This window comes from Bradyrhizobium sp. P5_C12, from assembly GCF_054049735.1.
In genome coordinates this window covers 53,600-109,702 of record NZ_JBFULU010000023.1, presented here as the reverse complement: position 1 = coordinate 109,702, position 56,103 = coordinate 53,600, and the positions used below count along the sequence as shown (strand labels likewise).

At 64.6% G+C, this 56,103-nt stretch carries 54 protein-coding genes (2 of these 54 only partly in view); 25 read left to right on the top strand and 29 right to left on the bottom strand.

All coding sequences use genetic code 11. The features are described from left to right. Both ACXJMY_RS21395 and ACXJMY_RS21390 read left to right on the top strand, forming a co-directional pair. A protein-coding gene (locus tag ACXJMY_RS21395) for a response regulator (RefSeq protein ID WP_456621325.1) crosses the window boundary here: on the top strand, positions 1-547 show its 3' portion. 107 nt of this gene lie to the left of the window's left edge; only the last 547 of its 654 coding nucleotides appear in the window; the start codon falls outside the window, past its left edge; it ends in the stop codon at positions 545-547. A gap of 107 nt (positions 548-654) precedes the next feature. Continuing rightward, positions 655-954, top strand: coding sequence for a hypothetical protein (locus ACXJMY_RS21390; protein ID WP_456621324.1), 300 nt, complete (start codon positions 655-657; stop codon positions 952-954). A 15-nt stretch (positions 955-969) separates the two neighbouring features. On the opposite strand, the gene ACXJMY_RS21385 is transcribed toward ACXJMY_RS21390, so the two are convergent. Beyond that, entirely contained in the window at positions 970-1,557 is a 588-nt protein-coding gene (locus ACXJMY_RS21385; RefSeq protein ID WP_456621323.1) for a TetR family transcriptional regulator, read from the bottom strand. 592 nt (positions 1,558-2,149) lie between these two features. Here ACXJMY_RS21385 and purB point away from each other — a divergent pair. Continuing rightward, positions 2,150-3,457: an adenylosuccinate lyase gene (gene purB / locus ACXJMY_RS21380; protein ID WP_456621322.1), complete on the top strand. Its 1,308-nt coding sequence runs from the start codon at positions 2,150-2,152 to the stop codon at positions 3,455-3,457. 128 nt (positions 3,458-3,585) lie between these two features. Next, positions 3,586-4,755, top strand: a complete 1,170-nt coding sequence (locus tag ACXJMY_RS21375; RefSeq protein WP_456621321.1) for a M20 aminoacylase family protein — start codon at positions 3,586-3,588, stop codon at positions 4,753-4,755. Between the two features lie 220 nt (positions 4,756-4,975). Here the strand turns inward: ACXJMY_RS21375 and ACXJMY_RS21370 are convergent, their stop codons facing one another. The 3 genes from ACXJMY_RS21370 to ACXJMY_RS21360 all read right to left on the bottom strand — a co-directional run bounded on the left by ACXJMY_RS21370 (position 4,976) and on the right by ACXJMY_RS21360 (position 10,772). After that, positions 4,976-6,850 carry a caspase family protein gene (locus tag ACXJMY_RS21370; RefSeq protein WP_456621320.1) on the bottom strand — a complete coding sequence of 625 codons (1,875 nt, stop codon included), beginning with the start codon at positions 6,848-6,850 and terminating at the stop codon, positions 4,976-4,978. Further along, positions 6,850-8,667, bottom strand: a complete 1,818-nt coding sequence (locus tag ACXJMY_RS21365) for a caspase family protein (protein ID WP_456621319.1) — start codon at positions 8,665-8,667, stop codon at positions 6,850-6,852. The genes ACXJMY_RS21370 and ACXJMY_RS21365 overlap by 1 nt, the downstream gene beginning before the upstream one ends. A gap of 254 nt (positions 8,668-8,921) precedes the next feature. Next, entirely contained in the window at positions 8,922-10,772 is a 1,851-nt protein-coding gene (locus ACXJMY_RS21360) for an ATP-binding protein (protein ID WP_456621318.1), read from the bottom strand. A 202-nt stretch (positions 10,773-10,974) separates the two neighbouring features. Between ACXJMY_RS21360 and ACXJMY_RS21355 the strand changes: the two genes are divergently transcribed. Beyond that, entirely contained in the window at positions 10,975-12,336 is a 1,362-nt protein-coding gene (locus tag ACXJMY_RS21355; RefSeq protein WP_456621317.1) for an ABC transporter substrate-binding protein, read from the top strand. A gap of 68 nt (positions 12,337-12,404) precedes the next feature. Here the strand turns inward: ACXJMY_RS21355 and ACXJMY_RS21350 are convergent, their stop codons facing one another. After that, complete coding sequence (locus ACXJMY_RS21350) at positions 12,405-14,312, bottom strand: acyl-CoA synthetase (protein WP_456621316.1); 1,908 nt, start codon at positions 14,310-14,312, stop codon at positions 12,405-12,407. A gap of 248 nt (positions 14,313-14,560) precedes the next feature. On the opposite strand from ACXJMY_RS21350, the gene ACXJMY_RS21345 reads away from it, so the two are divergent. Both ACXJMY_RS21345 and ACXJMY_RS21340 read left to right on the top strand, forming a co-directional pair. Then, positions 14,561-15,643 carry a SecDF P1 head subdomain-containing protein gene (locus tag ACXJMY_RS21345; protein WP_456621315.1) on the top strand — a complete coding sequence of 361 codons (1,083 nt, stop codon included), beginning with the start codon at positions 14,561-14,563 and terminating at the stop codon, positions 15,641-15,643. 255 nt (positions 15,644-15,898) lie between these two features. Then, positions 15,899-16,705: a Crp/Fnr family transcriptional regulator gene (locus ACXJMY_RS21340; protein WP_456621314.1), complete on the top strand. Its 807-nt coding sequence runs from the start codon at positions 15,899-15,901 to the stop codon at positions 16,703-16,705. Positions 16,706-16,732: 27 nt separating this feature from the next. Here the strand turns inward: ACXJMY_RS21340 and ACXJMY_RS21335 are convergent, their stop codons facing one another. Continuing rightward, positions 16,733-17,374, bottom strand: a complete 642-nt coding sequence (locus tag ACXJMY_RS21335) for a glutathione S-transferase family protein (RefSeq protein WP_456621313.1) — start codon at positions 17,372-17,374, stop codon at positions 16,733-16,735. Between the two features lie 155 nt (positions 17,375-17,529). Next, complete coding sequence (locus ACXJMY_RS21330) at positions 17,530-18,081, bottom strand: cytochrome b (protein ID WP_456621312.1); 552 nt, start codon at positions 18,079-18,081, stop codon at positions 17,530-17,532. A gap of 170 nt (positions 18,082-18,251) precedes the next feature. Between ACXJMY_RS21330 and murI the strand changes: the two genes are divergently transcribed. From murI to ACXJMY_RS21300, 6 genes are all read left to right on the top strand, one after another. Further along, positions 18,252-19,049, top strand: a complete 798-nt coding sequence (gene murI, locus ACXJMY_RS21325; RefSeq protein ID WP_456621311.1) for a glutamate racemase — start codon at positions 18,252-18,254, stop codon at positions 19,047-19,049. A 60-nt stretch (positions 19,050-19,109) separates the two neighbouring features. Further along, on the top strand, positions 19,110-19,883 hold the full coding sequence (locus tag ACXJMY_RS21320; RefSeq protein WP_456621310.1) for an HpcH/HpaI aldolase family protein: 774 nt from the start codon (positions 19,110-19,112) through the stop codon (positions 19,881-19,883). Positions 19,884-19,952: 69 nt separating this feature from the next. Then, positions 19,953-20,336 carry a cupin domain-containing protein gene (locus ACXJMY_RS21315; protein ID WP_456621309.1) on the top strand — a complete coding sequence of 128 codons (384 nt, stop codon included), beginning with the start codon at positions 19,953-19,955 and terminating at the stop codon, positions 20,334-20,336. A gap of 107 nt (positions 20,337-20,443) precedes the next feature. Next, the gene (locus ACXJMY_RS21310; protein WP_456621308.1) at positions 20,444-21,211 is read left to right on the top strand and encodes an acyltransferase; all 768 of its coding nucleotides are present in this window, start codon (positions 20,444-20,446) and stop codon (positions 21,209-21,211) included. A 303-nt stretch (positions 21,212-21,514) separates the two neighbouring features. Then, positions 21,515-22,132 (top strand): 30S ribosomal protein S4, encoded by a 618-nt coding sequence (gene rpsD, locus ACXJMY_RS21305; protein ID WP_456621307.1) that lies wholly within the window; start codon positions 21,515-21,517, stop codon positions 22,130-22,132. Positions 22,133-22,219: 87 nt separating this feature from the next. Continuing rightward, positions 22,220-23,287 carry a threonine aldolase family protein gene (locus ACXJMY_RS21300; protein WP_456621306.1) on the top strand — a complete coding sequence of 356 codons (1,068 nt, stop codon included), beginning with the start codon at positions 22,220-22,222 and terminating at the stop codon, positions 23,285-23,287. 97 nt (positions 23,288-23,384) lie between these two features. On the opposite strand, the gene ACXJMY_RS21295 is transcribed toward ACXJMY_RS21300, so the two are convergent. The 4 genes from ACXJMY_RS21295 to grxD are packed head-to-tail and all read right to left on the bottom strand — an operon-like array spanning position 23,385 to position 26,862. Next, positions 23,385-24,647 (bottom strand): serine hydrolase domain-containing protein, encoded by a 1,263-nt coding sequence (locus tag ACXJMY_RS21295; RefSeq protein ID WP_456621305.1) that lies wholly within the window; start codon positions 24,645-24,647, stop codon positions 23,385-23,387. 1 nt (position 24,648) lies between these two features. Continuing rightward, positions 24,649-25,935, bottom strand: a complete 1,287-nt coding sequence (locus tag ACXJMY_RS21290) for a serine hydrolase domain-containing protein (protein WP_456621304.1) — start codon at positions 25,933-25,935, stop codon at positions 24,649-24,651. 42 nt (positions 25,936-25,977) lie between these two features. Continuing rightward, positions 25,978-26,532, bottom strand: a complete 555-nt coding sequence (locus tag ACXJMY_RS21285) for an O-acetyl-ADP-ribose deacetylase (protein ID WP_456621303.1) — start codon at positions 26,530-26,532, stop codon at positions 25,978-25,980. Positions 26,533-26,535: 3 nt separating this feature from the next. Continuing rightward, positions 26,536-26,862 carry a Grx4 family monothiol glutaredoxin gene (grxD, locus tag ACXJMY_RS21280; RefSeq protein WP_354225476.1) on the bottom strand — a complete coding sequence of 109 codons (327 nt, stop codon included), beginning with the start codon at positions 26,860-26,862 and terminating at the stop codon, positions 26,536-26,538. Positions 26,863-27,102: 240 nt separating this feature from the next. On the opposite strand from grxD, the gene egtB reads away from it, so the two are divergent. Together egtB and egtD are read left to right on the top strand one after the other, a co-directional pair. Then, positions 27,103-28,398, top strand: a complete 1,296-nt coding sequence (egtB, locus tag ACXJMY_RS21275) for an ergothioneine biosynthesis protein EgtB (protein WP_456621343.1) — start codon at positions 27,103-27,105, stop codon at positions 28,396-28,398. Positions 28,399-28,449: 51 nt separating this feature from the next. Continuing rightward, positions 28,450-29,421 (top strand): L-histidine N(alpha)-methyltransferase, encoded by a 972-nt coding sequence (gene egtD / locus ACXJMY_RS21270; protein ID WP_456621302.1) that lies wholly within the window; start codon positions 28,450-28,452, stop codon positions 29,419-29,421. A gap of 25 nt (positions 29,422-29,446) precedes the next feature. Here the strand turns inward: egtD and ACXJMY_RS21265 are convergent, their stop codons facing one another. Continuing rightward, positions 29,447-30,640 carry a low temperature requirement protein A gene (locus ACXJMY_RS21265; RefSeq protein ID WP_456621301.1) on the bottom strand — a complete coding sequence of 398 codons (1,194 nt, stop codon included), beginning with the start codon at positions 30,638-30,640 and terminating at the stop codon, positions 29,447-29,449. A gap of 42 nt (positions 30,641-30,682) precedes the next feature. Further along, positions 30,683-30,919 carry a BolA family protein gene (locus ACXJMY_RS21260; RefSeq protein ID WP_011088461.1) on the bottom strand — a complete coding sequence of 79 codons (237 nt, stop codon included), beginning with the start codon at positions 30,917-30,919 and terminating at the stop codon, positions 30,683-30,685. 215 nt (positions 30,920-31,134) lie between these two features. Between ACXJMY_RS21260 and ACXJMY_RS21255 the strand changes: the two genes are divergently transcribed. Continuing rightward, positions 31,135-31,494 (top strand): DUF427 domain-containing protein, encoded by a 360-nt coding sequence (locus ACXJMY_RS21255; RefSeq protein WP_456621300.1) that lies wholly within the window; start codon positions 31,135-31,137, stop codon positions 31,492-31,494. Between the two features lie 100 nt (positions 31,495-31,594). On the opposite strand, the gene ACXJMY_RS21250 is transcribed toward ACXJMY_RS21255, so the two are convergent. Next, on the bottom strand, positions 31,595-31,768 hold the full coding sequence (locus ACXJMY_RS21250) for a DUF1328 domain-containing protein (RefSeq protein WP_456621299.1): 174 nt from the start codon (positions 31,766-31,768) through the stop codon (positions 31,595-31,597). Positions 31,769-31,951: 183 nt separating this feature from the next. Here ACXJMY_RS21250 and ACXJMY_RS21245 point away from each other — a divergent pair, with 183 nt between their 5' ends. Then, a complete protein-coding gene (locus ACXJMY_RS21245; protein WP_456621298.1) occupies positions 31,952-33,139 on the top strand; it encodes an acyltransferase family protein in 1,188 nt (395 codons plus the stop codon). 189 nt (positions 33,140-33,328) lie between these two features. Here ACXJMY_RS21245 and purL read toward each other — a convergent pair whose 3' ends face one another. Next, positions 33,329-35,539 (bottom strand): phosphoribosylformylglycinamidine synthase subunit PurL, encoded by a 2,211-nt coding sequence (purL, locus tag ACXJMY_RS21240; protein WP_456621297.1) that lies wholly within the window; start codon positions 35,537-35,539, stop codon positions 33,329-33,331. 182 nt (positions 35,540-35,721) lie between these two features. Here purL and ACXJMY_RS21235 point away from each other — a divergent pair, with 182 nt between their 5' ends. Both ACXJMY_RS21235 and ACXJMY_RS21230 read left to right on the top strand, forming a co-directional pair. Further along, on the top strand, positions 35,722-36,201 hold the full coding sequence (locus tag ACXJMY_RS21235) for a PaaI family thioesterase (RefSeq protein ID WP_456621296.1): 480 nt from the start codon (positions 35,722-35,724) through the stop codon (positions 36,199-36,201). Between the two features lie 75 nt (positions 36,202-36,276). Next, on the top strand, positions 36,277-37,242 hold the full coding sequence (locus tag ACXJMY_RS21230) for a DMT family transporter (RefSeq protein WP_456621295.1): 966 nt from the start codon (positions 36,277-36,279) through the stop codon (positions 37,240-37,242). A gap of 10 nt (positions 37,243-37,252) precedes the next feature. Here the strand turns inward: ACXJMY_RS21230 and ACXJMY_RS21225 are convergent, their stop codons facing one another. The 3 genes from ACXJMY_RS21225 to purQ all read right to left on the bottom strand — a co-directional run bounded on the left by ACXJMY_RS21225 (position 37,253) and on the right by purQ (position 39,857). Continuing rightward, positions 37,253-37,990, bottom strand: a complete 738-nt coding sequence (locus tag ACXJMY_RS21225; protein WP_456621294.1) for a tetratricopeptide repeat protein — start codon at positions 37,988-37,990, stop codon at positions 37,253-37,255. A gap of 197 nt (positions 37,991-38,187) precedes the next feature. Beyond that, positions 38,188-39,159 (bottom strand): tripartite tricarboxylate transporter substrate binding protein BugD, encoded by a 972-nt coding sequence (locus ACXJMY_RS21220; protein WP_456621293.1) that lies wholly within the window; start codon positions 39,157-39,159, stop codon positions 38,188-38,190. Then, on the bottom strand, positions 39,156-39,857 hold the full coding sequence (purQ, locus tag ACXJMY_RS21215) for a phosphoribosylformylglycinamidine synthase subunit PurQ (RefSeq protein ID WP_456621292.1): 702 nt from the start codon (positions 39,855-39,857) through the stop codon (positions 39,156-39,158). Before purQ ends, ACXJMY_RS21220 begins: the two co-directional genes overlap by 4 nt. Before the next feature lie 170 nt (positions 39,858-40,027). Between purQ and ACXJMY_RS21210 the strand changes: the two genes are divergently transcribed. Further along, on the top strand, positions 40,028-41,044 hold the full coding sequence (locus ACXJMY_RS21210) for a magnesium and cobalt transport protein CorA (RefSeq protein ID WP_456621291.1): 1,017 nt from the start codon (positions 40,028-40,030) through the stop codon (positions 41,042-41,044). 286 nt (positions 41,045-41,330) lie between these two features. Here ACXJMY_RS21210 and purS read toward each other — a convergent pair whose 3' ends face one another. Further along, positions 41,331-41,570 (bottom strand): phosphoribosylformylglycinamidine synthase subunit PurS, encoded by a 240-nt coding sequence (purS, locus tag ACXJMY_RS21205; protein WP_148773046.1) that lies wholly within the window; start codon positions 41,568-41,570, stop codon positions 41,331-41,333. 13 nt (positions 41,571-41,583) lie between these two features. Beyond that, complete coding sequence (purC, locus tag ACXJMY_RS21200) at positions 41,584-42,351, bottom strand: phosphoribosylaminoimidazolesuccinocarboxamide synthase (protein WP_008974302.1); 768 nt, start codon at positions 42,349-42,351, stop codon at positions 41,584-41,586. A gap of 321 nt (positions 42,352-42,672) precedes the next feature. Between purC and ACXJMY_RS21195 the strand changes: the two genes are divergently transcribed. After that, the gene (locus ACXJMY_RS21195) at positions 42,673-42,996 is read left to right on the top strand and encodes a DUF1476 domain-containing protein (RefSeq protein WP_456621290.1); all 324 of its coding nucleotides are present in this window, start codon (positions 42,673-42,675) and stop codon (positions 42,994-42,996) included. 114 nt (positions 42,997-43,110) lie between these two features. Here the strand turns inward: ACXJMY_RS21195 and cynS are convergent, their stop codons facing one another. From cynS to ACXJMY_RS21175, 4 genes are all read right to left on the bottom strand, one after another. After that, positions 43,111-43,599, bottom strand: coding sequence for a cyanase (cynS, locus tag ACXJMY_RS21190; RefSeq protein WP_456621289.1), 489 nt, complete (start codon positions 43,597-43,599; stop codon positions 43,111-43,113). Between the two features lie 37 nt (positions 43,600-43,636). Further along, on the bottom strand, positions 43,637-44,569 hold the full coding sequence (locus ACXJMY_RS21185; RefSeq protein WP_456621288.1) for an ABC transporter ATP-binding protein: 933 nt from the start codon (positions 44,567-44,569) through the stop codon (positions 43,637-43,639). A gap of 5 nt (positions 44,570-44,574) precedes the next feature. Then, positions 44,575-45,414: a nitrate ABC transporter permease gene (gene ntrB / locus ACXJMY_RS21180; RefSeq protein ID WP_456621287.1), complete on the bottom strand. Its 840-nt coding sequence runs from the start codon at positions 45,412-45,414 to the stop codon at positions 44,575-44,577. A 166-nt stretch (positions 45,415-45,580) separates the two neighbouring features. Next, positions 45,581-46,960 carry a CmpA/NrtA family ABC transporter substrate-binding protein gene (locus ACXJMY_RS21175; RefSeq protein WP_456621286.1) on the bottom strand — a complete coding sequence of 460 codons (1,380 nt, stop codon included), beginning with the start codon at positions 46,958-46,960 and terminating at the stop codon, positions 45,581-45,583. Between the two features lie 159 nt (positions 46,961-47,119). On the opposite strand from ACXJMY_RS21175, the gene ACXJMY_RS21170 reads away from it, so the two are divergent. After that, complete coding sequence (locus tag ACXJMY_RS21170; protein WP_456621285.1) at positions 47,120-49,048, top strand: sigma 54-interacting transcriptional regulator; 1,929 nt, start codon at positions 47,120-47,122, stop codon at positions 49,046-49,048. Positions 49,049-49,054: 6 nt separating this feature from the next. Here the strand turns inward: ACXJMY_RS21170 and ACXJMY_RS21165 are convergent, their stop codons facing one another. Genes ACXJMY_RS21165 through ACXJMY_RS21155 form a run of 3 tightly spaced genes read right to left on the bottom strand, consistent with a single transcriptional unit; the run spans position 49,055 to position 51,690 of the window. Beyond that, positions 49,055-49,933 carry a sulfurtransferase gene (locus tag ACXJMY_RS21165; RefSeq protein WP_456621284.1) on the bottom strand — a complete coding sequence of 293 codons (879 nt, stop codon included), beginning with the start codon at positions 49,931-49,933 and terminating at the stop codon, positions 49,055-49,057. 48 nt (positions 49,934-49,981) lie between these two features. Further along, positions 49,982-51,115: an acyl-CoA dehydrogenase family protein gene (locus tag ACXJMY_RS21160; RefSeq protein WP_456621283.1), complete on the bottom strand. Its 1,134-nt coding sequence runs from the start codon at positions 51,113-51,115 to the stop codon at positions 49,982-49,984. A 32-nt stretch (positions 51,116-51,147) separates the two neighbouring features. Beyond that, complete coding sequence (locus ACXJMY_RS21155; RefSeq protein WP_456621282.1) at positions 51,148-51,690, bottom strand: OsmC family protein; 543 nt, start codon at positions 51,688-51,690, stop codon at positions 51,148-51,150. Positions 51,691-51,936: 246 nt separating this feature from the next. Here ACXJMY_RS21155 and ACXJMY_RS21150 point away from each other — a divergent pair, with 246 nt between their 5' ends. Continuing rightward, positions 51,937-52,590, top strand: a complete 654-nt coding sequence (locus ACXJMY_RS21150; protein WP_456621281.1) for a TetR/AcrR family transcriptional regulator — start codon at positions 51,937-51,939, stop codon at positions 52,588-52,590. Between the two features lie 107 nt (positions 52,591-52,697). Here the strand turns inward: ACXJMY_RS21150 and ACXJMY_RS21145 are convergent, their stop codons facing one another. Both ACXJMY_RS21145 and ACXJMY_RS21140 read right to left on the bottom strand, forming a co-directional pair. After that, positions 52,698-52,988: a hypothetical protein gene (locus tag ACXJMY_RS21145; RefSeq protein ID WP_456621280.1), complete on the bottom strand. Its 291-nt coding sequence runs from the start codon at positions 52,986-52,988 to the stop codon at positions 52,698-52,700. A 177-nt stretch (positions 52,989-53,165) separates the two neighbouring features. Next, entirely contained in the window at positions 53,166-54,365 is a 1,200-nt protein-coding gene (locus tag ACXJMY_RS21140) for a TrmJ/YjtD family RNA methyltransferase (protein ID WP_456621279.1), read from the bottom strand. 339 nt (positions 54,366-54,704) lie between these two features. Here ACXJMY_RS21140 and ACXJMY_RS21135 point away from each other — a divergent pair, with 339 nt between their 5' ends. Next, a complete protein-coding gene (locus tag ACXJMY_RS21135; protein ID WP_456621278.1) occupies positions 54,705-55,919 on the top strand; it encodes an NADP-dependent isocitrate dehydrogenase in 1,215 nt (404 codons plus the stop codon). A gap of 98 nt (positions 55,920-56,017) precedes the next feature. Further along, positions 56,018-56,103, top strand: partial view of a DUF3455 domain-containing protein gene (locus ACXJMY_RS21130; protein ID WP_456621277.1) — the 5' portion only. It continues 418 nt past the right edge of the window; the window shows 86 of its 504 coding nt (coding positions 1-86); its start codon is at positions 56,018-56,020; its stop codon lies off the right edge, out of view.

Genomic DNA, 56,103 nt, shown 5'->3' with positions numbered 1-56,103 from the left:
CGTGGCGGAAGCCGACAACGCCGCGGACGCCTACAGCGCCTTCAAGGCGCATGATCCCGACGTCATCGTGATGGACATCTCGATGCCCGGCGCGAGCGGGCTGGAGGCGATCCGCAACATTCGCGCGCGCAGTCCGCGGGCACGCATTCTCGTCTTCACCATGCACAACGAGGCCGTGCTGGTGAAAGCCGCCTTCAATGCCGGTGCCAGCGGCTTCGTCACCAAGAGCAGCGAGCCCTCCGCCGTCGTCAACGCGATCCGTGCCGTCGCGCGCGGCGAACGCGCCATGAGCGACGACATCGCGCATATCCTGGCCGAGGAAAGCCTGTCGCCGGCCGGCTCGGCGCTGGATCAGCTGGGCGAACGCGAGATCGAGATTTTGCGGCAATTCGCCAGCGGCGCCACGACCGAGCGGATCGCCGCGCAGCTCAATCTCAGTGTGAAGACGGTGCAGAACTATCACTATCTGATCAAGACCAAGACCGGCGCGCGCACGGACGCGCAGCTCGTGCGGCTGGCGGCGGCTTGCGGGCTGACGAAGATCTAGCAGCAGGGCTGCCGGATTCCTCAAGCGACGTGTTGCTCTTGAATCTGCCGAGCGGGATGGAACGGAGGCCATCCAGCTCCGGTTAGTAGTAGATTGGAGGAATCGCAATGAGTAAGGCTCATCACAAGGCAGTCGACCATCCCCCGATCATCACCGTAGGCGAGCTCATCGACGAACTTTGCCGCTTGCCCGATACGGCCGTCGTCCACTTCCGCTGCCCCATGCTCGACCAGGAGCTGACATTCTACCGCCTTCGGAAGCGGTCAAAGGATGTCGTCGAAATCGCGGTCAATGCATATCCGGAGAGCCCGCCGGTCGTTCCATCAGCCAACGGCGCGCTTCACCCGCGCAGGCACACAACTGCCGCGCCCTCCGAGGACGCGCTTCTTCACAAGGCAAGAGGGTAAGTTAGGCGTCGCGGTCTACCCTGCCTTCAACCCGCGCAGCAGCAGCGCAAGCGTCGCATCGACGCGCGCCGGCAGATCGGCATCCTTCCACTCGTCGGCATGGGCCGGATGGTGGAAGCGCACCGTCGCATCGAAGATGGCGCGCGCGGTGACCTTCGCGTCGCTCACCTCGAACACGCCCTGCTTCACGCCGTCGGTCAGGATCGACGCGATCTGGTCGATCATGGTGTCCTTGTGGCACTTGACGGCAGCGCAAGCCTCCCGCGCCAGCGTCAGATAGGTCTCGAACATCTCGGGGTCGTCGAGCACGCGCGAACGCTTGGCGGCGAACAGCGTGCGCAGCCAGCGGTCGAGCCGCGCCGGCGCCGGCCCCTGCTCCCCGGCGATCGCCAGCAACGGCGCGTCGATGCGATCCAGCCAGCGTTTGGCGACGGCCTCGCGCAGCGAGGCCTTGCTCGGGAAATGGCGATAGACGCTGCCGTGGCTCACATCGAGCGCACGGGCGACGTCGACCACGGTGGCCTTGGCAAGCCCGTAGCGCCGCAGCACGTCCTCGGTGACTTCGAGGATCCGCTCCGGCGTCAAGATCACGGCTTCATTCATGCCAGCACCATGTTCCCGTTGAGGGCTCAGTTACCCGGCGATGGAGCTGCTTCCGAAGCGCCCGTGCCGGTCGTTTCGGAAAGCTCTCGCCTTAATGAGGCAGTTTTGCAGCCTGCGCCGCGATCTGGCGCGCCACCAGTAAATTGAGCCAATGCCCAATCGTCCCGGTCAAGTTGATGATTTCGGTCGTCATAGTCGTAAGTCTCCATTCGTCCACGGTCCCCTCTCTCAATTTCGTCCGTCGATCCGCATTTGTTTCGGACGTCGGGACTTCCGGGGGTAGCCGTGGGACGCCCAATCGGAGCGTGCGAGAACGGATATACACGTCACGCTGACAGATTTCAATATCTGTCAGTCAATGATCCGTGATTGACAGTTAATTTCTGTAGGCGCCCCTCCACCCCCWGGGGCGGCCAGCCCGTCGGCCGCCGTGTCCCGGGGTCCGATAATTTCCGGCCAGCCCGCTCAATCCCCCACTACCTTGCCCCCGACGTTTGTTTCGCCCTCCCCGCTCTGCTAAATCACGGCGTAAAAAGCAATTTGGCCGGCGCCGCCCCCTTGGGCCGCCCGCCCACCTTCCTGGAGCCGTCGCATGATCCCCCGCTATACCCGCCCGGAAATGGCCTCGATCTGGGAGCCGCAGACCCGGTTCAAGATCTGGTTCGAGATCGAGGCGCATGCGGCGGACGCGCTGGCCGAGCTTGGGACGATCCCGAAACAGGCCGCCAAGACGGTCTGGGACAAGGCCCGGAACGCCACCTTCGACGTCGCCCGCATCGACGAGATCGAGCGCGAGACCAAGCACGACGTCATCGCGTTCCTGACCCACCTCGCCGAGATCGTCGGCCCCGAAGCGCGCTTCGTGCACCAGGGCATGACCTCCTCCGACGTGCTCGACACCTGCCTCAACGTCCAGCTCACCCGCGCCGCCGACCTGCTGCTCGCCGACCTCGACAAGGTGCTGGCGGCGCTGAAGAAGCGCGCGTTCGAGCACAAGATGACGCCGACCATCGGCCGCAGCCATGGCATCCATGCCGAGCCGGTCACCTTCGGCCTCAAGCTCGCCTATGCCTACGCCGAATTCTCGCGCGCCAAGGAGCGCCTGATCGCGGCGCGGAAGGAAGTCGCGACCTGCGCCATCTCCGGCGCGGTCGGCACCTTCGCGCAGATCGATCCGCGCGTCGAAGAGCATGTCGCGAAGGCCATGGGCCTCGTGCCCGAGCCGATCTCGACCCAGGTGATCCCGCGTGACCGCCACGCGATGTATTTCTCGACCCTCGGCGTGATCGCCTCCTCGGTCGAGCGGATCGCGGTCGAGATCCGCCACATGCAGCGCACCGAGGTGCTGGAGGCCGAAGAGTTCTTCTCGGAAGGCCAGAAGGGCTCGTCCGCGATGCCGCACAAGCGCAACCCGGTGCTGTCGGAAAACCTCACCGGCCTCTCCCGCATGGTCCGCGCCTATGTGACGCCGGCGCTGGAAAACGTCGTGCTCTGGCACGAGCGCGACATCTCGCACTCCTCCGCCGAGCGCATGATGGGCCCCGATGCGACCGTGACGCTCGACTTCGCGCTGGTGCGCCTGGCCGGCCTGATCGACAAGCTCCTGGTGTACCCAGCCAACATGCAGAAGAATCTCGACCGCCTCGGCGGCCTCGTCCACTCCCAGCGCGTGCTGCTTGCGCTGACCCAGAAGGGCGCGAGCCGCGAGGACGCCTACAAGCTGGTGCAGCGCAACGCCATGCCGGTCTGGCGCGGCGAAGGCGACTTCCTTCAGCTCCTGAAGCAGGACGCCGAGGTGAAGAAATATCTCAGCGACGCCGAGATCGAGGAGCAGTTCGACCTCGGCTATCACCTCAAGCACGTCGACACGATCTTCAAGCGCGTGTTCGGGGAAAGCTGATTTTTGTCGTCATTCCGGGGCACGCGAAGCGTGAACCCGGAATCTCGCACGACGATCTCCAGATTCCGGGTTCGATGCTACGCATCGCCCCGGAATGACAAGAAAACCAAAGAAGAACGGATCCCCTCATGCCCATCGTCAACCGCATCGCCGCCCTGTCCGACGAAATGGCCGCCTGGCGCCATGACTTCCACGAGAACCCGGAGCTGCTCTACGAGGTCCACCGCACCGCCGGCATCGTCGCCGACAAATTGCGCGAGTTCGGCTGCGACGAGGTGGTGACGGGCATCGGCCGCACCGGCGTGGTCGGCGTGATCCGCGGCCGCAAGTCGGCCTCGGGCAAGACCATCGGCCTGCGTGCCGACATGGACGCACTGCCGATCATGGAAACTTCCGGCGTGCCTTATGCGTCAAAGGTCCCCGGCAAGATGCACGCCTGCGGCCATGACGGCCACACTGCGATGCTCTTGGGCGCGGCAAAATATCTCGCCGAGACGCGCAATTTCGACGGCACCGCCGTGATGATCTTCCAGCCGGCCGAAGAAGGCGGCGGTGGCGGCAAGGCGATGGTCGAGGACGGCCTGATGACGCGCTGGAACATCCAGGAGGTCTACGGCATGCACAACATGCCGGGCCTGCCGGAGGGCCATTTCGCAACGACGCCGGGCGCGATGCTCGCCTCCTCCGACAACATCCAGATCACCGTTCACGGCAAGGGCGGCCATGCCGGCGCCGGCCCGCACAAGGCGATCGACAGCGTGCTGATCGGCTCGCAGATCGTGGGCGCGCTGCAATCGATCGTCGCCCGCAACGTCGATCCGCTCAAATCCGCCGTCATCTCGATCACGCAATTCCACGCCGGCACGGCCTTCAACATCATCCCGGAGGTGGCCGAGCTCGCCGGCACCGTGCGCACGCTCGACCCCGAGGTGCGCGATCTGGTCGAGCGCCGCATCGGCGAAGTCGCCGACAGCGTCGCGCGCGCCTATGGCGGCTCGGCCGAGACCAAGTATACGCGCATGTATCCGGTGACAATGAACCACGCGCGCGAAGCCGGCGTTGCCGCCGGGGTCGCCCGCGACATCGTCGGCGCCGAGCGCGTCAACGAGAAGTTCATTCCGATGATGGGCGCCGAGGATTTTTCCTTCATGCTGGAAGCGCGCCCCGGCGCGATGATCCTGGTCGGCATGGGCGACGGCAACGAGTGCCATCACCCGTCCTATATCTTCAACGACAACATCCTCGGCCACGGCGCGTCATATTGGGTGCGCCTGATCGAGACGACGATGCCGGCGTAGGAGGTCTGTAGGGTGGATTAGCCGAAGGCGTAATCCACCTCTTTAATTTCTGCGGAGACAAACAGTGGTGGGTTACGCCTTCGGCTAACCCACCCTGCGATACTGCACGCATCCGCTGAGCTAACCCGTCTACGCGCTGTCGAACGCACAGGAGAGCCGAACGACATTCGAGCAACCCGTGAGAGTTCGACACGTTGCACAGAGCGCTAGCGATGCATGGCTAATTGCAGACTTCCGCTTGCGACATCCCGGAGCTACCCGGCCTTGGATCTCGCACAATCCGACACCCCTTGGCGACCGGCCTACATCCGGCACTCGTGCAGATTATCTGTCCTGAGGCTTGCGACTTTGGGGCAGCAGATTCCGCGTCCTTCCGGCCTTGGTCGCGCTTCTTCGAATCCTCGCGCGTCGCGACCGGCTTCTTTTCCTGAATCTTCTCGCACTCGTTGTCGTCGCCGACGCGATAGCCGGCGCGGCAGGTGATCTTCACGCATTGATCGCCGTCTGCCTTGAAGCCGAAATTGCACACCAGCGGGCAGACCCGTCCCGGCTTTGCCTTCAGTGCATCGAGCGCGTCGACGCTGGCGAGCTTCACGTCGAACTGGGTGCCGGCATATTTGTTGAAGAGTGTCAGCGAGCGCTGCGATGCGGCGTTCCAGTCGCCGTCAGCGGCGGCGGACAGGCAGCCGAGGCGGCGCAGTTCGCTCTGCACGGATTTCGCCAGATCGGCCGCCGGTGGCGCAGGAGCCGGCGCAGGCGACAGAGCCGCCACTTTCTGGTTCTCCACCTCAGGCATCTGTCGATCGGCGGCCGGCTTTGCGGCCGGCTCGGCCGCCGCCTTCTCCGCGGCCTGCTTGGCGGCGAGCTCGGCCCTGGCCCTCTCCGCCGCCTGCTTCTCGGCCAGCGCTTTCGCCGCTGCCGCCTCGGCCACCTTGCGCTGCTGCTCGGCCGCCTCGGCTCGCGCCTGCTCGATCTGCTTTTGCCTCTCCGCCGCGATCCGCGCCTCTTCGGCGGCCTTCGCCGCCGCGGCCGCCTTGTCCTGCTCGGCCTTCTGGGCGCGCTCGGCGATGAGCCTCGCCTTTTCCTGCTCGGCTGCCTTGGCTTTTTGTTCAGCCGACGCGCGCGTCTCTTCGGCGCCGATCTTGTTCAGCTGGCCCTTGGCCAGGTTCGCATAGAAACCTTCGGGATATTGCGCCAGGAACGCTTCCCAGCCGTCCCGCGTGCCGAGTTGGAGCGCAAGCTCATAGTCTCGCCTGAGCTCAGACTGCGGATTTGCCTGCGGACCGGTTGCGGCCGGCTTGGCAGGAACCAGCGGCACGTCATCGCCGCCCAGCGAGCCGTATACGAAGGGTTCCTGCTTGTTCGCGGTGCTCCTCAGCACGTCGTCACGCACGAAGCCGAACGCCTTGCGCAGGTCGAGTCCGGGCTTCGGGAGATGCTCGGTCAACGCTATCGCAAACGGGCTGTTGCGGGCATCGCCATCCGATGCCGTCGAGCCTGCCTTGGCCGCAAACGCGATCATCGTGTTCGGGCTGGTCGGCTCGACCTTGGCAAGACCGCGCCCGATCGCGCGCGAGGCCACCGTGCGCTTCATCGTCTTCGAGAAAGGGTTGTCGCGACACGCATCGAGGATGACGAGCCGAAGCTGTTTGGCGGGCTCGATGCTCACCAGCACGCGGTCGATCGGCAGCGCCTCGTCGTAGACGTCGGTGTCGGTCTCGAGCGCGGCATCGATCGGGATCAGGTAGTTGGTGCCGTCCACCTCGATGCCGTGGCCGGCATAGTAGACGATCGCAACATCGGCATCTCGGGTTCGCGCGCCGAACTCGCGCAACGCCTTGCGCATTTCGGGCGCGTTCAGGTCCTGCTTGACGTCGACCGCGTCAAAGCCGGCCTTCTTGAACATGCTGCCCATCAGGATCGCATCGTTCACGGGATTGCCGAGCTTCGGCGCGCTCTTATAGGCCGAATTGCCGATGACGAGCGCAACGCGCTTGTCGGCGAGAGCCGGGCTGCAGCCGAGGCAGCCCGCAACAACAAGAAAAACCAGAGCCCTAAGCCCGATGGCGCGATTTCGGAGGGCATGCCTGGCCATCAGTTGCAGACCTCACCGGTGATCTTGGCGCTGCCGTTTGCATTCGGGACCGGCCCGAGGTGACAACCCTTTCCGACTGGCCGGCAACCGGCGTTGTTGCAGATCATCTGTCCGGAGGCCTGTGACTTCGGCGCAGCAGATTCCGCTTCTTTCCGGCCTTGGTCGCGCTTCCGCGATTCCTCACGCGAGGCGACCGGCTTCTTCTCCTGGATCTTCTCGCACTCGTTGTCGTCACCGACGCGATAACCGGCGCGGCAGGTGATCTTGACGCATTGATCACCGTCGGCCTTGAAACCGAAATTGCAGACGAGCGGGCAGACCCGCCCCGGCCTTGCCTTCAGTGCATCGAGGGCGTCGACGCTCGCAAGCTTCGCGTCGAACTGGGTGCCGGCGTATTTGTTGAACAGTGCCAGCGAGCGCTGCGAGGCGGCGCTCCAGTCGCCGTCGGAAGTGGCGGACAGGCAGCCGACGCGGCGCAATTCGCTCTGCACGGATTTGGCCAGATCAGCTGCCGACAAATTGGATTCCGGCGGAGGCGAGAGGGCAGCCACTTTCTGGCTTCCGGCCTCGGGCATCTGCCGATCCGCTGTCGGCTTTGCAGCCGGCTCGGTCGCCGCCTTTTCCGCGGCCTGCCTCGCGGCGAGCTCGGCTTTGGCCTTCTCCGCCGCCTGCTTCTCGGCCAGCGCTTTCGCCGCGGCGGCTTCGGCCACCTTGCGCTGCTGCTCGGCCGCGTCCGCCCTCGCCTGTTCGATCTGCTTCTGCTTCTCGGCCGCGATGCGTGCCTCTTCGGCGGCCTTGGCGGCGGCTGCCGCCTTGTCCTGCTCGGCCTTCTGGGCGCGTTCGGCAATGAGCCTCGCCTTTTCCTGCTCGGCTGCCTTGGCCTTTTGTTCAGCCGACGCGCGCGTCTCTTCGGCTCCGATCTTGTTCAACTGGCCCTTGGCCAGATTGGCGTAGAAGCCGTCCGGATATGCCGCCAGGAAGGCTTCCCAACCGTCCCGCGTCGCGAGCTGGAGCGCGAGTTCATAATCCCTGCGAATGGCATCCTGTGGGTTGGCCTGCGGCCCGGTCGCGGCCGGCTTGACCGCAACCAGGGGCACGTCATCGCCGCCGAGCGAGCCGTAGACATAGGGCTCCTGCTTGTAGGCCGTGCTCTTGAGCACGTCGTCGCGCACGAAGCCGAAGGCCTTGCGCAAATCAAGTCCGGGCTTCGGCAGGTGCTCGACCAGCGCGATGGCGAACGGGCTGTTGCGGGAATCGCCGTCGGAGGCCGTCGAACCCGCCTTTGCCGCGAAGGCAATCATGGTGTTGGGGCTGGTCGGCTCGACCTTGGCCAAGCCGCGACCGACCGCGCGCGAAGCCAGTGTGCGTTTCATCGTCTTCGAAAACGGATTGTCGCGGCAGGCGTCCAGGATGATCAGGCGCAGCTGCTTGGCCGGCTCCACCGCGAACAGCGCGCGCTCGACCGGAATGGTCTCATCGAGAACGTCGCCGTCCGTCTCCAGCGTCGCGTCGGTCGGAATGAGATAGTTGGTTCCGTCGAGCTCGATGCCGTGGCCGGCGTAATAGATCACCGCCATCTCCGCATCGCGGGTCCTGCCGGCAAACTCGCGCAACATGCGCCGCATCTCGCTGGCACTGAGATCCAGCCTGACGTCGACGGAATCGAAGCCGGCCTTCTTGAACATGCCGCCGACCAGGGTGGCATCGTTCACGGGATTGCCGAGCTTCGGCGCGCTCTTGTAGGCGGAATTGCCGATGACGAGCGCGACCCGCCGGTCGGCATGTGCCGATCCGCAGCCAAGGCCAATGGCAAACATCAACAAAGCAAAAAGCCGAAACGGAATCACTTGCGTCCCCCCGGATGCAATTCCCTGAGACTATTCGGAGCATCACCGAATTGAAATACCCCTCTGTGATACGCCTCACACAAAGTCGCCAAAGCGGACACATGGCTAATGCGGCCAAGCGCCGCTCTCGATGAGACCGTGGGCTAAGCTGATCGGCTCGAGCCTACCTACGCGTGCACCGCCTCGTGCGCATCGCGAACGGCGCGAGTAGCTTGTGCACGTCATCATCGGGCCGCAGAGCGCAGACTCGCTGGCTCCGCGCTCAGCAGGCGAGACGCGGTCTCGTCCGGCGCGAGAGGCAGGGTGAACTGAAAGACGGCGCCCCGAGGTTCGTTTGCGCCGGCCCACATCCGTCCGCCATGCGCCTCGATGATCGAGCGGCAGATGGCGAGCCCCATACCCATGCCGGTGGGCTTGGTGGTGTAGAAGGCTTCGAACAGGCGCTCCACGTTCTTCGAGTCCAGGCCCGGACCGGAATCCCGCAAGGTGACGTGCACGCCGTTCGATGCGTCCCTGCCGGTGCTGATCAGCAACTCGCGTCCCCCCTCGCTGACCGCGCCCATCGCCTCGACCGCGTTGACGATCAGGTTGAGCATCACTTGCTGAAGCTGGACCCGATCTGCCTGAACCGGCGGCAAGCCCTCGGCAAATTGCGTTCGCACCGACACGCCGTTCTTGAACGCTTCGCTACGGGTCAGAGCGATGACGTCAAGCACCGCCTGGTTGATCTCCAGATTCTCCTTTTGCGGGGGCGCGTTCCTGATAAGCGCCCGGATCCGACTGATGATATCGCCGGCTCGCATGCCGTCATTGGTGATCCAGTCGAGCGTCTGTCGAACCCGCTCCAGATTTGGCGGTTGAGCCTCCAGCCAATTCACCCCGGCCTCGGCGTTCGCCACGATCGCGGCGACCGGCTGGTTGACTTCATGGGCAATCGAAGCGGTCAGTTGCCCCATCGTGGTGACGCGATTTGCGTGCGCGAGTTCCATCAGCGCTTCACGGTAGCGCCGCTCGTGTTCGCGGCCTTCGGCTTCCGCCCGCTTGAGAGCCGTCAGATCAAGGACAAAGCCGACGCCTCTATCGGTACCTTCTCCAAACATGGTCCCGCCGATCAGCACGGGCACACGGCTTCCATCCTTCCGCACATACTCCTTCTCGAATGGTTGGGCGGTCCCGACCCGCTTCAATTCCGCCACGGTATGCAAATCGCGGTCGCGCCATTCCGGCGGCGTGAGGTCGGTCCGATGCAGGCGCCCTGAGGTGAGATCTTCCCGGTCGTATCCCACGATGCGCAGGAATGCATCGTTGGCCTCGAGAATGCGCCCCTCGACTTCCCAGATGATGATGCCGATGATGTTGGCGTCGAACAGGCGCCTGATCTTGATATCCCGTGCGGCGAGATCACTCTGGAGCTGGATGTTCTCCTCGGTCGCCTTTCTCCGCCGTTTCGCTTCGAGCCGCGCGAGCGCCAGCGCCGCTCCGGCCAGCGCGACCACGAGGACAACGGCGCCGGCGATCAGCCAGGTCCAGCGTCGCTCGAATGCTTCGGCGCGCGCCTCCCGGCCGGCGAGCCGAAAGCGCTCGTGATCCACCATCTGGTCGATTTGCGAGCGGATCTCGTCCATGCTGCGGATCATTGCCAGCGCGGCCAGCCCGGACGTGCCGGCCGACTTCAGCAGCTCGTCGATCTCGCGCAGCGTCGCTGCAACGGTCAGTGCCAGATGTCCGGCCCGAAGGCCCTGCAACGGATCGTCCGCGACCAGCGTCTGCAGCGCCTGAGCCTCCCGTCGTACACTTTCGTCAGAGACGCCGTAGGCCTTGAGATAGGCGGGGTCGAGGGTCATCAGATACCCGCGCCTTTCGGTCTCCAGTTCCGCGACGATCGCCCGCAGCCGGTCGAGCGTTTCGAGTACCTGGCGGCTATGCTCGGTGAAGCGATGAGCTGCTTGCCGCTCTTGCCAATATTGCAGGCCGAGGAAGCCGGTCGCGGCAAACAGGGTCATAAGCACTGCGACCGCAAGGATCAGCGGACGAGCAAACCATCGCAGAGGCAGGGCCCGAACAGGAACGGACATTGGCCGTGGGTCTTCGATGCTCGTGTGACCGCGCGTGTTCTGGTGCCGACGCCAGAGCATGATAGGACAATAGCACGGATAGGGAGGTCGGGAACCCGACATTCATCGGATACGCCAGGCGTAAGGGCCGTGATGTCGCAGGGCCGCGGCCCCGTGCGTGTGCTATGGATGAATGCCCTTGGTTGCTTCAAGGAGCATCATCATGGCACAGGGTGAAAACTCATTGAGCCATCCGGCGAGCCGGCGCAGTTTCATCAAGGGACTGGGGGCGGCTGGCGCGAGCCTTACCGCGCTGCCGCGCTGGAGCTTTGCCGAGGATACCGCTGCGGCTTACGCCAACGCCGCGATCGACTGGAAGCAATTTGCGGGACAGACGCTCGCACTTTCGGGCGCGATCCATCCGTGGTCGAATGCGATCACGCCGCTGTTGCCGGAATTCACCATACTCACCGGCATCAACGTCACCATCGACTTCCAACTGGAAACCACCTATCTCGGCGCGCTGCCGGTCAGGCTCGCTCGCGGCAGTAGCACGCCCGACGTCTTCATGTTCACGACCTATGGCCAAGGCATCTCGAACGGATGGGTTGAGCCACTGAACGGCTATTATTCCCAGAGGTCGCTGACCGACCCCGGCTGGTATGACGAGAGCGACCTGCTCAAGACGGCCCGAGCCTTCCCGCTGTGGTCGGACGGCGAACGGTACGCCGTCCCGATTACCTCGGAGGCAATGACCCTGTTCATCAACAGCGATGCGTTGGCAGCCAAGGACCTGCCGATTCCCCAGACTTTCGAGGAGCTGCTTGTCACCGCCAAGGCGGTCAAGACCAACGGGATGTCGGGGATCGCGATGCGGGCCCAGGCCAGCGGCAATTCCTCCCCACCGGCCATGGGCTTCCTGTTCTCCTACGGTGGGGCCATGATCGAGCACAACAGGGTTGCTTTCGCGAGCCCGGAGGGGATCGCGGCCGTCGAGATGTACGGACAGCTGCTCGGTCAGGCCGGGCCTGCCGGCGTCGGCAGCTACGAATGGTACCACGTGCTGGACGACTTCCTGCAGGGGCGGACGGCCATGGCGATCGACAGCAGCAACTTCGCGACCGACATCTCCAATCCCGCGAAGAGCCGTGTCGCCAGGCAGGCCGGGTTTGCAACCTTTCCGCATCTTGCCGGTCGCGGACCCGTCCCCTTCATGTCGCACTGGCAGGCGTGCATCAATTCCAGATCTCGAAACAAGCGGGCGGCTTTCCTGTTCCTGCTGTGGGCGACGAGCAAGGCGACCTCGCTGCGGACCGCTGCAGCGGGGCTGGCGACGACACGCGTGTCGGCCTGGTCGAGCGAGGGCTTCAAGACGGCGTTCGGCCCGCAAGCCGCCGAGGCGGCGCTGACCAATCTGCAGAATGCCGACGTCGACCGCGCCAAGGCGATCCTTTTCCATCCGCAATCGCGATTGATCCTCGACGCCTTCATGATCGGCGTCAATGAAGTGGTCAACGGTGCGAAATCGGCGAAGGATGCGATGACAGGCGCAGCCGAAAGGGCCAATGCGGCGATCCGCGGGTAGCGGCAACGCGTTGTCCAATCGGAAGAGTTGGGGCCGCGCCGTGCGCGACCCCATTGGGCTTGCTCCAGTTAGCCGAAGACCACCTCATGCCGCATCACGAACGGGGCGAGCAGCTTGTGCACCTCGCCGGCAACCGCCCCCCGCTCGACTTCCGGCGTGCCCACAACCGTCACCGTTGCGATCGAGCCGTGGCTGCCATGGGCGCCGACCTTGACCTTGCAATCGATGCCGCGCTCGGCGAGCGGCGCGAGCACCTTGGTGAAGACGCGCTGCGCCGCGTCCCAGCGCAGCTGCGGCTTGAACACTTTTCCGACGCCGGTGACCGGCATCGGGTCGATCGGGATGATCTGCACGGGATTGGCGGCGCGTTCCGGCGTGCGTTCGCGCACCCACGCCTCCAGTTCGCCCGGCTCAACCGTCGCGCCCGGCTTGAGCTGCACGTAACCCACGGGGAGCTCGCCGGCATAGGCGTCGGGCTGGCCGACCACGGCGGCGAAGCCGACGGCCGGGTGCTGGAACATGATCTCCTCGATCGGCGCCGGATCGATGTTGTGGCCGCCGCGGATCACAAGGTCCTTGGCGCGGCCGGTGATCCAGAGATAACCGTCGGCATCGAGCCGACCGAGATCGCCGGAATTGACCCAGACCTCGTCGACGAAGGCACCATTGTTGTGGGTGTCGTTGAGATAGCCGCCGAACACGCCGGGACCCGCCATGATCACCACGCCGATCTCGTCAGGCGCGCAGTCGCGGATCAGGCGGCCGTCGGCATCGAGCTGCACGATGCGCACGCGCGCGTAAGGCATCGGCAGACCGACCGAGCCGAGCCGGATCGGCCGGTCCGGGTAGGCCATGGTGTGCACGCTCGAGGTCTCGGTCATGCCGTAGACCTCGACTACCGGCAGCTTCAGCCTCTCCTGGATCGCCGAGCCGACCGCCACGGGAATCGCCGAGCCGCCGCCCGCGGCATATCTGAGGCTCGAGATGTCAGCGTTGCCCGGCGGCACCCCGAGCGTTGCGGCAAGCACCGTCGGCACGCTCGACAGCGCCTCCGGCCTGAAGCGCTCGACCAGCTGCCAGATATTCTTCACCGCATTTGGATTGCGCCATCCGCTGGGCGACAGCACGACGAGCGAGCCGCCGCCCGACAGCGTCGTCAGCACCTGCGTCAGCGATCCCCCGACGTGAAACAACGGCATGCCGAACAGCATGTTGCCGCCGGGCCCGGACTTCAGCAGCAAATTGAGCCCCCAGGCCTGATAGACCTGGTTGGCATGGCTGTGCCGCACCAGTTTTGGCGTGCCGGTGGTGCCGCCGGTGTGGAAATAGGCGGCGATGTCGCTGCCGAGAATCTTACGGCCGCTGACCAGCCGGTCGGACGGTTGCTGCTTGATCAGGTCGTTGAAGGCAAAGATTCCCTTCGCGGGATCGCCACCACCAAACACCTGCACGATCGCCTTGAGGTGCTTGAGCCGCGGGCGGATCTGCTCGACCTTCTGCCAGATGTCGGTGCCCGGCATCGGCCCGAGCGCCACCAGGATCTTCGTGTTCGCAGCTTCCAGGATCTCCGCGATCTGGTGCGGCTCCAGCAACGGATTGACGGGATTGGCGATGCCAGCGGCCTCCGCGCCGAACAGCGTCACGAACGCGTCCGGCACCAGCGGCAGCATGAAGCTGATGACGTCGTCCTTCTCCGCCCCAAGCGCGTGAAACATATTTGCGGCCTGCGTGACGCGCGCGATGAAGTCGCGGTACGTCACGACGAGGGGCGTGTCGGCCGGATCGGCGTTTTGCAGGAACTGGATCGCTGCCCCGTCGGGATTGCGCGCCGCACCGAGCCTGATGGCGTCAAGGGTGCTCTCGGCCGCGACGCGGTCGGCGTAAGGGACCTGCTCGAAGGCCCGGACCGCCGCGTCGGTCGCCAGGTCCGGATAGTCATTGCCGATCAGCCGATCGAGCGCGTGGATGCCCGCCATGGAATTCCGTCCTCCCTCTGTTCATTGCCCCGCCCCCTGTCTTTTGACATTTTGGTTCGGCGAGGCGCCGACCGATTGCCGGCCAACCGGGAACACAATGATGGATGATTTGCCGTTCGTCTATTGCCTAGCGGCTGCAACAACGGGGTTCGGATCGGACGGGATTTGAACCTCTGTGGCCGATCGGGGGACCAAGAACAGGCATCGGATTCACCTGCCAGCGTCCTGCCGCAAGACTTGAGGTCATCATGACTATGCCCCTGCGGGATCGCATCGGACGGCTCACCACTGCGCTCGCCATCGCAGCGGCGATCGCCCTGCCCCGTGCGGCGCTCGCCGAGGACAGCCAGCTCGACAAGATGCGCGCCAAGATCGCGGCCTTCATCGGCGACAAGATGGAGAAGCTGGGCGGCTCGCGCATCATCTACAAGGTGGACAGCGACGGCTTGCGCGAGAGCGTCGTCATGGATTTGCGCGACGACGTCTACAAGACCTTACGCGAGGGCAAGATCGCCTTTTCCGGTCTTGCGATCCGCGACGGCGGCGTCGAATTGAAGATCGTGGACGCCAAGGGCCGCGAAGAGCTGAAGCGCAAGCTCGCCTCAGCCGCGGAGGGATTGACGTCGCATGCGCTCGCCATGACCGACGGCGGCGACGGACTGGTCAGGCTCGTGCCGACCGATGCAGCATCCGCCGCGCGGCTGCGCGATCTCGTCGAAGACGCCATCGCCATGATCGAGCAGCGCCTCAAGGATGCCGGAATCAAGCTCGCCAGCGTCCAGCCTGACGGCACGGACCGCATCCGCATCTTCCTGCCCGGCATGATGGAGCCCGAGCAGGTGACCAGGATCTTCGCCACGAAGGTCAAAGTCAGCTTCCGCCTGGTCGACCTCTCGATGCCGGCGGTACAGGCTCAATCGGGTACGCCGCCCGCCGGCACGGAAGTCCTGCTCGGCTTCAAGGACGGGCGCCCTTATCTGGTCGCCAAGGACAGCGCGCTCGACGGCGACGACATCAGCTATGCGGGCCCGGGCTTTGCGAGCGGCACGAAGGACCCGATCGCCTCGTTCCGCTTCAATGGCCGCGGCACGCGGCGCTTCGCCCACATCACCGAAGAGAACATCGGAAAACCCTTCGCCATCGTGCTCGACGACAAGGTGATCTCAGCCCCCGTGATCCGCGAGCCCATCACCGGCGGCTCGGTCCAGATCTCCGGCAATTTCACCCTGGAGGAGGCCAACAGCGTCGCCATGATGCTGCGCGCCGGGGCGCTGCCGGGACACCTCGGCCTCGTCGAGCAGCAGGTCGTGCAGCCCGCCGCCAAGCCGTAGGCGAAGATCGCCCCACGCCTCCGCCTCCCCCGGGCGCCCAGGTCCATCCGCCACGCCGAAGCCCGCACCGGGACCCGAATCACGGGCGGGCTGCAGCCATGCGCACATCCAAACGGGCAATTGCCGAAACGCACGATCAGGCTAAAATTTGCCTCTTGCGGCACGACGGCCGAAGGCTCCATTCAAGCGGTCGTCATTCGATTTCGGCTATACGGGTACCGACCAGCACTGAAGGCCTTACGCGGGGACAATACCATGCCGTCCGGCAGCGCAGACATTTCCTCGATCCTCGATCGCATTCTCGATGCGGCGACGGACAACCTCAGGATCGCTAAGATCCTGGTCCAGATGGGCCTCGATCCCAACAATGTCACCTACGACGCGATCTTCAATAGGATGCTGGAGATCTTCGTCCACAACATCACGCTGGCCAATCTGTTCGCCGCGGTCGGCGCCGGCTTCTTCGTCGCCACCCTCTTGATGCGGACGATGGTGCCCCTGCGCGTCGCCAACATGGTCGGCTGCGCATTCTTCGCCGTCTTCGGCGCGCTCTCCGCAAATGTCTCGACGTTCCTGCTGTATCTTCTGTTGCTCCCGATCAACGCCTTGCGCCTGCGGCAAATGCTCAAGCTCGTCAAGAAGGCGCGCCACGCAGCCGAAGGCGACATGTCGATCGAGTGGCTCAAGCCGTTCATGACCGAGCGCAAATATCGCCGCGGCGACACGCTCTTCAAGCTGCGCGATCCGGCGAACGAAATGTTCCTCACGGTCACCGGCAAGTTCCTCGTCAAGGAAATCAACATCGAGATCCTGCCTGGAACTCTCATGGGAGAGCTCGGCTTCCTTACGCCCGACAACCGGCGCACCGGAACTGTCGAATGCATCGAAGACGGTCAGGTCTTGACGATCACTTATGACCGGCTGCTCGAGATCTATTTCCAGGATCCGCAGTTCGGCTACTACTTCCTGGTCCTCACCAGCCAGCGTCTCCTGCAGAACATCCAGCGTTTGCAGGACCAACTGACTGCTGAACGAGCCGCAACCACGAACAGGATTGCTTGATCGGCGCGACGGATCCGGCGCCGCCGCTCAGCTCAACAGCAGCGCCATGCCGGGATCGCCCTTCTCCATCGCACGCCGATAGGCCGGCCGGGCACCGATGCGGCCGAGATATTTGATCACACTCGGGCAGCGCGACAGGTCGTAGGGCTGGAAGTAGCGCATCGTGGTGAGCGAGAAGCCCATCATGATGTCGGCCGTGGTGAAGGCGCTGCCGGCCAAATATTCGGCGTCGCGAACGCGCGCGTCGACCAGATCCAAGGCACGGTCGACGCGCGCCTTGGTCGCAAGCAGCATCGGATTGTCGTCGGCAAGCTTGAGCCGGTTCAGGATCATCAGCCGGGCCATTCCGGCTTGCAGCGTGCCGTTGGCGAAGTGAAACCAGTACAGGAACTGTGCGAAGTCGGGGTCATCGGGGCGAAGCACGAGGCGGCCGTTGCCGTATCTGGCAATGATGTAGTCGACGATGGCACCGGATTCTGCGAGCACGAAATCGGCATCGGTGATCACCGGCGCCGACCCGATCGGATGCAGCGCCTTGTAGTCCGCCGGCGCCAGCATGGTGACGGGATCGCGCGCATAACGCTTCAGCTCGTAGGGAATTTCGAGCTCCTCGCAGAGCCAGACGATGCGCTCGGATTGCGATTTGCCGAGATGATGGACGGTGAGCATGGCGCCTCCTGCGATCGTGAGTTTGGTCAGTCGTGACGCCGCATCCTACTCCGTCATTGCGATGTAGAAGCAATAGCATTCCATCACCGTCATCCCCGCGCAACGGCGAAGCCGTTGCGCGGGGATGACGGATTGAACAGAAGTTCTATGTCCCCCTACCCCGCCTCGTCCGTCACCATCCGCACCACGACGCGGTCGCGGCGGATGAAGTGGTGCCAGAGCGCCGCGATCACGTGAACCGCGATCAGCGCGAGCAGGACATAGGCAAAGAAGATGTGGCAGTCCTCATAGGCACCCGCCGCCGCACGGTCGGGAGAGGTGAATTGCGGCACATGAAACAGGCCGAAGAAGTCCGAGTAATCAGGCGTGCGCGCGCCGGAATGCGCCCAGCCCAGCATGGCGACAACGATCACGATGAGATAGAGCGCACCATGGCTGACATGGGCCGCGATCTTGTGCCAGCGCGAGGTCCCAGGCGGCATAGCCGGCGTCGGATTGATGACGCGCCAGACCAGGCGCAGCACGGTGAGCAGCAGGACCACATAACCGATATCGGCGTGGATCGAGCGGTAGAAGAAGCGGTCGGGACGCGCCGGAATGTGGTTCACCCACCAGCCGAAGCCGATCATGCCGATGATCGCCAGCGCCAAACCCCAGTGAAGCCACCGGGCGACGCTGCCCCAGCCGGCATGTGTGTTTCTGATCATGTCGGCGCCCCCGCAATTTTGCGGAGCCGTCTGCACCGCAGCATCGCTGCTGATAGCGGGACAATGCAGAAGATACGAAGTGGAATCGTTCCAAATCGGCTCCCTGGAGGGCTCGGCCGTAAAACCGCCCCAAAAACCGAATGGTAACCATGATGGGCTAGGGTGATCACGTGACCTATTCTCCGACGATCCTGGTGTTCGATTCCGGCCTTGGCGGGCTCACGGTGCTGCGTGAGGTCGTGGCCGCGTGCCCGGACGCGCACTATGTCTACGTCGCCGACGACGCCTTCTTTCCCTACGGTCACCACAGCGAGGACGAGATCATCGCCCGCGTGGTGCCGCTGATGGGCGAGCTGATCGGCACGCATGATCCCGACCTCGTCGTCATCGCCTGCAACACGGCTTCCACCCTGGTCCTATCGCACTTACGCGCCGCTTATTCCCTGCCCTTCGTCGGCACGGTGCCGGCGATCAAGCCTGCCTGTGCGCAGTCGAAGAGCCGCCGCGTCTCGGTGCTCGGGACCAAGGGCACGGTGAAGCGCGAATACACGAAGGCGCTGATCCGCGATTTTGCTCAGGGTTGCGAGGTAACGCTGGTTGGCTCGCCCGAGCTCGCCTCGCTCGCAGAACGCGAGCTCGGCGGCAGCCCGATCAGCGACCGCGACATTCTCACCGAGCTCTCCCCCTGCTTCGTCGGCGACCCCGCGAACGCCGGCGCCCGCACCGACACGGTGGTGCTCGCCTGCACGCATTATCCGCTGTTGCTCGAGCGGCTGAAGCGGCTGGCGCCCTGGCCGGTCGCCTGGATCGATCCGGCGCCGGCGATCGCGCGCCGCGTCTCGGACCTGCTCGGACCGCACACGGGCGGCATCGCGCAATCCGGCGCCGAGATGGTTTTCACGTCGAACCGCGTGCACAGTCTTGCGGCAGCACTGACGCCGTTCTTCGGCGGCCGCGTGCCGGCCTGACTTTTCGGGTTCACGGCGCGCTGCTAGGCTCCGCCGTCGTCATCGCCCGCAGGTCATTCCATGTCCGTTCCGACTACGCCGCTCAACCGTCTCCGCCAGTTGTGGCGCGAGGGCCGCCCCGCCTTCGGCGCGATCGCGACGATCCCGAGCGTGCAGACCGTGCAGATCATGGCGCGCTCGCTCGACTGGATCATCGTCGATCTCGAGCACGGGCCTATCGGGCTGACCGAAGCGCACGCGATGATCGCCGCCACGACGGGGACGCCGTGCACGCCGCTGGTGCGGATCGCGGCGAACGAGCCGTGGCTTGCGAAAGCGCCGATGGACATCGGCGCCTTCGGCATCAACTTTCCGATGATCACCAATCGCGCAGAGGCCGAGAAGGCGGTGCGCAGCGTACGCTACCCGCCGCGCGGCGACCGGCTGTGGGGACCGTTCCACGCCCCGTTCCGCTGGGGACAATCGATGCCGGACTATATGGCGGGCGCCGATGACGAGATGATCTGCATGATCACCATCGAGCATGTCGATGCCGTCAACCGCATCGACGAGATCATGGCGACGCCCGGCATCGACGTCGCGGTGATCGGCCCCGGCGACCTCGCCACCTCCATCAACAAGCGCGGGCAGATGGACGATCCGGAGCTATTGGAGCTGATCGCGCGCGCCGAGGCCGGCATCCTCAGGAGCGGCGTCCCAATCGGCGGCGTGGCCCGCACCGCCGAGCAGGCCAACGCCCTGATCGACCGCGGCTACCGCGCGATCGCGCTCGGCTTCGACTGGTCACTGTTTCAGCGCGGCATCATGGCGGCGTTCGAGGGGATCAGGCGCTGAGTGGCTGTGGCCGGYCTTGCCGGGAACGGCGGCGCTGCTAGGGTCGGCCGTTCCAGGGAGGAAACAACCATGCTCAAAAAGACTTTGCTCGCCCTCACGTTCGCCAGCCTTGCCAGTCTTGCCTTTGCCCAGCAGTCCGGCATCAAGCGCACTCCGCTCCAGAAGATCGATTTCCCGGACGGCTACACCACCCTGACCGCCATCGCCGAAGTGCCGCCCGGCGGCGCCGCTGGCCGTCACACCCATCCCGGCGTCGAGACCGGCTATGTCCTGGAGGGCGAGGCTGACCTCCTCATCGACGGCCAGCCGGACAAGCATCTGAAAGCCGGCGATTCCTATCTGATCCCGGCCGGCGTCGTCCACGACGCCAAGACCCACGGCGATAAATCATTGAAAATCATTGGTATTTACGTCTACGACAAGACCAAGCCACTGGCGACGCCAGCCCCTTGATGCGACGAACCGACCGGCTCCACGCGGGTTGGTTCGTGCTAGAGCACGCGGTGAGCGGGCGACCCGCTCGCTGCACATATTTTAGTCCGCAGGAACCGAAAGACCCCATGCGCGGGACGCCCAAGACCATTTCGTTGCCGCGCCGCCTGATTGTCGACCTCATGCGCGCCTCGATGGGCGTGCCCTTCGTCTCGCTCTCCCGCCCGCTCCATATCCGCCCCCTGCTGGAGGCCCGCGCCGGAGCGGCCTCGCCGGCCGGCTGGGCCGCGATGTTCGTCAAAGCCTTTGCCCTGGTCGCGAGGGACGAGCCGGTCCTGCGCACCGTCTACGCCAAATGGCCATGGCCCTCGCTCTACGAGCTGCCCAATAGCGTGGCGTCGGTGGCGATCGCCCGGGTCCAGGACGGCGAGGAATGCGTGATGCCGCAGCGAATCGCAGCTCCTGAAGCCATGCCGCTGACCGCGGTCGACGCCGAAATCCGTCGTGCCAAGACGGCTCCGGTCGAAGACGTTCCCATGTTCCGCAAGGTCATGCGGGCCACCCGCCTACCACTGCCGTTACGGCGGCTATGCTGGGCGGTCGGGCTGAATTTCGGCCGGCAGCGCGGCAACTGGTTCGGCAGCTTCGCGGTGAGTTCGGTGGCCGCCTATGGCGGCGGTGAGCTCCATCCCATCACGCCGGGCCCGTTCATCGTCAGTTATGGGGTCGTCGAGCCGGACCAGACCATCCATGTCGTGATCCGCTGGGACCACCGGGTGACCGATGCCGCCCCCATCGCCCGGGTCCTGACCCGGCTGGAACAGGTGCTGAACACTGAAATCGCTGCCGAATTGCGAGCGGCCGGACCGAAGCCGATCCGGGCGGTGGGCACGTAGATACCGTCGTTCCGGGGCGGCTCGCAGAGCCGCACCCGGAACCTCGAGATTCTCAGGTGCGCAACTGCGCACCATAGTTCGATGCTGGCGCATCGTCCCGGAATGACCGGTGTAAAGAATTGACAGCACGCCCCAAACTCCCCTAAAAGCCGCCTGCTCGCGGGCCGATTTCGGCCCGCGAAGCGTTTCGCGACCCGTGGTCCTGTCCCTTCCAGCTTTGGGGATCGGACCTGTCGGTGCCGGGCTTTGGCCCGTCACACAGGAGGGCGCGTTTCCTCAAACCATGAACCTACAGAGGACGCGATGACTAAGCGCAGTGAGGCGAAGTACAAGATCGATCGCCGTATGGGCCAGAACATCTGGGGCCGCCCGAAGAGCCCCGTCAACCGCCGGGAATACGGCCCCGGTCAGCATGGCCAGCGCCGCAAGGGCAAGCTGTCCGACTTCGGCGTGCAGCTCCGCGCCAAGCAGAAGCTCAAGGGCTACTACGCCAACATTTCCGAGCGCCAGTTCCACGGCGTCTATGTCGAGGCGAGCCGCCTCAAGGGCGACACCGGCGAGAACCTGATCGGCCTCCTGGAGCGCCGTCTCGACGCGGTGGTCTACCGCGCCAAGTTCGTCTCCACGATCTTCGCCGCGCGCCAGTTCATCAACCACGGCCACATCAAGGTGAACGGCCGCAAGGTCAACATCTCGAGCTACCAGGTCAAGGTCGGCGACGTGATCGAGGTCAAGGAAGCCTCGAAGCAGCTCGCCCACGTGCTCGAAGCCAGCCAGCTCCCTGAGCGCGACACGCCCGACTATCTCGAAGTCGACCACGGCAAGATGACCGCGAAATACATCCGCATCCCCGGCCTCTCCGACGTGCCGTTCCCGGTGCAGATGGAGCCCCATCTGGTCGTCGAATTCTATTCGCGCTAAGATCTGATTATCGAAAGGCCCCGGTTCGCCGGGGCCTTTTTGCTTAAGAGCCACGTCAGTGGCCGTTCCGCCGCTAGGAGGCGTCGCATGCTCTACACCCCTCCCCCCGTCGATCCCAAGGCGCCGCCGGTGCGCATCAATCTGCTCTCGGATACACAGACCAAGCCGACGCCTGCGATGCGCGAGGCGATGGCGCGGGCTGAGGTCGGCGACGAACAGGTCGGCGATGATCCGACCGTGAACGCGCTGTGCGAGCGCGTCGCCGCGCTGCTCGGCAAGGAAGCCGCGGTGTACATGCCGTCCGGCACCATGTGCAACGTCACCGCGACGCTGGTGCATTGCCGTCCCGGCGACGAGATCCTCGCCCATGAGAGCGCGCATATCATCGCGCGCGAAGGCGGCGCGCATGCCGCCATCGGCGGCTTCCAGGTCACGCAATTGAAGGGCCCCGACGGCCAGTTCACGCCGGAGACGTTCCGCAAGGCGCTGCATCCGCGCACCCGCTACCAGCCGCCGCAGACCGTCGTCAGCGTCGAGCAGACCGCCAATATCGGCGGCGGCACGATCTGGAAGAAGGCGGCGCTCGACGAGATCGTCGCGATCGCGAAGCAACACGGCCTCGTCACTCACATGGACGGCGCGCGGCTGCTGAACGCTACGGTGGCGAGCGGCATCTCTCCGCGCGACATGACTGCGGGGTGGGATTCGGCCTGGATCGACTTCTCGAAGGGCCTGGGCGCGCCGATCGGCGGCGTGCTCGCGGGCTCGCGTGCCTTCATCGACGCGGTGTGGCAGTGGAAGCAGCGCCTCGGCGGCTCGATGCGGCAGGCCGGAATCTGCGCGGCCGCCTGCATCTACGCGCTCGATCACCACGTCGAGCGCCTCGCCGACGACCACGCCAATGCGCGCGCACTCGCCCGCGGGCTGTCGCAGATCGCAGGCGTCGAGGTGCAGGAGCCCGAAACCAACCTCGTGTTCTTCAGGCCCGATGGCGCGGGAATTCCCGGCGACAAGATGGTCGCGGCGCTGCGCCAGCGCGGCGTGACGCTCGCGATGATGGATGGCCGTATCCGCGCCTGCACGCATCTCGACGTCAATGCGAGCCAGATCGAGGAGACGATCGGATACGTGCGCGAGATCGTGCGCGGGGCGTAAGTCCCGTAGCCCGGATGGAGCGCAGCGAAATCCGGGGTTCTCACCTCGCGGAAAGATATTCCCGGATTGCGCTGCGCTCCATCCGGGCTACGAAACGTCAGCGCCCCATCGCCTGATAGATCAGCGTCTTCAGCGCCAGCTGAATCCGGCCGCGCTGCGACGGGGTCTGCACCATGAATATCCCGAACAGATCGTCTTCGGGATCGATGAAGAAGAAGGTTCCGCCGACACCGTCCCAGCGATACTCACCGAGCGGCCAGGAGGTCGCCGGCGGCACCGAGGTGCGCACGGCGAAGCCGAGGCCGAAGCCGGACGTCCCGCCGGGATAATAGTTCTGGTCGCGCGCGATCTTCGTCTCCGGCCCGATGTGATCCGACGCCATCAGTGCAATGGTCTCGGGCTTGAGATAGCGCCGGCCTTCATAGGTCCCGCCATTCAGCAGCATCTGCGCAAAGCGGGCGTAATCGCCGATGGTGCCGACGAGGCCGCCGCCGCCCGATTCCCATTTTATCGGCCGCCTGGGATCGCGGACCTGCGTCGTCGGATTGATGTTGCGATCCTCCGGCATCGGCTCGGCAATGCGCGGAAATTTTGCGGGATCGGCGACGTAGAACGCGGTCTCGGTCATGCCGAGCGGATCGAGCAGCCGTTCCTTTTCAAACTGGAGCAGCGTCTTCCCGGAGATCACCTCGACGACACGGCCGAGCACGTCGGTGGAATAGCCGTAGTCCCACACCCTGCCGGGCTGCTCCACCAGCGGCAGCGTGGCGATCTTGGCGGCGAATTCGGCGTTGGTCAGATTGCTGTTGAAGAGATTGGCGTCCGCATAGAGCGCGTGCACCATGCCGCCACCGTAATAGCCGTAGGGCAGCCCGGAAGTGTGACGCAGCAGATCCTTGATCGTGACCGGACGTTCAAGCGGCTCCAGCTCCAGCGCGACCTTGCCGTCCTCGGCCTTCTTCTCGACGCCGATCTTCATGCCGGCAAAGGCCGGAATGTATTTCGAGACGGGATCGTCGAGCGCGAGCTTGCCCTCCTCGACCAGCATCATCGCCATCACGGAGGTGATCGGCTTCGACATCGAATAGAGGCGGAAGATCGTATCCGCGCTCATCGACATCTCGGTCGCGACGTCCCGGACACCGAAATTCTCGTAATAGACCGGCTTGCCGTGCTGCTGGAGCAGCAGGATCGCGCCGGGAAACTTGCCGGTCGCGACCTCGTTCCGGATGTAGTCGGAGACTTTTGCCAGGCCTTCGGGCGAGAGGGTGCGTGCGCCGCGTCCCTCGGAGCCCGCTTTCGCACCGATTGCACCGAACAGAAGGACGAGCGCCGCGAGCAGCGCGCGGCGCCCGCGCATGTCAATTCTCCAAGGCTTCATAGACCAGTTGCTTCAATGTCCGCTGCACCCGCTGGCGCTCGGTGGGTGTCTGTTCCAGCAGCACGAAGAACATGTCCTGCTTGGGGTCGATCACGAAATAGCAGCCGGAGGCGCCGTCCCACTTCAATTCCCCGAGATCGCCGGGCGGCGGCGGCTTGGCGTTGCCGGGATCGGTGCGGACGGCAAGGCCGAGGCCGAAGCCAAAGCCGTCGCCGGGGAAATAGAAATAGTCGCGGCTGACCCCCGAGGTCGGGCCGACCTGATCGGTCACCATCAGCTTGAACGTCTCGGGCTTGAGAATGGTCTTGCCGTCGAGGCTGCCGCCATTGAGCAGCATCTGCGCAAAGCGCTCATAGTCTGCCATGGTCGTAACCATGCCACCGCTGGCGAATTGAATTTTTTTGACAACCGTTGGATCGTTGATCCGGCCGACGCGAAAGTCGGCGTCATTCGGTACCGGCTGGGCCAGAAGCTTCTGCTTCTCGGGGTCCGTGACGAGGAAGCCGGTGTCGACCATGCCGAGCGGATCGAGCAACTTCTCCCGCTCGATCTCGAGCAACGGCTTCCCAGCCGCGATCTCCATCACGCGCGCCAGTATGTCGGTGGAATGGCCGTATTGCCAGAGCGCGCCCGGCTGGTTGTGCAGCGGCAGTTTGGCGATGCGCTCGGCGAACTCGGCGAGGTCGAAATCGCCGGCATAGATATTGGCGTCGCGATAGGCCTTGCGCACCAGGCTGTCGCCATAGAAGCCATAGGTGACGCCGGACGTGTGGCGCATCAGATCGAGCACCGTCATCGGCCGCGMAGGCGGCACGAGCTCGAGCGACTTGGTGCCGTCGTCGGCCTTCTTCTCGACACCGACCTTCACGTTGGCGAAGGACGGAATGTATTTCGAGACGGGATCGTCGAGCTTGATCTTGCCGTCTTCGATCAACTGCACCGCGACGACCGAAGTGATCGCCTTGCTCATCGAGAACAGGCGGAAGATGGTCTTGTCCGTAATCGGCGCCTTGCTGACCACGTCCTGAACACCGAAGGCTTCGTGGTAAACCGGCTTGCCGTGCTGCTTGATCAGCACGGTCGCGCCCGCGATCTTGCCCGTCGCGACCTCATTCTTGAAGAACTCGCTGACCTTGGCGAGCTTGTCCTGGTTGAAATGCGCGCCTGCGGGGATTTCGTAGGTCCCCTCCGCGCGCGCGAGCGAGATCGCGCCAAGCGACACCAGCACGCCGCAGGCGACCGTACGCAGTCCAGAATGTAAAATCATATCCCCTCCCCGGAACATGGCGGCCGGAGTGTACTTGCGGCGTCAGCTGGCACAAGGGCTGCCATAGCGCGCCAAAACGTCCGTGTGGAGAGCGGCGCTCCTCTGCGAAAAACAACAAAATATGACGCGGGCAATGGAGGGCGCAGCCGGCAGGGCTTCAATGATCGTGTGAACCGCAATCGTCGCGGCCTGGTCGGCCGGAAAGCGATATACGCCGGTCGAGATCGCAGAGAAGGCCAGTGAGGTCAGTCCATTGGCCTGGGAGAGCTCGAGCGCACGACGATAACAGGAACTGAGCGCCTCCGCCTCGCCGCTTGTGCCGCCATGCCAGACGGGACCGACCGCGTGGATCACATGGCGGGCGGGCAGAAGATAGCCCCTGGTGATCTTGGCATCGCCGGTCGGGCATCCGCCAAGCGCCCGGCACTCGGCGAGAAGCTCGGGACCGGCAGCGTCGTGAATCGCGCCATCCACACCGCCTCCGCCAAGGAGCGACGAATTTGCGGCGTTGACGATGGCGTCAACGCCGAGTGTCGTGATGTCAGCAACGATGACCTCAAGCTCCGCGCCGCCGATCCGGCGCGTCAGCGTGGTCACGCGTCAGGCCGCGACAGCGACGCCCTTCTCGGAGAGGAGCTGCTGCAATTCGCCGGCCTGGAACATCTCGCGGATGATGTCGCAGCCGCCGACGAACTCGCCCTTCACATAGAGCTGCGGGATGGTCGGCCAGTTGGAGAAGGTCTTGATGCCGTTGCGCAGCTCGGCGGATTCGAGAACGTTGAGGCCCTTATAGCCGACACCGAGATGGTCGAGGATCTGGACGACCTGGCCGGAGAAACCGCACTGCGGAAATTGCGGCGTGCCCTTCATGAACAGAACCACGTCGTTCGACTTCACTTCGTTGGCGATGAATTCCTCGATGCTCATATCCATGTCCTTCCGGGGCGGAGCCCTCAACGATCACTTCGGGCCGGCTCAGCCGATTTAACCCGATACCTTGCCATATATGTAGCCCAAACCGTTGTGCATCCAAAGTAAAATGGCGGCGACAGGACCCGGAAAGCCGGTCCGCCCCCCCGGCGGGCGCATGGGCTGATGACGCTAATATCATCGCCGGGGAGGACTTTCATACCGTAACGGAGCCCCTATCTAGGACGAACCTTGGTTTTGGAACCGGGCAACGCCAACAACGTTCTCTTGTCCTGTCTGGAGAAAAACGTGACGAAACCAGCCTCCGCCACGGCCCCGCCAATTTCGTCACCGTCCTCCGACCCGGGCAATCTCGCCCAGCGGCTGGAGGACGGGTTTCTCGCCGTCCGCAACGAGACCGAGCACCGGGCCGCGCCGCTCTCGCCCGAGGACCAGCAGATCCAGTCCATGCCGGATGCGAGCCCGGCGAAATGGCACCGCGCCCACACCACCTGGTTCTGGGAGCAATTTTTGCTCGGCGAGCACTGCCCGGGCTACCAGCCCTTCCACCCCGATTTCGCGTTCCTGTTCAATTCCTACTACGTCAGCGCAGGGCCCCGTCATGCCCGGAATCACCGTGGCGACATCACCCGGCCCGGCGCGAGCGAGGTCGGCGCCTATCGTCGATATGTCGATGCTGCGGTCGTCAAATTCTTCCGCGAGGCCGGCGAGGACAAGCTCCGTGCCATCGCGCCGCTGGTCGAGGTCGGGCTCAATCACGAGCAGCAGCATCAGGAATTGATGTTCACCGACATCCTGCACGCCTTCGCGCAGAACCCGGTCTATCCGGCCTACGACCCGGACTGGCGCTTTCCGTCCGCGACGCGCACCGGCGATGAATGGCTGATCCTCAACGAAGGCATCCACACCGTCGGCCATGTCGATGACAGCTTCCACTTCGACAACGAGAGGCCGGCCCACCGCGCCCTCGTCGGCCCGGTCAGGATCGCACGCAATCTCATCACCAATGGCGAATGGCTCGCCTTCATGCGCGACGGTGGCTACGCCAAAGCAACGCTGTGGCTGATGGACGGCTTTGCCGCCGCCAGCAAGGAAGACTGGCAGGCTCCGGGTCATTGGCGCGAGGTCGATGGCGCCTGGCAGGTGATGACGCTCGCCGGCCTCAAGCCGGTCGATCCCGACGCCCCCGTCTGCCATGTCAGCTATTACGAGGCCGATGCGTTCGCGCGCTGGGCGGGAAAGCATCTGCCGACCGAGATGGAATGGGAGGTCGCCGCCCGCGCGGGCCAGCTCAACGATGCCTTCGGCATCGTCTGGCAGTGGACACGGTCGTCCTACTCGCCCTACCCGGGTTACCGCGCCATCGAAGGCGCACTCGGCGAATACAACGGCAAGTTCATGGTCAACCAGCTGGTGCTGCGTGGCTCCTCGCTTGCAACTCCCGAAGGACATAGCCGTATTACTTATCGCAACTTCTTCTATCCGCACCATCGCTGGCAGTTCACCGGACTGCGGCTCGCCGATTACGTCTAGTCTTTAATCCGACGATAGATACGCGCCGGACAGCGCGTTCAGGAGAGTATCATGAATGTGCACGCCAGCGCTTTGGCCGAAGCCCATCTTCCCGACGAGCAGACCACCGCCTTTGCCCGCGAGGCCATCGAGGACCTCTCGCAACAGCCGAAAAAACTGTCGCCGAAATATTTCTATGACGCGACCGGATCGGAATTGTTCGAGGCGATCACGCGCCTGCCGGAATATTATCCGACCCGCACCGAGCTATCGATCCTGAGGGAACGCGGCGGCGAGATCGCCAAGATCATTCCGGAGCACGCCGCACTCGTCGAATTCGGCGCGGGCGCGACCACAAAAGTCCGCCTGCTGCTCAGTCATTGCAAGTTCGCGGCCTATGTCCCCGTCGACATCTCCGGCGACTTCCTGAAGGCGCAGGCGAACGGCCTCAAGCGGGACTTCCCTTCACTCGGCATCCATCCGGTGGCGGCCGACTTCACCACGCCGTTCGAGCTGCCCAAGGCCGTGGCATCGATGCCCAAGGTCGGCTTCTTCCCGGGCTCGACCATCGGCAATTTCGAGCCGCACGAGGCGCAAGCCTTCCTGAACAGCGCACGCGAGATCCTCGGCCGCGGCGCACAGATGATCATCGGTGCCGACCTCGAAAAGGAAGAGCGGGTTCTTCACGACGCCTATAACGACGCCGCCGGCGTCACCGCGCGCTTCAACCTCAATGTGCTGGTGCGCATCAACCGCGAGCTCGGCGGCAATTTCGACCTCTCCGCCTTCACCCATCGCGCGATCTATAACCGCGAGCGGCACCGCATCGAAATGCATCTGATCAGCAAGAAGAGCCAGACCGTTCGCCTGCTCGGCACCAGCTTCTCGTTCCGCCCCGGCGAGAGCATCCACACCGAGAACAGCTACAAATACAGCCTCGAACGCTTCGCCGCACTGGCGCAGGGCGCCGGCTGGCGGGTGCGCGAGAGCTGGACGGACGCGGCCAAGATGTTCTCGGTGCATGCGTTGGAGGTGGCGGAGTAAACGCTTCGGCGCCCGGGGCGCCGGGTCAATGCTCCTCCGCCTCCTCGGTCGTCGACCCCAGCGACACCGATTCCCACACCGCGACCAAGATCATGATGACCGTGGTCGCGACCGAGAGCCAGAGCGGCGACAGCTCCGACGCGAACCACCACAGCACCGCGAGCGCGATGATGCCGATGCCGTGGGAGAGCTGGAGGAAGCCGCGGATCGCGTGCTTGAACAGGATAGTGCCGACCAAAAACACCAGCGGCCCGCCGACCGTGCTGACGATGGTCCTGACATCGGAATGCCCGGTCGGATGCTTCAGCACCAGTTCGTCCGAGACCGCGGTCAGGATGATGCCGGCGACGATCGGCATGTGCAGATAGGTGTAGGCGAGCCGCGCCAGCCGGCCGGATTCGGTGGTCTTCGAGATCCGCTCTGAGCCGGCTTCCGCGCCCTTGTGGAAATAGATCCACCACATCGCGATGCTGCCGACCAGCGCCGAGACGAAGGCGAGGATGTTGTCCGCGGTCCAGTCCAGCTCGGCAAAGGTCGCGCCGTTGACGACGACGGCCTCGCCGAGCGCGATGATGATGAAGCCGGCGCAGCGCTCGGCCATGTGGCCGCCTTCGACCGCCCAGGCCTCGACCGATGAGAAGCCCAGCCTGGGGACCCAGAAGCGTGCCGCCGGCGAGATGTATTCCCACGTGACCGCCGCGATCCACAGCCATAGCCGGGTTTCGCCCTCGGACAGCCCGCCCGCGATCCACAGGACCGCGGAGATCGAGAGCCATGTCAGGATGCGGATCGCGTTGTGCCGCACCGCCGTCCGATGCCGCGGGGTTGCGAACATCCAGAAGGCGGTGCGTCCGACCTGCATGGCCGCATAGGCAATCGCAAACCACAAGCCGCGCCCCTCGAACGCGGTCGGGATCGTGGTTGACAGCACGAGGCCGCCCAGCATCATTGAGAAGAGCATGACGCGGACCGGCGTCAGCTCGGGGTTGAGCCAGTTGGTGACCCATGCCGTGTAGACCCACACCCACCATACGGCGAGAAACAGCACCATGACGTGCACCGCGCCGAGCGGCGTGAAGTGGTGCAGCAGCGTGTGCGAGACTTGCGTGATGGCGAAGACGAAGACGAGGTCGAAGAACAGCTCGGCATTGGTGACGCGGCTGTGCTGGTTCGGCACGATCACACGAAACATCGCGCCGCGCGGATTGTCCGCAGCCATCACCGTTCCCTCGTCACGCGATCAGATCAGGTGCCCGTCAGATCAGGTGCCCGGCACCCCGGTTTGCAGCGCCAGCGCGTGCAGTACGCCGCCCATCTGGCCGCGCAGCGACTGATAGACGATCTGGTGTTGCTGGACGCGGGACTTGCCGCGGAAGGATTCCGAGATCACGGTCGCGGCGTAGTGGTCGCCATCGCCGGCGAGGTCACGGATCGTCACCTCGGCATCGGGGATCGCTGCCTTGATCATCGCCTCGATATCGTGGGCGTCCATGGGCATTCGGGTCGTGCTCCTTGTCTCGGCTGCAAATCAGCCTCGTCGTCGTCGAATCGCTGCCGGGGTCCGGATCTGCAAAACCAAACTTGCCGGCAGGGCCAAACTTAGCGTGAACGGCCTTCTACGTCACGCCTTCAGGTACTATATCCGTGATCCCATCAGGATAAAGGCACGACAAAGTGCCGCGCGCGGCAGATTGATCGAAAAGGCGTGAAATCATGAAGCTCCCAGGGCCCGACCACCCCATCACCATCACCCCCACCCCCCGGCGCGTCCGCGTGACGGCGGGCGACATCGTGATCGCGGAGACCACCAAGGCGCTGACGTTGAAGGAGGCCAGATACCCGGCGGTGCAATATGTGCCGCGGGAGGACACCAATATGGCGCTGCTCGAGCGCACCGACCGTGTCACCCATTGCCCCTACAAGGGGGATGCGAGCTATTACAGCATCAAGGCCGACGGCAAGACGCTCGACAACGCCATCTGGACCTACGAGACGCCCTTCCCGGCGATGACCGAAATCACCGGCCACCTGGCGTTCTACCCGGACAAGGTCAAGATCGAGGAAGTGGGGTAGCTGGAGATGGCGTCATTCCGGGGCGATGCGAAGCATCGAACCCGGAATCTCGAGATTCCGGGTCTGGTGCTAGCGCACCATCCCGGAATGACGACGCAGGCTACGCCCTGAAGATCGTGAGCCCGAGCACCAGCAGCACCAGGAAGATCACGACGAAGACGTAGAACAGGAAGCGGGCGATATCTGCGGAGGCCGCGGAGATGCCGGTGAAGCCGAGCACGCCGGCCACGATCGATATCACCAGGAAGATCAGCGCCCATTTCAGGATCGTCATCGCCAGCTCCGAGATAGCTGCCGCACGCGGCGGCCCTCAACCCATCCGTGAACGCTAACTTCGCTGCGTGGAGCTGGTTCCTGGCGATACCGGACCGGCAAGGCGGGGACAAACGGCGCTTGCTGAATCGGGTTCCCGGCGGCAAAGTCTAGCCGGGACGGGAGCGAGACCGGGGCGGCCACGATGACGATGTCACAGTCAGCGACGATCGGTGCAGAGGTGCACGCCGCGCCGAAGAGCAAGACGCGCAATGTGTCGCTCGATCGCGCCCGCACCTTCCTGACGCTGGTGGTGCTGCTGCATCACGCGGTGATCCCCTATACTTATTTCGGTCATACCGATCCGAAGTACTTCTTCGGCTTCGACATGATCGTGCTCGCCACCGACAGTTTCTTCATGGCGATGTTCTTCTTCCTGTCGGGACTGTTCGCCTGGTCCGGTATCGCCCGGAAGGGAGCGCGGAGCTATTTGGCAGATCGCCTGCTTCGGCTTGGCTTACCCTTCGTGATCTGCGCCTTCACGGTCATTCCGCTCGCCTATTACGCGATCTCGCTGCGGCACCATCCCGAGATCGGCTTTTCGGAATACTATTGGAACATGATCACGAAGGGCCCGTGGCCGAGCGGGCCGATCTGGTTCCTTTGGGTCTTGTTCGCCTTCGATCTGGTTGCCTGCCTGCTGCACCGGCTGTCGCCCAATCTGCTCGATCCGATCAATCGCCTCTCGCTGCACGGCCGCCGCCGGCCCGCGGTGTTCTTCGCGGTGATGCTTGCCGTTACCGCGGCGTTCTACGTTCCCGGGCTGATGATTTATGGGCCAAGCAGCTGGTTCGAATTCGGGCCGTTCTCGGTGCAGCACGGGCGCGTGATGCTGTATGCGACCTACTTCTTTTTCGGCGCCGGCATCGGCGTTGCGCAAATGGATCGCGGGCTGCTCGCCGCAGACGGCCGGATGGCGAAGGTGAGCTGGGACTGGATGGTGCTGGCGATCGTCCCGTATTGCCTGCTGTGGGGGCTGATCGCCATCAAGCGGGAAGTCCTGGGCAACCCGTCGCCGCTGCCGAACTGGTATGAGGCGCTCTACGCGATCTGCTTCGCTGTCTTCAGCGTGGCTATCATGTTCCTGATCCTGGCCTTTTTCCAGAGGTTCAGGCAATCAGGCTCAGCCAGGCTGCTCGATCCAATGCAGAGCGACGCGTACGGCATGTTCCTGGTGCACTATCCGATCGCACTGTGGCTGCAATACTGGCTGTTCGACTATGACCTGCCGGCGATCGTCAAGGCCACGATCGGGTTTGTACTGACAGTCGCGGCGAGCTGGGCGCTGACGCGAGCGTTGCGGCAGATCCCGGGCGCGACGAAGGTGCTTTGAGGAAACGGCACCGGCCTCCTATCGTCGTTCCGAGCGCAGCGAAGTGGTCGTAGCCCGGATGGAGCCAACGGGTCGGCGCGAAGCGCCGCCCGATGACAGGCTCCGCGCAATCCGGGGGCTGTCGCCGCGGGTACCATCCCGGATTACGCTTCGCTCCATCCGGGCTACGGGTCTGAGATTGTGGCGTCGCTACGCCGCCTTCCCGCCCATATACTCCGGCAGCCAGCGCTCGAACGAGGCACGCAGCGTGTCGATTGCGACAGGCGCCTCGCCGGCGATCGCGATCGCGTCGCCGCCGGTGGTGCCGATCCGCACGCAGGGCACCTCGCAGCCGCGCATCTTGGCGAGCACGCGGCCGGCTTCCGTTTCCGGCACGGTGACGAGATAGCGCGCCTGATCCTCGCCGAACCAATAGGCTTGCGGGACGAGCGCAGCGGGCGCTGCCAGCAGCTTCGCGCCGATGCCGCTTGCCATCGCCATCTCGGCGAGCGCGACCAGGAGCCCGCCGTCGGAGAGGTCGTGCGCGGCGGTCGCGGTGCCCGCATGGATCATGCCGCGCACACAATCGCCGTTGCGCTTCTCCGCGGCGAGGTCGACCGGCGGCGGCGCGCCCTCCTCGCGACCGCAGATATCGCGGAGGTAGACCGACTGGCCGAGCCAGCCATGGGTCTCGCCGATCAGCAGGATCGCCTCGCCCTCGGCCTTGAAGGCCAGCGACGCGGACTTGGTGAAGTCGTCGAGCAGGCCGACACCGCCGATCGAGGGCGTCGGCAGGATCGCGCGGCCGTTGGTCTCGTTGTAGAGCGAGACGTTGCCGGACACGACCGGGAAGTCCAGCGTGCGGCAGGCCTCCGAGATGCCTTTCAGGCAGCCGACGAACTGGCCCATGATCTCGGGCCGCTCCGGATTGCCGAAGTTGAGATTGTCGGTGATCGCGAGCGGCTTGCCGCCGACCGCGGTGATGTTGCGCCACGCTTCCGCCACCGCCTGCTTGCCACCCTCAAACGGATCGGCCTCGCAGTAGCGCGGCGTGACGTCGACGGTCAGCGCCAGCCCTTTCGGCCCGTCCTGCACGCGCACGACGGCGGCGTCGCCGCCGGGACGCTGCATGGTGTTGCCGAGGATGACGTGGTCGTACTGCTCCCAGACCCAGCGCTTGCTGCATAGGTCCGGCGTGCCGATCAGCTTCTCCAGCGCGCTACCCACGCCCATCGGCGCCGGCACGTCGCGGGCGTGCACGACCGGCAGCCCGGCGGAGGCGACATGCGGGCGGTCATAGAGCGGCGCCTCGTCGCCGAGCTCCTTGATCGGCAAATCGGCCATGACGTCGCCGCCATGCTTGACGACAAAGCGCTTGCTCGGCGTGGTGTAGCCGACCACGGCGAAATCGAGCCCCCACTTCTTGAAGATCGCCTCGGCTTCCTGCTCCTTCTCGGGCTTGAGCACCATGAGCATGCGCTCCTGGCTCTCCGAGAGCATCATCTCGTAGGCGCTCATGCCGGTCTCGCGGGTCGGCACCGCATCGAGATCGAGGTCGACGCCGAGATCGCCCTTGGCACCCATCTCGACCGCCGAACAGGTCAGGCCCGCCGCGCCCATGTCCTGGATCGCGATGACGCAGCCCTTCTCCATGATCTCGAGGCAGGCCTCGAGCAGCAGCTTTTCGGCGAAGGGATCGCCGACCTGCACCGTCGGGCGCTTCTCCTCGGACTTGTCGTCGAACTCTGCCGAAGCCATCGAGGCGCCGTGAATGCCATCACGCCCCGTCTTCGAGCCGAGATAGACGATCGGCATGTTCACGCCGGAGGCGGCGGCATAGAAGATCTTGTCGGCGTCGGCGAGGCCCACGGCCATCGCGTTGACCAGGATGTTGCCGTCATAGCGGGTGTGGAAGCGCACTTGGCCGCCGACGGTCGGCACGCCGAAGGAATTGCCATAGCCGCCGACGCCGGCCACCACGCCGGAGACCAGATGCCGGGTCTTGGCATGCTCGGGCGCGCCGAAGCTCAGCGCGTTGAGGCAGGCGATGGGGCGTGCCCCCATGGTGAAGACGTCGCGCAGGATGCCGCCGACGCCGGTGGTCGCGCCCTGATAGGGCTCGATGTAGCTCGGGTGGTTGTGGCTCTCCATCTTGAAGACCACGGCCTGGCCGTCGCCGATGTCGATCACGCCGGCGTTCTCGCCGGGGCCCTGGATCACCCAGGGCGCCTTGGTCGGCAGGCCACGCAGATGGATCCGCGACGACTTGTACGAGCAGTGCTCGTTCCACATCGCCGAGAAGATGCCGAGCTCGGTAAAGGTCGGCTCCCGCCCGATCAGCTTCAGGATGCGCTCATATTCGTCGGGCTTGAGCCCGTGGGCGGCAACCAGTTCGGGGGTGATCTTGGGTTCATTCTTCATGGATTCGGGGCTTTCGGCGGCGTTGGCCGTTCTTAGGAAGATCGGGGCCTCGCGAAAAGCCCTTTATGGCGCATTTTCCCACTGTCCCACGTTTTGCGGCCGAGGGGTGCGGGAACGGGAATTGCACGGCGCGGACGGATCGGATTTAAGGGCTAAAGCCCCGCAATTGAAGGCCCATTTCCTTGCACGAATTGACCAAAACGGCCGCTCCGCCCCGCCCCGAGCTGCATGTCGCGACCGAGGGTGAGTTCAAGGGCTGGCAGACCTGGATCCGCGACAGCTTTGAGAACCATATCGGTCCCTTCTGGCACCGCCTGGAAGCGGACGGCAGCGTCCGCTGCGCCTTCCGGGTCGAAAAGAAGCACCTGAACGGCTCCGGCAACATCCATGGCGGCTGCTTCATGGCCTTCGCCGACTACTGCCTGTTCGCGATCGGCCGGAACGCGCTGAACGGCCGCGGCGTGACGGTCAACTTCGCCTGTGAGTTCCTGGATGCCGGGCACGAGGGCGAGCTGATCGAGTGCACCGGCGAGGTCACCCGCGCCGGTGGTTCGTTGATCTTCCTGCGCGGGCAGATGACCTCCGACGAGCGCCGGCTGTTCACCTTTTCCGGGACGATCAAGCGGGCCAAGCGGAAGTCGCTCCCTCAGCCAAACGCATAGCTCGACGCCTTCCCTTTTGGCGCCCCCTCGCCCAGACTTGCGAGAAGCGCGGTCGCGCCGGGGAGCAAGAACAAGGTGCCGCAGAGCACATCGGGGGCGGGTCGCACGACGGCGTCCGCATCAACGCCGCTACCGTCCATGGCCGCCACCGGCGCGCGCAGCTGGCGCGACTATGCGCTGCTGTTCGCGCTCGCCTGCTGCTGGAGCTCCACCTATCCGCTGGCCAAGCTCGCGCTGAACACGATCCCGCCGATCACCTTCATCTCCGCCCGTTCGCTGATCGCGGCCGCCTTCCTGTTCGCGATCCTGTGGATGCGCGGCGTCAGGATTCCGACCGATGCCAGGGCCTGGAAGCTGTTCGCGACCCAGCAATTGATCAACTCGACCTTCCCGTTCCTGATCATCACCTGGTCGCAGCTCTATGTGCCCGCATCGAACACGGTGGTGCTGGCTTCAACCACGCCGATCTTCGCCTTCCTGATCACCTCGCTGATCACGCGGCATGAACCGGCGACGCTGCTGAAGCTCGCGGGCGCGATCCTCGGTCTTGCCGGCACAGTCGTCATCGTCGGCCTCGATGCGCTGCACGGCCTCGGCAGCGAGATCGTGGCGGAGATCGCGATCCTGCTCGCCACCATCTCCTTTGCCTGCGCGACGATCTTCGGTCTGCGGCTGTCCGAATACGACCCAATGGTGGTGGCGGCCGGCTCGCTGCTGTTCGGCGGCCTCGTGCTGCTGCCGCCCTCGCTCCTCATCGACCAGCCCTGGACGCTGCATCCGACACCGACGGCGATCATCGCCACCATCGTCATGGGCATCGTCTCCAGCGCGCTCGGGCTGATGCTGTTCTACATGTGCCTCGGCCGGCTCGGCACGCTGACCACGAACGCGCAAGGGTATCTGCGCATCCCGATCGGCGTCGGGCTGTCCGTGCTGTTGCTCGGCGAGAGCGTGCCGTCGAACCTGGCGCTGGGACTGCTGCTGGTCATGGCCGGCGTCGCCGCGATGACGGTGCCGGCGGAGCGGCTGAAGAAGCGCTGAAGCGCGCCGTTCAGGCCGAGAGCTGCTTCTCGGCGATCGACAGCCATTCGGCCTGCGCCTCGCGCAGATATTTGGGCGCGCGCCGCATCTGGATCAGGAGCTCGTTGAAGACCAGGCGCGCCTCGGCGGTGCGGCCGACCATTTGCAGCAGCATGCCGTAGCGGACCCGCGCCTCGGCGCCCGGGAAGTAGCCGGCGACGGCATGATATTCCTCGAGCGCCTCGTCGAGGCGGCCGACTTCGGCCAGCGCGCGGGCGTACAACAGATGCGCATCGGCCGAGTCGAAATCCGGCCATTGCTTCTGGAGATCGTCCAGCGTCGCGAGCGCATCGGCCGCGCGATGGGCGGAAAACGCGGCCTGCGCCTTGCCCAGCGCATAGGCGGGATCGTGGCCCATTGGCAGTGCCAGAATGTGGTCGTAGTGCGCTTCCGCCTCGTCGAAGCGGCCGACCTTCGCGCACTCCTCGGCCAGCGCCGCGCGATTGGCAATGGTGTCGGTGCCGGCAAGCCGGTCGGACAGTTCGCGGTAGCGCTTCTCCGGATCGAGCCGGTTGGCGACGCGCTGGCGCGCCTGCCGCGCGCCGGGGCTCGAGAACCATTCGGGAATGAGCTCGACCGCGATATAGGCCAGCGCGCCGATCAGCGGCACCATCAGGATGATGAAGGCCCAGGGCTGCAGCCGCCCGGTTCGCGACGCGTGATAAATCAACGTGATATCGAGCAGCAGAACGACCAGAGCGACGGGCATGTGAGATCCGGAAGCACAACGACAGCGCAGGCTTCCTGATATCGCAACTGCCACGGCGAAACAACTTTGAGTTGCCCCACTCGACAGCAATCAAATAACGGGCGCCGGCGCCCTGATGGCGATGGATCAGTCGCTCCGACGGCGATGCAGGTTCATGAGGGTCGCGGCGGACGCAACGCCGCAAGGCGACGCGGCAACTACTTGGCGTCGTCCGCGAGCATTTTCCGGTATTTCTCGACGTCGCGCGTCACGAGCTGCTGAAGCAGCTCCGGCGCATGCTCGTTGTCGTCGGGCGCGACCGTCGACAGATCGGCAAAACGCTTCTTCACCGCGTCCGTCTCCACCGCCGTGCGCGCCGCAGCATTCAGCCTGGCAATGACGGCCGGCGGCGTGCCCTTGGGCGCGAACAGGCCGTTCCAGCCCTGCGCCTCGAATTCGGGCAGGCCCGCTTCAGCGGACGTGGGCAGATCGGGCAGCGAGGCCAGCCGCACGGTCGAGCCGACCACGAGCCCCCTCACCAGCTTGTCGCTGATCGACTGCGAGACGGAGGCTGCCGCATCGCAGACGCCGTCGATCTGGCTGCCGATCGCATCGGTGAGCGCCGGCGCCGCGCCGCGATAGCCGACCAGCGTCGCGTCGATCCCGGCGGCGGTGACGAAGCTCTTGCAGATCAAATAGTTCGAGGAGCCGACGCCGGCATGGCCGAGATTGATCTTGCCCGGGTTGGCCTTGGCGTAGGCGATGAACTCCTTCAGGTTCTTCGCCGGAAAATCCTTGCGCACGGCGAGAATGCCGAAGGTTTTCGCCACCATCGCGATCGGAACGAAGGAGTCCGGCGTGAACGGCAGCTTTGGATAGATCGTGTAGGTGGCAGCATTGGTGCCGGCATTGCCGATCGCGATGGTGTAGCCGTCCGGCTCGGCGCGAGCGGCTCGCGCCAGCGCGGTCGAGCCGCCGGCGCCTGCGACGTTCTCGATCACGATGGTCTGGCCGAGCGCGATGCCCATCTGCTCGGCGACCGTGCGCGCGATCACGTCCGAGGTGCCCCCGGCCGCGAACGGCACGATCATCGTGATCGGGCGCTTGGGGAAATCCTGGGCGAACGCGGCAGTCGCGAACGAAACCGCCGCGAGCGCGGCGAGACACCGCTTCAACACGAACGAAATCACGCGGCCTTTTCCAGGTGCTGGACGAGGCCGGCGAACAGGCCGCGGCCGTCGGTGCAGCCCATGATGTCTTCGACATGGTTTTCGGGATGCGGCATCATGCCGAGCACGTTGCCGCTGTCGTTGACGAGGCCTGCGATGGAATGCGCCGCGCCGTTGATGTTGTGGCGCTCGTCGACCACGCCGTCGGCCGAGCAGTAGCGGTAGAGCACCCGCCCCTCGCCCTCGAGCCGCTTGATGGTCTCTTCATCCGCCTCGTAATTGCCCTCGCCATGGGCGACCGGGACGCGGATCACCTGGCCGGCATTGTAGCCGCGGGTGAACGGCGTGTCGGAACGCTCGACGCGCAGATGCACGTCGCGGCAGATGAATTTCAGTTGCGCGTTGCGCATCAAGACGCCCGGCAGCAGGCCGGATTCGCAGAGGATCTGGAAGCCGTTGCAGACGCCGAGCACGAGGCCGCCCTTCGCCGCATAGTCGCGCACGGCATCCATCACCGGCGCACGCGCGGCGATTGCACCACAGCGCAGATAATCGCCGTAGGAGAAGCCGCCGGGTACGACCACGAGGTCGGTGCCTGCGGGCAGCGACGTCTCGGCGTGCCAGACCATCTCGGGTTCATTGCCCGAGATCAGCTTCAACGCCCGCGCCATGTCGCGCTCGCGGTTGATTCCGGGAAAGACGAGGATGGCGGCTTTCATTGGCTTTGGGTTCCGGGCAAGGGGGTTGGAATCGGGCTGGCCGGCGGCGAAATCGCGAAGAGACATAACCATTTGACGCGGATTTTACCAGTGCTAGCCTCGCTGGACGGCTTTGTGCACAGGCCATAGCCGACCATTTTGGCCGAACGATTTTGCCCGGGATTGAAGCCATGAACGTCCCGTCGCGCCCCGCATCCCAGTCCGAGCCGGTATCCGCCGAAGGCGTCGTCGCTGCCGGCGCCTATGTCGATGGCCGGCGCATCGCCAATATCGCCATCAGCGAGGCATCGAGCTGGCGCGCGAAACCCGGCCACGTGGTCTGGATCGGCCTGCACGAGCCGGACATGGCGCTGCTCAGCGCCGTGCAGAAACAGTTCGACCTGCACGAGCTTGCCATCGAGGACGCCAATCACGCCCATCAGCGGCCCAAGATCGAGCAATATGGCGAGGCCCTCTTCATCGTCGCACGCACGGCGCAATTGATCGAGGGCCGGATCGCCTTCGGCGAGACGCACATCTTCGTCGGCGAAGGCTATCTCGTAACGGTCCGGCACGGCGCTTCGACCTCCTATACGGCGGTACGCGAGCGCTGTGAGAGCTGTCCGCGGGCGCTCGCCCGCGGCGAGGACTACATCCTCTATGCCATCATCGATTTCATCGTCGACAACTACTCCCCCGTGCTCGAAAGCATTCACGAGGAAATCGAGGAGATCGAGGACGACGTGCTCTCGCACGCGATCACCAAGGCGCAGATCGAGCGGCTGTACATGCTGCGTCGTGACCTCCTGCGACTGCGGAACGCGATCGGTCCTCTGGTCGAAGTCTGCCGGCGGCTGGAGCATGACGAGCTGTCGATGGTGCGCCCGACCATGCAGCCCCTGTTCCGCGACGTCACCGACCACGTCCGCAACATCCAGGAGCGCATCGATTCCATGCGCGAGGTGCTGGCCTTCGCCTTCGAAGCGAGCCTCTTGGTCGGCCAGGCCCAGGAGACGGCGGTGTCGAAGAAACTAGCCTCCTGGCTCGCGATCCTCGCCGTCCCGACCGCAGTCGCCGGCATCTATGGGATGAACTTCAAATACATCCCCGAGCTGCAATGGGAGTACAGCTATTTCGTCGTCATGGGGATGATGGCGCTCGCCTGCCTCGGATTGTACTGGCGCTTCCGCCGCGTCGGGTGGCTGTGAGCCGCGAAAGGGCTGAGCCAACAGCTTCGTAGCCCGGATGGAGCGAAGCGTAATCCGGGACAGCGCCATCCCGGATACCTCCCGGATTTCGCTTCGCTCCATCCGGGCTACGATTGCAGCGTCACAGCCGGTCCAACTCCCCATCCTGAGGAGCGCGCCCTCTGCGCGCGTCTCGAAGGATGAAGGCCGAGGTGCGAGAGCCGGGCCTGCATGGTTCTCGCGGCGATGCGAAGCATCGTCCGCTAGACGCGCGTTCCGCGCTCCTCACCATGAGGATTTGGCAGGCTCAGACGATCTCCACCCGATAGTTCTCGATCACGGTGTTGGCGAGCAGCTTGTCGGCGGCGTCCTTCAGCGCGGCTTCGGCCTTGGCCTTGTCGGCGCCGGCAAGCTCGATGTCGAACACCTTGCCCTGACGGACGCTGGCGACGCCGTCGACGCCGAGCGACTTCAGCGCGCCTTCGATGGCCTTTCCTTGCGGATCGAGGATGCCCGTCTTCAAGGTAACGGTGACACGTGCCTTCACGTCGAAAACCCCTTTAGCTCTTCACCAGCACCGGGCCGGAGCCCGCCGGACGCTCGTTTTCCATGAGAATGCCGAGACGCTTTGCCACTTCGGTATAGGCCTCGAGCAGGCCGCCGAGGTCGCGGCGGAAGCGGTCCTTGTCGAGCTTCTCGTTCGACTTGATGTCCCACAGACGGCAGGAGTCCGGCGAGATCTCGTCGGCAACGATGATCCGCATCATTTCGTTCTCGAACAGCCGCCCGCACTCCATTTTGAAGTCGACGAGACGGATGCCGATGCCGAGGAAGAGGCCGGTGAGGAAGTCGTTGACACGGATGGCGAGCGCCATGATGTCGTCGATCTCCTGCGGCGTCGCCCAGCCGAAGGCGGTGATGTGCTCTTCCGACACCATGGGGTCGTTGAGCTGGTCGTTCTTGTAGTAGAATTCGATGATCGAGCGCGGCAGCTGCGTGCCTTCCTCGATGCCGAGGCGCTGCGACAGGGAGCCGGCGGCAACGTTCCGCACCACCACCTCGAGCGGCACGATCTCGACCTCGCGAATCAACTGCTCGCGCATGTTGAGGCGGCGGATGAAGTGGGTCGGCACCCCGATGTCGTTGAGGTGCTGAAACAGGTACTCCGAGATCCGGTTGTTGAGGACACCCTTGCCCTCGATCACCTGATGCTTTTTCGCATTGAACGCGGTGGCGTCATCCTTGAAGTGCTGGATCAGGGTACCGGGCTCCGGGCCTTCGTAAAGAACCTTTGCCTTGCCTTCATAAATGCGACGCCGACGGCTCATGGGGATGTACCGTGTTTTGTTGAAATCCATGTATCTGGTGTGCTCCGGTTGACTAGGATTACGACCCACAGCGGAGCTGCCGTGAACAGCCCGGAACCCGTCTATAACCCTTGGAAACAGAACAGGAACCAAACCTTCAGGCAACCTATCCGATTGGCCGACCCAGCACAATCGATCCGGCTCATCCGATGCCAACTTATACCGCCTTGCCTGCGGCTTAACGGCTCGTTGTTTTGCCGATTCGTGCCCCCTATCTAGGCATGCGCCGGGGCCGTCGCAACGAGGGCCGCCGGCTCCAGTCAGCAGGGAATTGGAAAAGGCATGAGCAATTTCGACAAGCGCGAGGAAGGTTTCGAGAAGAAATTCGCCCTCGACGAGGAGCAGAAATTCAAGGCGGAAGCCCGCCGCAACCGGCTGCTCGGCCTGTGGGCGGCCGAAAAGCTCGGCATCACCGGCGATGCGGCGGCGGCCTACGCCAAGGAGGTGGTCGCGGCCGATTTCGAGGAAGCCGGCGACGCCGACGTGCTGCGCAAGGTCATGGCCGATTTCGCCGCCAAGAGCGTCGCCGTCACCGAACAGGCGATTCGCGCCAAGATGAACGAGCTGATCGCCGTGGCGGCGGCCGAGGTGAAGGCGGGGACATAAGGCCGCGCGCGTCCCACACTCGCAGTCATTCCGGGGCGGTCCGTAGGACCGAACCCGGAATCTCGAGATTCCGGATCGGCGCTGTCGCGCCGTCCGGAATGACGGAGGGCCAAATCACCCCTCCTTGAAGCCATACTCCGGCACGTTGCCGCTGGCGCCGTAATATTTATACGGCAGGAACTTGCCTGACATCGTGATCTTGACGCGGTCGCCCTTCGGATTGGCGACGCGCTCGATGCCCATGTCGAAGTCGATCGCCGACATGATGCCGTCGCCGAACTCTTCCTCGATCAGCGCCTTCCAGGCCGGACCGTTCACCATCACCATCTCGTAGAAGCGGTAGATCAGCGGATCGGTCGGCGGCATCGGCGTGCCGGTGCCGCGCATCGGCACCTCGTTGAGCATGGCGGTCTCGGCCTTGGAGAGGCCGAACAGTTCGGCCGCATTGGCCGCCTGCGGCTTCGTCAGCTTCATCTGGCCCATGATCGCGCCGACGATCAAGACCTCGGAATAGCCGCCGATCTGCTCGCAAATGTGTTTCCAGCTCCAGCCCTTCTCGCGCTTGATGTCGAGCAGCTTCTCGGTGAGGTCTTCGCGTTTCATGTCAGGGTCTCCTTGGGTTTCGTCAGTTCTGGCTGCACTAGGAACACGTGGATGGCCGGGACAAGCCCGGCCATGACGTCTCCTTGAGCGGCTCTGGCTTGGCGTCGGACGCAATCGTCAGTCCGGGCTTGCCGATATGCACGACCGGCACGTTGCGTGGATCGTGGCCGGGCGCCTCCGCCGCAAACGTCTTGCTGCGCGTCACCAGGAAATCGATGATGTGGTTGCGCAGAGCGTAGTAGAGCGGATGGCGGTGCWGGTCGGTGCGGCCGCGATCCTTCGGCAGCGGATTTTCGACGACCTCCGCCAGCACCGCGCCCGGCCCATTGGTCATGAGAAAGATCTTGTCGGCGAGGTAAATTGCCTCGTCGACGTCATGGGTGATCATGAACGCGGTCTGGCCAGTCTCCAGACAGATGCGCCGCACCTCGTCCTGAAGCGTTCCGCGCGTCAGCGCGTCCAACGCCGAGAACGGCTCGTCCATCAGCATCATCTTCGGCGTGATCGAGAGCGCGCGGGCGATGCCGACGCGCTGCTTCATGCCGCCGGAGAGCTCAGAAGGACGCTTGTGCTCCGAGCCGGTCAACCCGACGAGATCGATGAAGGTCTGGGCGTGCGCCTTGACCTTGGCGCGATCCCAGCTCCGCCATTTCGAGCTCACGGCATAGGCGACGTTGCCGAGCACCGTGCGCCAGGGCAACAACGCGTGGCTCTGGAAGATCACGGCGCGGTCGAGGCTGGTGCCCGAGATCGCCTGCCCGTCGACGATGACGGCGCCCTCGCTCGGCGCGTCGAGGCCGGCGAGGATGTTGAGCACCGTGGTCTTGCCGCAGCCGGAATGGCCGATCACGCAGCAGAACTCGCCCCGCGCCATCGACAGCCACAGATTCTCGAACACCGTCGTCGTGGCGCCACTGGCGCCCGGATAGCGCTTGGCGATGCCTTCGATGGAGATGAATTTTGCGGTCACAGCCCCTACTCCGGAAACGTGACCAGGCGCGTGAAGCGCGCGAGGATCTGGTCGAGCAGCATGCCGACGACCCCAATCAGCAGGATCGCGATGATGACATTGGTGATCGAGAGGTTGTTCCACTCGTTCCAGACGAAGTAGCCGATGCCGGTGCCGCCGACGAGCATCTCGGCGGCGACGATCACCAGCCAGGCGATGCCGATGGAGATGCGCATGCCCGTCAAAATCGTCGGCGCGGCTGCGGGGAGGATCACGGTGAAGGCGCGCCTGAGCGTGCCGACCTCGAGCGTGCGCGCGACGTTGATCCATTCCTTGCGCACGCTGGCAACGCCAAACACGGTGTTGAGCAGCATCGGCCAGATCGAGCAGATGAAGATGACGAATATCGCCGAGATCGAGGAATCCTTGATGGTGTAGAGCGCGAGCGGCATCCAGGCCAGCGGCGAGATCGGCTTCAGCACCTGGATGAAGGGATCGAGCGCCTTGCTCAGCAGCGGCGACATGCCGATCAGGAAGCCGAGCGGAATGGCGACGAGCACCGCCAGCAGATAACCGGTGCCGACGCGCGCGATCGAATAGGCAAGCTGGATGCCGAGCCCCTTGTCGTTCGGCCCGTTGTCGTAGAACGGCCGCCGCAGATGCTCCCAGAGCTTTGCGCCGACATCGAGCGGACCGGGCATGGCCGATTTGCCCTGTGTCGCGGTCAGCCCCATCAGCTTGGCGTATTCGGGGGTCATCGTGGCGACGGCGCCGGTCGAGCGCGTGGCGAGATGCCAGATGCCGAGGAACGCGGCCAGCAGCGCGATCGAGACGAGGCCGGCGCGAAGGCGGAGGGAGGATGTCATTGCGCGAGATCTCTCCACGCGTCGTCCCGGCGAAGGCCGGGACCCATAACCCCAGGGAAAAGTTTGCCGAAGACTCGTTGCCCGGTACTGCTGCCTTCCGCAACCGATAGATCACGCGGTATGGGTCCCGGCCTTCGCCGGGACGACAAGGGCGAGAGAGACTTGCTCACGACGCCTTCCTGATCTTGAAGCTCGCGACGTAATCCTCCGGCTTGGCCGGATCGAAAGCCTTGCCCATCACCGCGAACGACTTGTAGCTGCTCGCCGGCGGTGTGAGGCCCATCTCCGTCATCAGCTTCCTGGTGTCGGTGGCCAGATACACCTGCTCTGCCACCGCCTTGTAGTCGACGTCGCCCTTGATCTGGCCCCAGCGCTTCATCTGCGTCAGCATCCACACCGCAAACGACTGCCAGGGGAACGGATCGAAGTCGACGCGCTTCGCGTCGGTCTTCACCCCGCCGAGACCGTCGGCATAGGTGCCGGTCAAAACCTGCTCCAGCACAGTCACCGGTGCGTTGATGTAGTTGGCCGGCGCGATGGCCTCCGCGATCTGCTTGCGGTTCTCCGCCTTCGACGCATAGGCCGTGGCATCGACGATCGCGCGTGTCAGCGCGGCAAAACTGTTCGGCGCGGTCGTGATGAACTCGCGGCTGGCGGCAAAGCTGCAGCAGGGATGGCCGTCCCAGATCTCCTTGGACAAGAGATGCATGAAGCCGACGCCATCATAGATCGCGCGCTGGCAGATGTTGTCCGGCGCGAGGAAGCCGTCGATGTTGTCGGCGCGCAAATTGGCGACCATTTCCGGCGGCGGCACCGAGCGCAGCTGCACGTCGGTGTCGGGGTCGAGCCCGTGCTCGGCGAGATAGTAGCGCAGCAGATAGTTGTGCATGGAATAGTCGAAGGGGATCGCGAATTTCAGGCCCTTCCAGTCCTTCGGATCGCGCTTGTCCTTGTGCTTCGTCGCCAGCACGATGCCCTGCCCGTTGATGTTCTCGATCGCGGGAACAGCGAAAGGAATGGCGTTGGCACCGAGACCCAGCGAGATCGCGATCGGCATCGGCGCGAGCATGTGTGCGGCGTCGTATTCCTTGTTGATGGTCTTGTCGCGGATCACGGCCCAGCCAGCGGTCTTGACCACTTCGACGTTGAGGCCGTGCTTGGAATAGAAGCCCAGCGGCGCCGCCATGATGATCGGCGTGGCGCAGGTGATCGGGATGAAGCCGACCTTGAGGTCCTTCTTCTCGGGCGCCCCAGTCTGCGCAAACACTTCGGTCGCCGTCTTGAGCGGGAAAAACTGCGACAGCGCCGCAAGCGCGGTCGACGCACCGACCGACTTCAGGAAGGCGCGCCGCGCAACGTCCTGCGGAAACATCGCGCGCATCACGGCGGATGCAACGACGCCCTCGTAGCGCTTCTCCTCGCTCTCGACGGGCGCGCAGCGCATCGCCGTGGCCTGCTCGTGCTCCGCCGCGGATTGGTGCTGGCCACAGACGCAGCCGGCTCGAAGGTTGCGATCGGGATCAAACGGATTGTCGAACGTAGACATCGGACCTCCTGCGCGTCATTGCAGGGGGAATTACGCAAGGAGCATGCCACCGCCTTTCGGCCGGCCAGTGCTTTGATGACGCAGCACTTTTCATCACACTTGGTCGCTACGAAAACTCGTGATATACGATAATTCGTAGTTCAATCACGAGATTTCGTAATGGCAACGACGCCAATGCTCGTTTCCGATGATACCGCCGAGGCGATCGATCCGCGCGTCGCGGCCTTCGAATCCTCCGTCGAGGCCACGCTGCTGGTCGATCCCTATGCCGACCAGATCATCGATGCCAATCCGGCCGCCTGCGCCCTGCTCGGCTACGACCGCGCGCTGCTGCGGCAGACCAGGGCCAGCACCCTGCACGCCGGCGAGCTTCCGGCGCTGACCGTGTTCACGCAGGCCGTGCTGCACAAGGGCGCCTACTGGACCACGGCGCTTACCCCCCGCCATGCCACCGGGCAAAATCTCCGGCTGGAATATGCCGGCTGCGTCCTGCCCCATGACGGCCGCACGCTGGTGCTGCTCACGCTGACCGATCTCGACGCGCGCCGCCGCCGCAATGTCGATGCCGCCGCCGAAGACCACATGCGCAGCGGCATCTCGACCTGGCAGCGGGTCGAGCGGGTGTTCCAGGACATTGAGCGCGAGAACCAGCTGATCCTGCGCGCCGCCGGCGAAGGCATCTATGGCGTGAACGCGGAAGGAAAGACCACCTTCGTCAACCCTGCCGCCGAACGCATGCTGGGCTGGACCGCCGAGGAGCTGGTCGGCAAGGAGATCCACCCAATCGTGCACCACACCCACCATGATGGCCGGCACTATCACAACCACGACTGCCCGATCTATGCGGCGTTCCGCGACGGCGCCGTGCACCAGGTCGACGGCGAAGTGTTTTGGCGCAAGGACGGCTCGCCGGCGTGGGTCGAATACACCTCCACGCCCATTCGCGACCGCGGCGTCGTGGTCGGCGCCGTCGTAGTGTTCCGCGACGTCAGCCAGCGGCGCGAGGCCGACGAGAAGCTGCACGCCGCGCTCACTGAAGTCGACCGCCTGCGCGAGCGGCTGGAGCTGGAAAACGCCTATCTCCAGGAGGAAATCCGCATCGAGACCAACCCCCGCGGCATCATCGGCCAGAGCGAGGCGGTCCAGAAGACGCTGCGCCAGGTCAAGCTGGTGGCGCCAACCACCGCGGCCGTGATGATCACCGGCGAGTCCGGCACCGGCAAGGAGCTGATCGCCCGCGCCATCCATGAGGACTCCACCCGCAGCGACCGCCCGCTGATCCGCGTCAACTGCGCCGCAATCCCGCGCGAATTGTTCGAGAGCGAGTTCTTCGGCCATGTCCGCGGCGCCTTCACCGGCGCGACGCGCGACCGCATCGGCCGGTTCGAGCTCGCCGACGGCGGCACGCTGTTCCTCGACGAGGTCGGCGAGATCCCGCTCGAACTCCAGGGCAAGCTGCTGCGGGTGTTGCAGGAAGGCCATTTCGAGCGCGTCGGCCAGGAGCGCACCCGCGCGGTCGACGTCCGCGTCATCGCCGCGACCAACCGCGACCTCAAGCAGGAGGTCCAACGCGGCCGTTTTCGCGAGGATCTCTATTTCCGCCTCAACGTCTTCCCGATCGAGACGGTGCCCTTGCGCGAGCGGCGCGAGGACATTCCGCTGCTCGCGCAGCATTTTTTGACGCGCGAGAGCAAGGCGCTGAAGTCGAATCTGCGCCTGTCGGAGGGCGATGCGCGGCGGCTGACCCGCTACGACTGGCCTGGCAACGTCCGCGAATTGCAGAACGTGATCGAGCGCGCCGCGATCCTGTCGCAGAACGGCCGGTTGCGCATCGATCTGCCGGATGCGTCCGGCGCGCAAGCTCCGACCGGCGCCGCACGCCAGAAAGCGGATGCGCGTCCGGCGGTCATGACGTCGTCGGAGATGCGCGACCACGAGCGCGCCAACATCCTCGCCGCGCTCGAGGCCTGCGCGGGAAAAGTGTTCGGCCCCGGCGGCGCGGCGGAGATGCTGGATATCAAGCCGACCACGCTGGCCTCGCGGATCAAGGCGCTCGGGATAGCGCCCCGTCCGCGGGCCTTCGGTTAGCGACGCTCACGCCGCCTTGGTCGTCACATCAGACGCAATCGGCAGGCCCTGCTCGATCGGCAGCGACGGATCGCGCGACCATTCGTTCCAGGAGCCGAAATACATCCGCACGTCCTTCACGCCGGCATTCTTCAGCGCGAGGAAGGTGTTCGAGGCGCGCGCGCCCTTGAAGCAGTAGAGATAGACCGGCGTGCTCTGCGAGATGCCGACGGTGGCGCATTCCGCCAAAATCTCGTCCTTGGACTTGAAGCGCGGGCCTTCGGCGGTCGGCTTCATCATCCGGTACCATTCCAGCCACACCGCGCCGGGGATGCGGCCCTTGCGCGGGCAGAAATCCTTCCCGTAAGGAGACGAGCTGTCGCCGATCCACTCATCGACGTCGCGGACGTCGAGGATGGCGATGCCGGGCTTGCCGACGGCGCCGAGCATGGTCTTGGCGTCGATCAGGATCTCGCCCGCTTCCGGCACGATCGAGAACGAGGCCTTTGCGGGTGCCGGAACATCCTTCGTCACCGGAAAACCCGCGGCCGACCAGGCGTCGAAACCGCCATGCAGCACCTTCACCTTGGGATAGCCGAGCATGGTGAGGAGGTAGTAGCCGCGGCAGGACTGGCCGAAGCCGGAATTCATCGACTGCTCGTAGATCACAGCCGTTTCCTTGCCGGAGAGGCCGGCGCCGCCAAAGGCGTCCGCGAATTTTGTCTTCAGCTCGCTGATCCCTTCCGGCGTCGAGGTCGCCAGGAAAGTGAAAATCTCGTGGACGTTGACGGCGTTAGGGAGATGCCCGGCGGCGTAGGCGTCGGGGTTGCGGGTGTCGACGATGACACATGGCTCGGTCTTCAAGAGATCGGCAAGTTCGACGGCAGTGATCAGGACGTCAGTCATGGCAGCCTCTCCGTTGAGGTTGGGGGTCTTCGGGGTGGACTCGTAAAATCAGGCGTCGGCGAGCATCTTGCGCAACTGCTTGGTGGCAGGCGTGACGATCGCGACGAAATAGGCCTCGCGCAGGCGGCGCTGCACGCGGTGGCTCTTGAGATAGCCGCGCGCGCCACAATGCAGCATCGCCGCATGCGCCGCCGCGACGCTGGCCTCGCCCGCGCGCAGGCGCAGCGCGATCACCTTGCGCCAGTAGGTCTCCTCTTCGTTGTAGGGATCGCGCGCCAGCGCCATGGTCTCCGCCTCGAGCTCGGCGGCGAGATCGCGGACATGCACCGGCTGCTGCGGCAGATAGCGGTTGATGTGGCCGAGCGGACCCCCGACCTCGTCCATGATGTTGACGCAGTCCCGGATCAGGCCGAGCGCCATGCCGGCCTGGAGCAGGATGAAGCCGGCGCGGATCTTCTTGACGAAGGGCGCGGCGGGATCGGCGAGGATCAGCTCATCCGGCACGAAGACGTCGCGGAACTGCACGCCATAGGTGCCGGTGCCGTCCATGGCGAGGAACGGCTTGCACGGCGTCAGCGTGATCGCGGGGTCGGAGCAGTCGGCGAGAAACATCACAGTGCCGGGCTCGCCACTTGCGATGCCCTGATCGTCCTCGCGCTCAAAAATGGTGCCGAAATAATGGTCGGGGCCGAGATTGGACACCCAGGGCAGCGCGCCGCGCACGATGTAGCCGCCCTCGACCTTGCGCCCTTTCAATTTCAGCTTCTCGATGCCGAAGAAGCTTTTCATCGGATTGGACAGCCCGGTGCCGCCGAGCAGCCGGCCGGTCGAAAAACCGTCGCCGAACCGTTTTGCCAGCTTCATGTTGGTCGAGTTGGCCGCGTACCAGACCAGCGTGTTCTGGCACCAGGCCATGAAGGCCGTGGCACCGCAGACCTCGCCGATCGCCGCCATCGCCTGGATCGCGCAGCGCAAATCCGCAGGACCCTCCTGGGGCATGTGACTGCCCCATGCGCCGACCTCGCCGAACCGGCGCAGCACCTCGGCCGGATAGACCGCGCCGTCGTCGATGCCGGCGGCGAGCGGCGCAAGCTGCTCCCGCGCGATCCGCGCCACCTCCCCTGCAATGGACGGTGCGGGCTGATCCAAAACTTCGGCCCGTGATAAAGCCAGTGAACCCATGATCGTCTCCCGCACCTTGTCCTGGTTGATGGCTAGATGCCGACCTCGAGATTGACCGGGCGGGTGAAAGTGTTGGCGACCGGCGACCATTTCTTCACATGGGCGACCAGCGCGTTGATCTCGTCCTGCGCGATGCCCTCGCACTCCATGTCGACCTTGACCCGCACATCGGTGAAGCCGACCGGCTTGTCGGAGACGTCGCCGGTGCCCCAGACCGCGGTGATGTTGAGGTCGCCCTCGAGCTCGAGCTCGAGCTTGTTGACGATCCAGCCGCGATGCACGGCGTTGGCGTGCAGGCCGACCGCAAGGCAAGAGCCGAGCGCGGCGAGCGAGGCTTCCGACGGATTGGGCGCAGTGTCGTCGCCGAGTAAGCCCGGCGGCTCGTCGACGATATAGGGTGGCAAATTGCGGATATAGTTGGCGTGGCGGAATTTTCCTTCCGCGACCGTCTTGCACTTCAAGGTCTTGATGACCTTCGGATTGGCCTTGCCGTTGGCGATCAGTTGCTCGAGGCCATTCTTGTCGATGGGCGCGAGGCAACCCGTCAGCACTGTTTTTTGAACGACGGCAGTCATCATCTTCTCCCTGGCAGAAGTGGAAATCGGTAGGATACCGAACGGTCTGTTTCCTTGCATGGAGCGTGCCAGAGGAAGCCAAAAACAAAATGCGAAGCATTGGAGCCGCTTAGCCGGCGCTGCCTGCGGATTGATCAGCCGCCTCGTGCTCAAAGGCGGAGCAGATGAGCGAGCGGATGCGAATCTTTTCAGCGCGGAACAGATGCGGCTTGCTGATGCGGCGCGGCTGCGGGTAAGTTTGGACTCATGGCAAAGACGTCATCAAAGAAGAATTCAAATCCGCCCCATGCCGGTGCCGGCGAGGACGAGTCCGCACGCGGGCGCCTCTTGAGCGCCGCGACGCATCTGTTCTGCAAGAACGGAATCAACGCCACCGGCATCGATGCGATCATCGAGGAAGCCGGCACCGCGAAGACCACGCTCTACAAGCTGTTCGGCTCCAAGACCAATCTCGTCAATGCGGTGCTGGAGAGCGAAGGCAAGCAGTGGCGCGAATGGTTCATCGGCGCCATGGAAGACGGCGGCGGCGACGCGCAGACAAAACTCACGCGCATCTTCCCGGCGCTGAAGAGCTGGTTCGCCGAAGAGCGCTTCTACGGCTGTCCCTTCATCAACGCGGTCGGCGAGCACGACAAGGACGCCAAGCAGTTCCGCAACATCGCGCTGAAACACAAGAAGATCGTGCTCGGCCACATCGAGAAGCTCGCCGGCGAGCTCGGATCGGCCGAGCCAGCGGTGTTGGCGCATCAGCTCGGGCTCCTCATCGACGGCGCCATCGTCGCAGCGATGATCTCGCGCGATCCGGGCGTGGCGGATACGGCCGCGCTCACCGCCGGCCCCCTGCTCAGCCAGTCCAAGACGAAGAAGAAGCGCGCGGCGGATCAGCTGGAAACGGTGTGAATCTTCGTAGGGTGGGCAAAGGCGCAAAGCGCCGTGCCCACCATTTCTACCTCAGTTGATCGGTCGAAGAATGGTGGGCACGCTTCGCTTTGCCCACCCTACGAGATCTATAAATTCACTATTTGGACGGGCTGATTTCGCTGGTCATTCCACAAACCGGCGAACTCCAAAACCTCTTCCACCGTCTCATTCGTGTGCGAGGTGGTCACGACAAAGCGTGTGTCATCCGTCCCGTCGCCTACGACGAGTTCATCGATGATGTCCTCGATCCGTGCGGCGCCCTCTCCGACGACTGCAATGAGAGCAACGCGATCACGAAGACACTGCTCGACAAAGGCAGCCAACAGACCTTCGCTCGATAGCGGCAGGCGAAGGACGACCCTTGACGGATAGCTCATCTAATTCTCCGCGGCGTGGCGAACAGCTCTCCCCTGACTTCGCGCCATTTTCGTGGGGTGGGTAAAGCGACTTGTCCGCCGTAGCTTGAAAATCGAAGGCGGAAGCGTGCCCACCAACGCGCTCGGAAACAAAAGTGGCGGGCACGGCGCTACGCGTCTTTGCCCATCCTACGAGAGCTACGCGCTCTGCTCGATCATCCCCTGCAGCCGCACCAGCTCCGCCTCCAGGTCGCGCTCGACATCCGCGGCCCTGATCTCCATCACCCGATAATCTCGCGCCTCCAGCCACGTCCGCCGTCCCGCCCGGTCCGCCGCGATGGTCTCGCCCTCGCCCGGATTGACCAGCTCGATCGCGATCCGGTGCGGGAACGAGACGAAGTCCGGGATGTGCCGGCCGACCGGGGTCTGGCGCTTGAACTGACCGGCGAAACGACGGTCGCGGGTCAGCGCCTGCCAGAGCAGGCGCTCGGCATCGGTCGGGTTGCGGCGGAGCAGACGCGCGAGGCCGCGCACGGTCGAGCCGCTGTCGGAGACACCACCGCCCTGCCCGTGCTCGGCCAGCAGCGCGCGCAGCCGCGTCGCCTGCGCGCCGTCGAGCACGCCGCCCTTGGCCGGACCCTTGCGTCCCTCGGCGATTGCCATCACCACGCCGTGCAGGGTGTGCATGTCCTGCTTGGTCGGGTCCATCCGGGTGAAGATGTTGCGCAGGTTCACCAGCATGGTGTCGCGCTTCTCGGCCGGGCGCAGGAACTCGACCTTGTCGAGCTCCCGGATCAGGTTCTCGAAGAAGGCCTGGATCTGGTGCTGCGAGGCGCGCTCGGAGCGCTCGGGCATGGCGTGCGGCAGCTCGCCGGACGTCGCCCGCTTGAACCATTCATAGCCGATCAGCAGCACGGCCTGGGCGAGGTTGAGCGAGGCAAAGCCCGGATTGACCGGGAAGGTGATGATGCGGTTGGACAGGCCAACCTCCTCGTTGGTCAGGCCCCAGCGCTCCCGGCCGAACAGGATGCCGGCCTTGCCCCCTGTCGCGACGTGACCCGAAATCTCGGCCGCGGCGGCCTCGGGCCCGACCACCGGCTTGGCCTGGTCATGGGGGCGCGCGGTGGTGGCGAACAGCAGGTCGAGGTCGGCGACGGCCTCACCGACCGTGTCGAACAATTCGACCCGTTCCAGAATGTGGTCGGCGCCGGCCGCGGCGCGCTGGGCGGCGATGTTGGGCCAGCCGTCGCGGGGGTTGACGATGCGCAAGGAGCTGAGCGCAAAGTTACCCATGGCGCGTGCGGCCATGCCGATGTTTTCCCCGAGCTGCGGCTCGACCAGGATCACGATGGGACCGTCGAGGGCGAGGCCCGCCTTGCTCTTGTCAGTCCCCGACATCTCGTCTCGCTTTCACGCTGCCTCTCCAAGGCCTTGGAGAGGAGGCCTCAGGAATTGATTCAAGCCGGCTGCCCGGCCGGCTCTGCCCGCTCGCCTGTCGTTTGCCTGTCCTGACGAAATTCTCAAGGGAAATAACGGGTTGGAATCGACTTTTGAATCTCGCCCGAAACTTCAGCCCCGGCCCGGCCGGACGGCGGCCCGCCGCTCCCCGTCTGCGGAAGCTGGATGAGCTAAAAGTGCATAATCCCTTGGCTTTCGCCCGCCGCGTCCCGGTGCTAAGAGGCGGCGGATATTCCCGTGGCGCGCCAATAGCGCCGTTCCCAAGAGGCTTCCCCGATCATGGCAAAAATCAAGGTGACCAACCCCGTCGTCGAACTCGATGGCGACGAGATGACCCGGATCATCTGGCAGTACATCAAGGACAAGCTGATCAACCCGTTCCTCGATGTCGAGCTGCTCTACTTCGATCTGGGGATGGAGTACCGCGACCAGACCAACGATCAGGTCACCATCGACGCCGCCGAAGCCATCAAGAAGGTCGGCGTGGGCGTCAAGTGCGCCACCATCACCCCGGACGAGGCCCGGGTGAAGGAGTTCAACCTCAAGCAGATGTGGAAGTCGCCGAACGGCACCATCCGCAACATCCTCGGCGGCTGCATCTTCCGCGAGCCGATCATCTGCAAGAACGTGCCGCGCCTCGTTCCCGGCTGGAGCAAGCCGATCATCATCGGCCGCCACGCCTATGGCGACCAGTACCGCGCCACCGACATCAAGTTCCCGGGCAAGGGCACCCTGTCGATGAAGTTCGTCGGCGAGGACGGCACCGTGATCGAGAAGGAAGTGTTCAAGGCCCCGGGCGCCGGCGTCGCCATGGAGATGTACAATCTCGACGACTCCATCATCGATTTCGCCCGCGCCTCCTTCAACTACGGCCTGATGCGCAACTATCCGGTCTATCTCTCGACCAAGAACACCATCCTCAAGGTCTATGACGGCCGCTTCAAGGACATCTTCCAGGACATCTTCGACCGCGAGTTCAAGAAGCAGTTCGACGCCAAGGGCCTGACCTACGAGCACCGCCTGATCGACGACATGGTGGCCTCGGCGCTGAAATGGTCCGGCGGCTACGTCTGGGCCTGCAAGAACTACGACGGCGACGTGCAGTCCGACACCGTCGCGCAGGGCTACGGTTCGCTCGGCCTGATGACCTCGGTGCTGCTCACCCCCGACGGCCAGACGGTCGAAGCCGAGGCCGCCCACGGCACGGTGACCCGCCACTACCGCGAGCACCAGAAGGGCAAGGAGACCTCGACCAACTCGATCGCCTCGATCTTCGCCTGGACCCGGGGCCTCGCCCACCGTGCCAAGCTCGACAACAACCCGGAACTCGCGAAGTTCGCGACCACCCTGGAGAAGGTCTGCGTCGACACGGTCGAGGAAGGTTACATGACCAAGGACCTCGCGCTCCTGGTCGGCGCCGACCAGCGCTGGCTCTCGACCACCGGCTTCCTCGACAAGGTCGCGGAAAACCTCACGAAAGCGTTGGCGGCGTAAGCCTGCGCATTATTTCCGCCTGATCGGGGTTAAACATCATGATGGGCCGCGCCCAGGCGCGGCCCATTCATTTTGACACCATCGCGCGGAGACCGACCATGTCCACCAAGCTCGCCGTCCCCTGCCTGCCGCTGCTCGCGGCCATGATCGGATCAGCGGGGGCCGCGGAGCCGCTTCCCGACGC

Bases quoted from the DNA above. Each gene is read 5' to 3' on its own strand.
- ACXJMY_RS21250 (WP_456621299.1), bottom strand. From the start codon at position 31,768: ATGACGATCCTGAAATGGGCGCTGATCTTCCTGGTGATATCGATCGTG.
- cynS (WP_456621289.1), bottom strand. From the start codon at position 43,599: ATGAAACGCGAAGACCTCACCGAGAAGCTGCTCGACATCAAGCGCGAG.
- ACXJMY_RS21175 (WP_456621286.1), bottom strand. From the start codon at position 46,960: ATGTCTACGTTCGACAATCCGTTTGATCCCGATCGCAACCTTCGAGCC.
- ACXJMY_RS21320 (WP_456621310.1), top strand. From the start codon at position 19,110: ATGTCCGTTCCGACTACGCCGCTCAACCGTCTCCGCCAGTTGTGGCGC.
- ACXJMY_RS21155 (WP_456621282.1), bottom strand. From the start codon at position 51,690: ATGACTGCCGTCGTTCAAAAAACAGTGCTGACGGGTTGCCTCGCGCCC.
- ACXJMY_RS21300 (WP_456621306.1), top strand. From the start codon at position 22,220: ATGCTCTACACCCCTCCCCCCGTCGATCCCAAGGCGCCGCCGGTGCGC.
- ACXJMY_RS21335 (WP_456621313.1), bottom strand. From the start codon at position 17,374: ATGCTCACCGTCCATCATCTCGGCAAATCGCAATCCGAGCGCATCGTC.
- ACXJMY_RS21210 (WP_456621291.1), top strand. From the start codon at position 40,028: ATGAACGTCCCGTCGCGCCCCGCATCCCAGTCCGAGCCGGTATCCGCC.
- ACXJMY_RS21245 (WP_456621298.1), top strand. From the start codon at position 31,952: ATGACGATGTCACAGTCAGCGACGATCGGTGCAGAGGTGCACGCCGCG.
- grxD (WP_354225476.1), bottom strand. From the start codon at position 26,862: ATGAGCATCGAGGAATTCATCGCCAACGAAGTGAAGTCGAACGACGTG.
- ACXJMY_RS21135 (WP_456621278.1), top strand. From the start codon at position 54,705: ATGGCAAAAATCAAGGTGACCAACCCCGTCGTCGAACTCGATGGCGAC.
- ACXJMY_RS21345 (WP_456621315.1), top strand. From the start codon at position 14,561: ATGACTATGCCCCTGCGGGATCGCATCGGACGGCTCACCACTGCGCTC.
- ACXJMY_RS21255 (WP_456621300.1), top strand. From the start codon at position 31,135: ATGAAGCTCCCAGGGCCCGACCACCCCATCACCATCACCCCCACCCCC.
- ACXJMY_RS21265 (WP_456621301.1), bottom strand. From the start codon at position 30,640: ATGGCTGCGGACAATCCGCGCGGCGCGATGTTTCGTGTGATCGTGCCG.
- ntrB (WP_456621287.1), bottom strand. From the start codon at position 45,414: ATGACATCCTCCCTCCGCCTTCGCGCCGGCCTCGTCTCGATCGCGCTG.
- ACXJMY_RS21145 (WP_456621280.1), bottom strand. From the start codon at position 52,988: ATGAGCTATCCGTCAAGGGTCGTCCTTCGCCTGCCGCTATCGAGCGAA.
- ACXJMY_RS21195 (WP_456621290.1), top strand. From the start codon at position 42,673: ATGAGCAATTTCGACAAGCGCGAGGAAGGTTTCGAGAAGAAATTCGCC.
- ACXJMY_RS21350 (WP_456621316.1), bottom strand. From the start codon at position 14,312: ATGGCGGGCATCCACGCGCTCGATCGGCTGATCGGCAATGACTATCCG.
- ACXJMY_RS21160 (WP_456621283.1), bottom strand. From the start codon at position 51,115: ATGGGTTCACTGGCTTTATCACGGGCCGAAGTTTTGGATCAGCCCGCA.
- purB (WP_456621322.1), top strand. From the start codon at position 2,150: ATGATCCCCCGCTATACCCGCCCGGAAATGGCCTCGATCTGGGAGCCG.
- ACXJMY_RS21340 (WP_456621314.1), top strand. From the start codon at position 15,899: ATGCCGTCCGGCAGCGCAGACATTTCCTCGATCCTCGATCGCATTCTC.
- ACXJMY_RS21225 (WP_456621294.1), bottom strand. From the start codon at position 37,990: ATGCCCGTCGCTCTGGTCGTTCTGCTGCTCGATATCACGTTGATTTAT.
- ACXJMY_RS21140 (WP_456621279.1), bottom strand. From the start codon at position 54,365: ATGTCGGGGACTGACAAGAGCAAGGCGGGCCTCGCCCTCGACGGTCCC.
- ACXJMY_RS21390 (WP_456621324.1), top strand. From the start codon at position 655: ATGAGTAAGGCTCATCACAAGGCAGTCGACCATCCCCCGATCATCACC.
- rpsD (WP_456621307.1), top strand. From the start codon at position 21,515: ATGACTAAGCGCAGTGAGGCGAAGTACAAGATCGATCGCCGTATGGGC.
- ACXJMY_RS21170 (WP_456621285.1), top strand. From the start codon at position 47,120: ATGGCAACGACGCCAATGCTCGTTTCCGATGATACCGCCGAGGCGATC.
- ACXJMY_RS21365 (WP_456621319.1), bottom strand. From the start codon at position 8,667: ATGTTTGCCATTGGCCTTGGCTGCGGATCGGCACATGCCGACCGGCGG.
- ACXJMY_RS21360 (WP_456621318.1), bottom strand. From the start codon at position 10,772: ATGTCCGTTCCTGTTCGGGCCCTGCCTCTGCGATGGTTTGCTCGTCCG.
- purC (WP_008974302.1), bottom strand. From the start codon at position 42,351: ATGAGCCGTCGGCGTCGCATTTATGAAGGCAAGGCAAAGGTTCTTTAC.
- ACXJMY_RS21355 (WP_456621317.1), top strand. From the start codon at position 10,975: ATGGCACAGGGTGAAAACTCATTGAGCCATCCGGCGAGCCGGCGCAGT.
- ACXJMY_RS21330 (WP_456621312.1), bottom strand. From the start codon at position 18,081: ATGATCAGAAACACACATGCCGGCTGGGGCAGCGTCGCCCGGTGGCTT.
- ACXJMY_RS21165 (WP_456621284.1), bottom strand. From the start codon at position 49,933: ATGACTGACGTCCTGATCACTGCCGTCGAACTTGCCGATCTCTTGAAG.
- ACXJMY_RS21385 (WP_456621323.1), bottom strand. From the start codon at position 1,557: ATGAATGAAGCCGTGATCTTGACGCCGGAGCGGATCCTCGAAGTCACC.
- ACXJMY_RS21295 (WP_456621305.1), bottom strand. From the start codon at position 24,647: ATGCGCGGGCGCCGCGCGCTGCTCGCGGCGCTCGTCCTTCTGTTCGGT.
- ACXJMY_RS21315 (WP_456621309.1), top strand. From the start codon at position 19,953: ATGCTCAAAAAGACTTTGCTCGCCCTCACGTTCGCCAGCCTTGCCAGT.
- purQ (WP_456621292.1), bottom strand. From the start codon at position 39,857: ATGAAAGCCGCCATCCTCGTCTTTCCCGGAATCAACCGCGAGCGCGAC.
- ACXJMY_RS21375 (WP_456621321.1), top strand. From the start codon at position 3,586: ATGCCCATCGTCAACCGCATCGCCGCCCTGTCCGACGAAATGGCCGCC.
- purL (WP_456621297.1), bottom strand. From the start codon at position 35,539: ATGAAGAATGAACCCAAGATCACCCCCGAACTGGTTGCCGCCCACGGG.
- ACXJMY_RS21310 (WP_456621308.1), top strand. From the start codon at position 20,444: ATGCGCGGGACGCCCAAGACCATTTCGTTGCCGCGCCGCCTGATTGTC.
- ACXJMY_RS21150 (WP_456621281.1), top strand. From the start codon at position 51,937: ATGGCAAAGACGTCATCAAAGAAGAATTCAAATCCGCCCCATGCCGGT.
- ACXJMY_RS21370 (WP_456621320.1), bottom strand. From the start codon at position 6,850: ATGGCCAGGCATGCCCTCCGAAATCGCGCCATCGGGCTTAGGGCTCTG.
- ACXJMY_RS21260 (WP_011088461.1), bottom strand. From the start codon at position 30,919: ATGCCCATGGACGCCCACGATATCGAGGCGATGATCAAGGCAGCGATC.
- egtD (WP_456621302.1), top strand. From the start codon at position 28,450: ATGAATGTGCACGCCAGCGCTTTGGCCGAAGCCCATCTTCCCGACGAG.